The sequence below is a fragment of the Sporomusa sp. KB1 genome (genome assembly GCF_007830295.1).
Taxonomy (GTDB): domain Bacteria; phylum Bacillota; class Negativicutes; order Sporomusales; family Sporomusaceae; genus Sporomusa.
The window spans coordinates 3,089,319-3,146,989 of record NZ_VLKC01000002.1; the positions used below are offsets into that span (position 1 = coordinate 3,089,319).

The 57,671-nt window shown below is 40.3% G+C and carries 48 protein-coding genes and 2 riboswitches (1 of these 50 only partly in view); of the genes, 37 read left to right on the forward strand and 11 right to left on the reverse strand.

Annotated elements, in window-relative coordinates; genetic code table 11:
• Positions 1-1,177: IS21 family transposase (gene istA, locus SALPA_RS29125; RefSeq protein WP_186451120.1), on the reverse strand; the 1,177-nt coding region annotated here is incomplete at its 3' end.
• A gap of 223 nt (positions 1,178-1,400) precedes the next feature.
• Between istA and SALPA_RS17960 the strand changes: the two genes are divergently transcribed.
• The 25 genes from SALPA_RS17960 to SALPA_RS18080 all read left to right on the forward strand — a co-directional run bounded on the left by SALPA_RS17960 (position 1,401) and on the right by SALPA_RS18080 (position 35,204).
• Entirely contained in the window at positions 1,401-2,234 is an 834-nt protein-coding gene (locus tag SALPA_RS17960; RefSeq protein ID WP_145097075.1) for an MBL fold metallo-hydrolase, read from the forward strand.
• 68 nt (positions 2,235-2,302) lie between these two features.
• On the forward strand, positions 2,303-3,118 hold the full coding sequence (locus tag SALPA_RS17965) for a prolyl oligopeptidase family serine peptidase (protein WP_145097078.1): 816 nt from the start codon (positions 2,303-2,305) through the stop codon (positions 3,116-3,118).
• A 283-nt stretch (positions 3,119-3,401) separates the two neighbouring features.
• Positions 3,402-3,487, forward strand: a riboswitch (cyclic di-GMP riboswitch).
• Between the two features lie 291 nt (positions 3,488-3,778).
• Positions 3,779-5,116: a GumC family protein gene (locus tag SALPA_RS17970; RefSeq protein WP_145097081.1), complete on the forward strand. Its 1,338-nt coding sequence runs from the start codon at positions 3,779-3,781 to the stop codon at positions 5,114-5,116.
• A complete protein-coding gene (locus SALPA_RS17975; RefSeq protein WP_255451431.1) occupies positions 5,109-5,828 on the forward strand; it encodes a CpsD/CapB family tyrosine-protein kinase in 720 nt (239 codons plus the stop codon). The genes SALPA_RS17970 and SALPA_RS17975 overlap by 8 nt, the downstream gene beginning before the upstream one ends.
• 1 nt (position 5,829) lies before the next feature.
• Positions 5,830-7,242, forward strand: coding sequence for an oligosaccharide flippase family protein (locus SALPA_RS17980; protein ID WP_145097087.1), 1,413 nt, complete (start codon positions 5,830-5,832; stop codon positions 7,240-7,242).
• Positions 7,242-8,474, forward strand: a complete 1,233-nt coding sequence (locus tag SALPA_RS17985; protein WP_145097090.1) for an O-antigen ligase — start codon at positions 7,242-7,244, stop codon at positions 8,472-8,474. The genes SALPA_RS17980 and SALPA_RS17985 overlap by 1 nt, the downstream gene beginning before the upstream one ends.
• A gap of 342 nt (positions 8,475-8,816) precedes the next feature.
• Positions 8,817-10,007 (forward strand): glycosyltransferase family 4 protein, encoded by a 1,191-nt coding sequence (locus tag SALPA_RS17990; protein WP_145097093.1) that lies wholly within the window; start codon positions 8,817-8,819, stop codon positions 10,005-10,007.
• A gap of 16 nt (positions 10,008-10,023) precedes the next feature.
• Positions 10,024-11,160 carry a glycosyltransferase family 4 protein gene (locus SALPA_RS17995; RefSeq protein ID WP_145097096.1) on the forward strand — a complete coding sequence of 379 codons (1,137 nt, stop codon included), beginning with the start codon at positions 10,024-10,026 and terminating at the stop codon, positions 11,158-11,160.
• A gap of 20 nt (positions 11,161-11,180) precedes the next feature.
• The gene (locus tag SALPA_RS18000; protein WP_145097099.1) at positions 11,181-12,389 is read left to right on the forward strand and encodes a glycosyltransferase; all 1,209 of its coding nucleotides are present in this window, start codon (positions 11,181-11,183) and stop codon (positions 12,387-12,389) included.
• Between the two features lie 174 nt (positions 12,390-12,563).
• Positions 12,564-13,883 carry a sugar transferase gene (locus tag SALPA_RS18005; RefSeq protein ID WP_255451254.1) on the forward strand — a complete coding sequence of 440 codons (1,320 nt, stop codon included), beginning with the start codon at positions 12,564-12,566 and terminating at the stop codon, positions 13,881-13,883.
• Between the two features lie 98 nt (positions 13,884-13,981).
• Positions 13,982-14,341, forward strand: coding sequence for a PilZ domain-containing protein (locus SALPA_RS18010; protein ID WP_186451121.1), 360 nt, complete (start codon positions 13,982-13,984; stop codon positions 14,339-14,341).
• An 83-nt stretch (positions 14,342-14,424) separates the two neighbouring features.
• Entirely contained in the window at positions 14,425-15,720 is a 1,296-nt protein-coding gene (locus tag SALPA_RS18015) for a glycosyltransferase family 4 protein (RefSeq protein WP_222428041.1), read from the forward strand.
• A 45-nt stretch (positions 15,721-15,765) separates the two neighbouring features.
• Positions 15,766-16,659, forward strand: coding sequence for a glycoside hydrolase family 68 protein (locus SALPA_RS18020; protein ID WP_145097108.1), 894 nt, complete (start codon positions 15,766-15,768; stop codon positions 16,657-16,659).
• Positions 16,660-17,817: a glycosyltransferase family 4 protein gene (locus SALPA_RS18025; RefSeq protein WP_145097111.1), complete on the forward strand. Its 1,158-nt coding sequence runs from the start codon at positions 16,660-16,662 to the stop codon at positions 17,815-17,817.
• A gap of 71 nt (positions 17,818-17,888) precedes the next feature.
• The gene (locus SALPA_RS18030; protein ID WP_145097113.1) at positions 17,889-18,848 is read left to right on the forward strand and encodes a D-glucuronyl C5-epimerase family protein; all 960 of its coding nucleotides are present in this window, start codon (positions 17,889-17,891) and stop codon (positions 18,846-18,848) included.
• Positions 18,849-18,903: 55 nt separating this feature from the next.
• Positions 18,904-20,166: a nucleotide sugar dehydrogenase gene (locus SALPA_RS18035; RefSeq protein WP_145097116.1), complete on the forward strand. Its 1,263-nt coding sequence runs from the start codon at positions 18,904-18,906 to the stop codon at positions 20,164-20,166.
• A 74-nt stretch (positions 20,167-20,240) separates the two neighbouring features.
• The gene (locus SALPA_RS18040) at positions 20,241-20,762 is read left to right on the forward strand and encodes a metal-dependent hydrolase (RefSeq protein ID WP_145097119.1); all 522 of its coding nucleotides are present in this window, start codon (positions 20,241-20,243) and stop codon (positions 20,760-20,762) included.
• A gap of 58 nt (positions 20,763-20,820) precedes the next feature.
• Positions 20,821-20,906, forward strand: a riboswitch (cyclic di-GMP riboswitch).
• Positions 20,907-21,092: 186 nt separating this feature from the next.
• Positions 21,093-24,479: a tetratricopeptide repeat protein gene (locus SALPA_RS18045; RefSeq protein WP_145097122.1), complete on the forward strand. Its 3,387-nt coding sequence runs from the start codon at positions 21,093-21,095 to the stop codon at positions 24,477-24,479.
• Between the two features lie 22 nt (positions 24,480-24,501).
• Positions 24,502-25,830 (forward strand): nucleotide sugar dehydrogenase, encoded by a 1,329-nt coding sequence (locus SALPA_RS18050; protein WP_370516712.1) that lies wholly within the window; start codon positions 24,502-24,504, stop codon positions 25,828-25,830.
• Positions 25,831-25,848: 18 nt separating this feature from the next.
• The gene (locus SALPA_RS18055) at positions 25,849-28,500 is read left to right on the forward strand and encodes a polysaccharide deacetylase family protein (protein WP_145097125.1); all 2,652 of its coding nucleotides are present in this window, start codon (positions 25,849-25,851) and stop codon (positions 28,498-28,500) included.
• 35 nt (positions 28,501-28,535) lie between these two features.
• On the forward strand, positions 28,536-30,371 hold the full coding sequence (locus SALPA_RS18060; protein WP_145097127.1) for a glycosyltransferase: 1,836 nt from the start codon (positions 28,536-28,538) through the stop codon (positions 30,369-30,371).
• On the forward strand, positions 30,371-32,278 hold the full coding sequence (locus SALPA_RS18065; protein WP_145097130.1) for a glycoside hydrolase: 1,908 nt from the start codon (positions 30,371-30,373) through the stop codon (positions 32,276-32,278). Before SALPA_RS18060 ends, SALPA_RS18065 begins: the two co-directional genes overlap by 1 nt.
• Before the next feature lie 21 nt (positions 32,279-32,299).
• Positions 32,300-33,334, forward strand: coding sequence for a glycosyl hydrolase family 18 protein (locus tag SALPA_RS18070; protein WP_145097133.1), 1,035 nt, complete (start codon positions 32,300-32,302; stop codon positions 33,332-33,334).
• A 229-nt stretch (positions 33,335-33,563) separates the two neighbouring features.
• Positions 33,564-34,331: a serine hydrolase gene (locus SALPA_RS18075; RefSeq protein ID WP_145097136.1), complete on the forward strand. Its 768-nt coding sequence runs from the start codon at positions 33,564-33,566 to the stop codon at positions 34,329-34,331.
• 45 nt (positions 34,332-34,376) lie between these two features.
• Positions 34,377-35,204, forward strand: a complete 828-nt coding sequence (locus SALPA_RS18080) for a polysaccharide deacetylase family protein (RefSeq protein WP_145097139.1) — start codon at positions 34,377-34,379, stop codon at positions 35,202-35,204.
• Positions 35,205-35,318: 114 nt separating this feature from the next.
• On the opposite strand, the gene SALPA_RS18085 is transcribed toward SALPA_RS18080, so the two are convergent.
• Both SALPA_RS18085 and SALPA_RS18090 read right to left on the reverse strand, forming a co-directional pair.
• Positions 35,319-36,524, reverse strand: a complete 1,206-nt coding sequence (locus SALPA_RS18085; RefSeq protein WP_145097142.1) for an MFS transporter — start codon at positions 36,522-36,524, stop codon at positions 35,319-35,321.
• A 30-nt stretch (positions 36,525-36,554) separates the two neighbouring features.
• Complete coding sequence (locus SALPA_RS18090; RefSeq protein WP_145097145.1) at positions 36,555-36,980, reverse strand: MarR family winged helix-turn-helix transcriptional regulator; 426 nt, start codon at positions 36,978-36,980, stop codon at positions 36,555-36,557.
• 494 nt (positions 36,981-37,474) lie between these two features.
• On the opposite strand from SALPA_RS18090, the gene SALPA_RS18095 reads away from it, so the two are divergent.
• Complete coding sequence (locus SALPA_RS18095; RefSeq protein WP_255451432.1) at positions 37,475-38,710, forward strand: GGDEF domain-containing protein; 1,236 nt, start codon at positions 37,475-37,477, stop codon at positions 38,708-38,710.
• Positions 38,711-38,870: 160 nt separating this feature from the next.
• On the opposite strand, the gene SALPA_RS18100 is transcribed toward SALPA_RS18095, so the two are convergent.
• Positions 38,871-39,983, reverse strand: coding sequence for a uroporphyrinogen decarboxylase family protein (locus SALPA_RS18100; RefSeq protein WP_145097151.1), 1,113 nt, complete (start codon positions 39,981-39,983; stop codon positions 38,871-38,873).
• A gap of 268 nt (positions 39,984-40,251) precedes the next feature.
• Between SALPA_RS18100 and SALPA_RS18105 the strand changes: the two genes are divergently transcribed.
• The gene (locus tag SALPA_RS18105) at positions 40,252-41,187 is read left to right on the forward strand and encodes a LysR family transcriptional regulator (protein WP_145097154.1); all 936 of its coding nucleotides are present in this window, start codon (positions 40,252-40,254) and stop codon (positions 41,185-41,187) included.
• Positions 41,188-41,347: 160 nt separating this feature from the next.
• Here the strand turns inward: SALPA_RS18105 and SALPA_RS18110 are convergent, their stop codons facing one another.
• Entirely contained in the window at positions 41,348-42,253 is a 906-nt protein-coding gene (locus SALPA_RS18110; RefSeq protein WP_145097157.1) for a LysR family transcriptional regulator, read from the reverse strand.
• A gap of 241 nt (positions 42,254-42,494) precedes the next feature.
• Here SALPA_RS18110 and SALPA_RS18115 point away from each other — a divergent pair, with 241 nt between their 5' ends.
• The 6 genes from SALPA_RS18115 to SALPA_RS18135 all read left to right on the forward strand — a co-directional run bounded on the left by SALPA_RS18115 (position 42,495) and on the right by SALPA_RS18135 (position 48,344).
• Positions 42,495-42,923, forward strand: coding sequence for a GNAT family N-acetyltransferase (locus tag SALPA_RS18115; RefSeq protein ID WP_145097159.1), 429 nt, complete (start codon positions 42,495-42,497; stop codon positions 42,921-42,923).
• A gap of 146 nt (positions 42,924-43,069) precedes the next feature.
• Complete coding sequence (locus SALPA_RS18120) at positions 43,070-44,803, forward strand: ABC transporter ATP-binding protein (RefSeq protein ID WP_145097162.1); 1,734 nt, start codon at positions 43,070-43,072, stop codon at positions 44,801-44,803.
• Positions 44,804-44,808: 5 nt separating this feature from the next.
• Positions 44,809-46,692, forward strand: a complete 1,884-nt coding sequence (locus SALPA_RS18125; RefSeq protein WP_145097165.1) for an ABC transporter ATP-binding protein — start codon at positions 44,809-44,811, stop codon at positions 46,690-46,692.
• A 41-nt stretch (positions 46,693-46,733) separates the two neighbouring features.
• Positions 46,734-46,976 carry a hypothetical protein gene (locus tag SALPA_RS29130; RefSeq protein WP_222428042.1) on the forward strand — a complete coding sequence of 81 codons (243 nt, stop codon included), beginning with the start codon at positions 46,734-46,736 and terminating at the stop codon, positions 46,974-46,976.
• 13 nt (positions 46,977-46,989) lie between these two features.
• Entirely contained in the window at positions 46,990-47,376 is a 387-nt protein-coding gene (locus SALPA_RS18130; RefSeq protein ID WP_186451123.1) for a spore coat protein, read from the forward strand.
• 575 nt (positions 47,377-47,951) lie between these two features.
• Positions 47,952-48,344 (forward strand): hypothetical protein, encoded by a 393-nt coding sequence (locus SALPA_RS18135; RefSeq protein WP_145097171.1) that lies wholly within the window; start codon positions 47,952-47,954, stop codon positions 48,342-48,344.
• A 199-nt stretch (positions 48,345-48,543) separates the two neighbouring features.
• Here the strand turns inward: SALPA_RS18135 and SALPA_RS18140 are convergent, their stop codons facing one another.
• From SALPA_RS18140 to SALPA_RS18155, 3 genes are all read right to left on the reverse strand, one after another.
• A complete protein-coding gene (locus tag SALPA_RS18140) occupies positions 48,544-48,840 on the reverse strand; it encodes a DUF4405 domain-containing protein (RefSeq protein ID WP_145097174.1) in 297 nt (98 codons plus the stop codon).
• 272 nt (positions 48,841-49,112) lie between these two features.
• The gene (locus SALPA_RS18150) at positions 49,113-50,219 is read right to left on the reverse strand and encodes a hypothetical protein (RefSeq protein ID WP_222428043.1); all 1,107 of its coding nucleotides are present in this window, start codon (positions 50,217-50,219) and stop codon (positions 49,113-49,115) included.
• A gap of 355 nt (positions 50,220-50,574) precedes the next feature.
• The gene (locus SALPA_RS18155; RefSeq protein WP_186451124.1) at positions 50,575-51,513 is read right to left on the reverse strand and encodes a PocR ligand-binding domain-containing protein; all 939 of its coding nucleotides are present in this window, start codon (positions 51,511-51,513) and stop codon (positions 50,575-50,577) included.
• Between the two features lie 87 nt (positions 51,514-51,600).
• Here SALPA_RS18155 and SALPA_RS18160 point away from each other — a divergent pair, with 87 nt between their 5' ends.
• The 3 genes from SALPA_RS18160 to SALPA_RS18170 all read left to right on the forward strand — a co-directional run bounded on the left by SALPA_RS18160 (position 51,601) and on the right by SALPA_RS18170 (position 53,995).
• Positions 51,601-51,849 (forward strand): DUF255 domain-containing protein, encoded by a 249-nt coding sequence (locus SALPA_RS18160; RefSeq protein ID WP_145097184.1) that lies wholly within the window; start codon positions 51,601-51,603, stop codon positions 51,847-51,849.
• A gap of 201 nt (positions 51,850-52,050) precedes the next feature.
• Positions 52,051-52,725 carry a response regulator transcription factor gene (locus tag SALPA_RS18165; RefSeq protein WP_145097187.1) on the forward strand — a complete coding sequence of 225 codons (675 nt, stop codon included), beginning with the start codon at positions 52,051-52,053 and terminating at the stop codon, positions 52,723-52,725.
• Between the two features lies 1 nt (position 52,726).
• Complete coding sequence (locus SALPA_RS18170; protein WP_145097190.1) at positions 52,727-53,995, forward strand: cell wall metabolism sensor histidine kinase WalK; 1,269 nt, start codon at positions 52,727-52,729, stop codon at positions 53,993-53,995.
• 192 nt (positions 53,996-54,187) lie between these two features.
• Here SALPA_RS18170 and SALPA_RS18175 read toward each other — a convergent pair whose 3' ends face one another.
• From SALPA_RS18175 to SALPA_RS18185, 3 genes are all read right to left on the reverse strand, one after another.
• Entirely contained in the window at positions 54,188-55,426 is a 1,239-nt protein-coding gene (locus SALPA_RS18175) for a GDSL-type esterase/lipase family protein (RefSeq protein ID WP_255451255.1), read from the reverse strand.
• 250 nt (positions 55,427-55,676) lie between these two features.
• Positions 55,677-56,237 (reverse strand): flavodoxin family protein, encoded by a 561-nt coding sequence (locus SALPA_RS18180; RefSeq protein WP_145097192.1) that lies wholly within the window; start codon positions 56,235-56,237, stop codon positions 55,677-55,679.
• A 216-nt stretch (positions 56,238-56,453) separates the two neighbouring features.
• On the reverse strand, positions 56,454-56,897 hold the full coding sequence (locus SALPA_RS18185) for a MerR family transcriptional regulator (RefSeq protein WP_145097195.1): 444 nt from the start codon (positions 56,895-56,897) through the stop codon (positions 56,454-56,456).
• Between the two features lie 298 nt (positions 56,898-57,195).
• On the opposite strand from SALPA_RS18185, the gene SALPA_RS18190 reads away from it, so the two are divergent.
• A protein-coding gene (locus SALPA_RS18190; protein WP_145097198.1) for an alpha/beta hydrolase crosses the window boundary here: on the forward strand, positions 57,196-57,671 show its 5' portion. 418 nt of this gene lie beyond the right edge of the window; 476 of the gene's 894 nt are visible here — the first part of the coding sequence; it begins with the start codon at positions 57,196-57,198; the stop codon falls past the right edge of the window.

Genomic DNA, 57,671 nt, shown 5'->3' on the forward strand with positions numbered 1-57,671 from the left:
GTGCTGCATTGGTGACAGCGCGTGGTTTTTTCTCAAGCACCGGCAAATAATGAGCTAACTTGTAGGAAACAGCACCTCTTTTGTAAGAGCGTTGATGAGTCACAATCTTTGCTGATTTGTACCAAACCTCCACATTTAGAGGATATCCTTTAACAGTGACTTCCTGACCAATGAGGTGCACCGGTACAGAGTACTCGTTATGATCGAACTGTATCAAAGATCCGTCTCGCACTTTAGCTGGTTTTGTAATGGCGCATTCGAAGCTACTGTGCGGCAGAGACGTGAGACAGGCCTGTTCTTCTGCTAGCATAGTACCAACCAGTGCTGGACGGCTTTGGATTTTGTGAGTCAAGTAATCCTTGCTGTATTGATCCAAACAACTTTGCAGTTCTTCCCATGAATCTACGTGGGGAATTGGAACGAGGACATTACGCCGGGAGAATCCTACCAGATTCTCCACCAGACCTTTTTCATTACCCTGTCCTGGATTGCAGAACGTGCTGGCAAAGGCATAATGAGCTTTGAGATATTGAAAGGGCAATTGCTCCTGGGTAACGTGTCTGCCCCAGCCTTCCTTTACTGCAGTCTTTACGTTGTCATAGATTAGACGTCGGGGCACGCCGCCGAAAAATTCGAATGCCTTNCGATGGCCCATGAGAAAAGACTCATAACGTTGAGTTGGGAAGGCTGCTACAAAAATGGCCGCACTATGACAGAGGCGCATGCAAAAGAGTTGGACTACGGTACGTTGGCCTTTTATATACGCGATAGCCGTTCCCCAATCTACCTGGGCTGCTTCGCCTGGATCAAATTCAAGGGGGATATGTACCTTTGTTGTCTGCTTTAGCTGACGGACGAATTGACGAATGGTGGAGTATCCACCGGTAAAACCATGTTCTTTGCATAAACGATCATAAATTCGTTTGGCGGTGTGTCGCTGCTTGGGCAGATTATTTTGCCGGTCTTCTTCAAGATAGCTATTAATGATATCTTTGACCGGCCCGATTACTGGAAAACCACGCTGAGGGGTTTTGACGGTCAATGGCATGACCTCTCCTTCAACGTACTTTTTTACAGTATTTCTAGAAATACCGAGCCTTCTGGCAATTTCTCTTTGCGAAAGCCCTTCAACTGCGTAGGCATGTCTGATAAACTGGTATTGATCCACCTCGATCACCTCTAAAACCTCCTGTCGCTTTTGTCTCAGCAACTCTAGCATACAGGATTTTAATGGGGTCGGGGTGGCTCATTTTGACATTGTCATTTTGAGCCACTTTGGCTCACTTCTAGAATATCATTCACAACAAAATCCTGCATGCTAATGATAAGATGTGCAGGATTTTTGCTTATCAAGTATAAGATTAATACTGTAATAAAATTGTAGTTAACCTGGAGGTTATATGAAACTAACCGTTTTAGTCGATAATAATACTATAATCGATAGGTATTTTCAGGGGGAGCCCGCAGTATCGTATTTTATAGAATGTGAAGGTAAAAAATATCTGTTTGATACTGGATATTCAGATGTATTCTTAAAAAACGCCAATAAAATGGGTATCGACCTTCTAGCGCTAGATGCGATAATTATTTCACACGGGCACAATGACCACACCTGGGGATTAGGTGAATTATTTCGGTTGTATACGGAAGCCACATTTGAAGGTCGTAGGTCGAATTTACCTACTATAATTGCCCATCCAGATGCCTTTTTAGAAAAAAGAGTAAATGGATTACCAATAGGATCAATGGTTTCTGCAAGTCGGTTACAAAGTGTTTTTTCATTAAACCTTAGTAGAAACCCTGTTAAGATGTCGGATAAATTCATTTTCCTAGGTGAAATTGAAAGAAGTAATTCATTTGAAGCAATAAATTCAATCGGCGAAACGCTAAAAGCGGGTATATGGCAAGAAGACTTTGTACTGGACGATTCTGCCTTAGTATATATGTCTGAGCGGGGGTTAGTAATCATTACAGGCTGTTCCCATTCGGGGATTTGCAATATTATTGAATATGCAAAAAAAGTATGTAATGAAGATAGAATATGTGATATTATTGGCGGATTTCATCTTTTGAACCCAAGCCATCACCAGTTAATTAATACAGCTGAATACTTAAAAAGACATCAGGTCGGTACTATTCATGCATGTCATTGTACGGATATACATTCGAAAATTAGGTTAGCTCAGGTAGTAGATAGTAAGGAAGTTGGCGTAGGACTAGTAGTTGAATATTAGGTTTACTGATTGTGTGGTATTATTATACTGTTATTGTGCTTAAGTAGAACTGCAGGGGGATGTGAGTTTTGAGAAAAATAATTGCTGCTATTAGTTTACTAGTAATTGTAGCATCATTTTACTTTTTGCAAAAAGATATTAATGTTGGCGAGATCGGGAAAAAGGATACAAGTAGTGCAGCTTTAATCACGATGAAGCCAAGTACGTTAGAAGCTATCGAGAAGTCGGATTCTTTTGTGGAAAAAAGTAATACTTTTACATATAGCGATCAGAAAATGCAATATTTGCTTATCTTTCCTGCTAAATATACTCAAACTACACATCGGTGGCCGCTGATTCTATTTTTACATGGAAGTTCATTGCGGGGGCAGGAGCTGGATTTAGTGAAAAGCTATGGGCCTTCTTGGGTTGCAGAACAACGTACCGAGTTTCCATTCGTTGTTCTTGCACCACAATGTCCCAATGGTGAGGATTGGTCGAATAAGTCAGATCTTTTAGCGGCATTACTTGATGATGTTTTTGAAAAATATCGTATAGATCAAGCTAGAGTTTATTTAACTGGAACAAGTATGGGCGGGAACGGAGTGTGGCATCTAGCTGGCCAACATCCAGAATACTTTGCAGCGATAGCTCCGCTGGCCTCTAGTCCGACAGTTCCTAACAGTTGGAATAACCAGTTGATCTCTATGCCGGTATGGGCTTTTCATGGGGAAAAAGACTCTGTATGTCCATTGAAAAATGATGAAGCAATGATTAATGCCCTGCGCGGACAAGGCGGTACACCGAGGCTTACGATTTTACCGGGCCAAGGGCACAATATTGCTGGTGTATATAAGAATAATGAACTCTATGATTGGTTTTTAACCAATACTCGGCAGCAGTGAGTAACGAAAAGGTAGCTGGCAGCATATATAATCCAATAGACTGGTGATCTGGGGACGAAGCAGTGTTTGCAAGGGCGCGGGAAGAAATACAGAACTCAAATCGGTCCGGGGAGAGTGATGTATGTTGTTGAGGCCGGTACCGGACAAGTATTAGCCTCTAAAAGCGTTGTCTCTGATAGTATTGCGCAAGGTATGAGAGTGACATTGCCGTAAAGAACAAGTAAAGATGATTATTGACAAATTGACAAGATATAGATTCACCGGTAAAATATAACTAGACAATTAAAGAAATTGGCATACCCGCTGAAAGGCGGCGACGCAAAGCCGTGGGTCTACCGGCGTAATGCCTATGACTGCCTGGTTGCTCTTACAAATATTTATTTGTGAGTGTTACCAGGCATTTTTGTTTTCCAGATAATACAGCCTCAATTTCGTGATGCGAAATTATAAAACATATAGGATAACTGATGACAACGTCGAAATTATAAGGTATTGAGATATAATACATAAAAACATTGACGGTGAGCAATGTGAAGAATAAAATATGCATAGAGATAAGCAAAAGAAATATTGCCATTAACACCGATTTTTACATAACTCAGGCAATAACGGCAACTAACGAGTCGTCACAAAAATGTAGCGATTAACCAGGGGGCCTCAATGGACAAACAGTTAGATTTACATGGCTTATTATCGATTGTAAGGCGCCACCGCAACTGGGTATACTCCAGTTTTTGCATCGCGATAATACTTGCTATCATATTAAACTTGATGCCGCCTACATATGAGACAAAGGTTACAATCCGAGTAAAACCGACTGCAAGAAGTGTGATAGATGCTGGCGGAGCAACATGGCAGTCGGAAGAACTGGCGCGGCAGAAAATGTATACCTTTGCCGAATTAATAAAGAGCCGGTCGGTCGTGGAAGCTGCGATTGCCAAACTCGGTGCAGATGAACAGGCGTCCCTTCGTTATGAAACTGTTATCGACCGAATTACGGTTCGTCCTTTAAAAGATACGGAGATTTTAAATACGTTTGTTTTAGCCGGCTCCCCACAGGAAGCACAAAATTTGGCAAACGCGTTGGCGGTCGCTGTTAATGAAATGTCGTTGGATATCGCCCGGGCGGAAGGGAAAGAAACTCGAATCTTTATCGGGGATCGTTTGGCTGAAAAAAAACGGGAGCTTGATGAAGCGGGAAAAGCATTAGTGGACTATAAAAAAAGCAACCGGATTGTTGCTCTTACCGAACAGGCCAAGGCGTTTGTGGAACGTCAAGCAATCTTAAAAAAATTGGATACCGAGAATCAATTGGTGCTGGGGGCAGCGTATGCTAAACAAAAGACGCCCGATATCATTGTCGATACACCTGTTGTGCAGTTGTATCGGAACCGCTTGGCTGAACAAGAGGCCGAATTGGCGGGACTGTCGAAAAGTTTGACCGATGAGCATCCGCGGGTGGTTAAGCTTAAGGCTTCCATCGCTGAGAATCAAAAGAGGCTGCAAACTGAACTTATACGCATCGCAATAGGCGAGGTATCTTTAGGCGAAACCCAGAGAACAAGTTTACAACGCATTACTTCACAGGAAGAAAAAGAATTGGCAAGTCTTCCTGCAACAGAAACCCAGTTGGCGCGTTTAATGCTTGATTATTCGGTTGCTGAAAGTGCATATGCCACCTTAGCGAAACGCTATGAAGAGGCGCGGATCAGTGAAATCATGGAATCGGCTAACCTGCAGGTTATCGACATGGCAGCATTGCCGGAAGACCCGGTAAAGCCTAAAAAAATTTTTAACTTATGTATAGCGGCCATTTTGGGACTTTTTATCGGAACAATGGCTACATTTTTTGTTGAGTATTTTTATAAAACAATTGATACAGTTGTCGATTTGCAGCATTACTTATCTGTGCCCGTGATTGGTGTTATTCCCAGAGTGGGAGCTCATTCCCAAAGGTGGACTGGGAGCAGGAAAGCAGACGGTGAAAATCATGGATAGGCGGTCACGGATGGACGGGCGGTCACGAAAGGATAGGCGGTCACGAAAGGATAAGCAGTCACAAGGTAAGCAGGCTCGCTATGTGATTGCAGACAGAGAACAATCTCCGTTTGCGGAGGCATTTCGGGTTTTGTGCGCCAGCATCCGCGATGCCAAGCCCCAAGGGAAAGTACAGACGGTTTTATTTACCAGTGCTAATTCTGGTGAGGGAGGGGCAATGGTTGCCGTTAACTCGGCCACGCTGCTGGCGTATGCAGGGTATAAGGTGGTTTTAGTTGATTGCGATCTTCGTGCACCTATCGTGGGTGATATTTTCAAATTAGGAAATACTGGATTGACAAATCTTATTCGGGACGAGGTCTCGCAGGAAGATATTTTACAAGATTCCAGGATTTCCAATTTGAAAGTTGTGACCTGCGGTCCTCTGCCGTTAGAGTCCGTTACTGTTTTGTCCAATCCCAAAATCCGTGCCTTGTTTGATTATTTGCGTACTCAGGCAGATTATATTTTTCTTACCAGCTCGCCTATTTTAATTAAAATGGATGCTGTCATTTCAGATGCCTGTGTTCTGGCTTCAAAAGTAGATGGTGTTGTGCTGGTCGTCGATAGCCGGACCGTAAAACCCCAAAACGCAAAAAAAGTATTGGAACTGTTACTTGGTGCTAAAGCAAATATTATTGGTACAGTACTGAATGATGTGATGGATTACTGATATGAAACAGTTGCCGAAAAAAATATTGGAAAATTTTGGCGCAGGTTTGATGGGAAGGCTTTCGACCCAAGTTATTTCGTTTATACTGATTATTTATTTGGCGCGGGTATTAGGCCCGGAGTCTTATGGCGGTATCAGTGTGGTGCTTGCTGTTATAAGCTATTTTAATTTGTTGGCAACCTTTGGATTGCCGGTGGTCGGAATACGCGAAGCGGCTCGTAAGCAAAACCATTGCGAAGAATCAATAAGTCAAATATTCTCGGTGCGTATTTGCCTGGCCATACTATCTTATTTCTTATTACTTGCTTATGGATGGTTTTTTATTACCGATACCCACTTGTTTTATTTACTCTTGTTATACGGTCTGACTATGCTGAGTTCTTCATGGTTGCTGGATTGGGCTTTTATTGGGATGGAAGACTTGCGATCATTGGCTGCTGCGAATGTGATGGGTAGTCTTTGTAGTTGTATATTTATATTGTTGTTAGTTAAAAACGCAGCAGATATTTTCTATATTCCGGTTATTATGTTTACGGGATCTGTCCTGTCGTGTACTTTCCTATACCATTTATTCCATAAGGTTCATTCATTGCATTTGAGCTTTACGCTGTTGAATTACCGCACAGTATTAAAATTAGCAATGCCTTTTGCCATCACAGGTGGACTATCCCAAGTTTACGAAAACTTCGACATAGTTATGCTGGGATTCATGGTCGACCACCAGGAAGCTGGATATTACAGTGTAGCCTATAAAATCGTATCGGTGCTTTCGGGGATTATAGGAATATATAGTCAATCAACCTTTCCGGTAATGATTCGCTTACGTGAAAAGAACCCCGGGCTTATGGGAGCCTTTTTAAAACAGAATGTTTACGGCATGTTGTTTTTTATGTTGCCGATTATTACGGGTGGAACTATATTAGGGAATAATATCATTGAAACCTTTTTTGGCGAAGCGTACCTGCGAGCCGCAACTCCATTCGTGTTGTTGCTTTACTATATTTTTTTCATGGCGCTTAGCATTACGCTGGCAAATTGGCTTTTGGCAGTAAATGAAGACAAAAAATATATGGGCATAGTGATAGTTGGCGCCATAATAAATGTCACTGCCAATTTGGTGTTGATACCACTTTGGAAATCTGCCGGAGCTGCAATGGCCATGATCATCGCTGAGGTGTTCGTGTTTTGTTTCTTGGCAAGTAAGGTTAAAGACTTACAGCAAGAAGACTGGGTTGACAAAAAGAAATTCTTTATTTTAGCGGGAAGCTGCATTGGTATGGGAATCTGCATACTTACCATACAAAAGCTGTTTCAAGTGCATGTCGGTTTCTTGGTCTTTGTCGGGGCGGCACTGTATATTGGCCTATCGTGGCCTTTTTGTGCCAAGTTTTTTAGGAGGACATTTACAGAGTAATGGTGTCTATAGTAGTGGTATTTGCACTGGTGTTATATACGACATTCTCATTTACTCCAATCGCAGCAATTCCCATTTTGGGGAGAACATTAAACATGTCTCCAGGCGACATGTTTACAATTTTGTTTGTGATTGGTATATTTCTCAAAGCTCTTATTCCAGTACCCAACAAAATAATTAGTCAAAGACCACCAGCAGTGAATCGCTTTTTATATGCGTATATATTTTTGGCTGTGGTCTTTTTACTAGCAACATTCCTGTTTTTTTTGACACATAATGAGCTGGTGCCATATTTCGGGCGCAGTCTGTTTAATTTTTTGCTATGGTGCATTGGTCTGGTATTATTTTATTACGGTTCAGATTCTCAGTTCAAAATTAAAGAGTTGCGGTTAATTGCCTGGCTGTTGATGGGCTCGCTTGTTGTTGGGGTATTGAGCAATATATTGCTTGACACATCGATAGAAAACTTCTTCAAACTGATTACGGACACGTTCAAATCTGACCAAATACGATTGGTGGGGCAGGTGGGTGATCCGAACCAACTGGGTGCGCTTGCCGCATTTTTTTCCACCATCGGCATTATGGGCGTGCTATATGAACAGCACTATGCTGCCAAATTGGTCTATTCAATATTAACAGCCGGAACCGGACTTATCTTGGTACTTACACAATCGCGGGAATCGGTATTGACCTTATTTGTTGCAATACTATGCATTTCTATTTTTCTGTTGCGATCCCAGCAGTACGGTAAAGCCTTTGTTATTTTGCTGGGCTTGTCATTGGGCAGTGCATTGGTCCTGATTAATATTCCCAGAATAATTGAAACGCTGACGGCAGTGGCAGTTGGCGATTCAAAATATGCACTAAGTGACCGGTGGCAGGTATGGCGCACGGCTTTACAAACTATCTCAATGCATCCGTTGGGCATAGGATTTGAGACTATGTATCTTATATCTAATAATACGATTCAGCAGGCTCATAATGCTTTTTTGCAGTCCGCGGTGCTAGCTGGTTATGTCGGTTTTTTTGTATTTTTAGGTTTTATTATTTGTTTAATAAAACTATTATGGGAACAGAAAAAACTTGTTTCAGATAATTGGATGCTTGAAGCATATTTTGTTTTTCTTGTCGGATATCTTGTAACCTCTTTATGGTCAGACCATTTTATTTCATTTTATACTTTTAACGCGGTTTTTTTTGGATTCTTAGGATTTGTTGCCTGTGCGCGTTAATAGGATCGAATTTTGTCGGATTCGGAAAAAATTTAAACTTTCGGCGGTGTTATAGAGTGTTTGTCGTTGTATATAACTAACCATAATGTGCTGATTATATAGAAATTAACACTTTTTTGTCGTTTTATCGTTGACATCAAAGAAAGCTGGTTCTATACTAAATATTGGAATGTCCAGTTTTTTCAAGAATTGGGAATAGCCCGGGATTTTTTTTATAAAAGCGGGCATAAAGTGTGTTTTCCCTGAAATTCCTAAAAGTTGGCTGCTATTGCCAAAGTCAGGCAGCAATGTATATGCGAATATAGCCAAGCTTTAACAAGATAAGCGGAAGGCGGGTGATTTATGAATATTGTTTTACTTCCGTCTCCCCCATTTGAAGAAATCGGTGGAGTATCGACGCATGTGTTTATGCTAGCAAAGGGGCTTGGTGAACTAGGACATCGTGTTTTTGTAATCAGAGAATATCCGCCCCGGTGGTTTCGGTGGCCTTTTGTCAGATTACCGGAATTGCTTTTAGAAAAAATCAGTTTGAATTTCGCAAGGAAATATAGACGCAAAGTTGATGATTTGTATTTTGCAATAGATGCTTTGTGGAAAACAAAGGGTGAGTTGCAAGTACTAAATATACAAAACGTTCAGCATGCGGGAATTGTGAAGTGGTTACGCCGCATGACCGGATGTAAAGCAATTTTGACTGTCCATGGATATTTAACCTATGAAGCAGAATCCAGAAAGTGGTGTGTTGTTGGCGATAGAACCCATCAATGGCTGTGGGCCTTGGAAACTGAAGGCTACGATCAATTTGACGCGATTGTTTGTGTCGGGAGCAGAGCTGGAAGTTACGTGCAGCAGTTCACCCATAAACCGATTACAATAATACCTAACGGGTTAGATACTGATTTGTTTAGACCGGCTAGTGGAGACTTTAACCCCAAAACAAAGATTCATATATTGTTTGTGGGTTTATTGCAGCCTGCAAAAGGTATTATGGACGCGATTCGGGCAATACAAGCATTGGTTAGAGACTATAATCTGAATGTAGTGTTGCGTGTTGCGGGAAAAGGGCTGCAAGAGCAGGAGGCAAGGCAGTATGTGGCTGAGCAGGGGTTGGGGGATCGAGTGGTTTTCTTGGGTGCACTAAATAAGGAGAAAATGCCGGACTTCTATCGTAGCGGTGATATGCTTCTATTTCCTTCCAAGCAAGCTGGCCTTTCTGGAAGATCAGAAGAGTCTTCACCGTATGCCGTCCTTGAGGCCATGTCTAGTGGTTTGCCAATTATAGCGTATCGTACAAGTGCGCTGCAGGAACATGTACAGGACGGGACAACGGGATATTTAGTTGAACCAGGCGATATTGTTTCTTTAGTGAAGCACGTGCAAGAATTATGCCTTGATACTGAGTTAATGCAAAAAATGGGAAGAGCTGCACGAATATATTGTGAGCAAAATTATTCCCAGAAGAAAATGGCAGAGCAATATATGAATGTGTACGCACATTGCTTTGGAATGATAGAGAGATTGCATATAAGCTGATTGGAGGGTTTGCCAGATGCGGGTTGCGATTATATCGGATATTTCGCCAGGTAATATCGGCGGGGTTGAGCGCTTTACCGTTTCAATTTCGGGAGAATTAAAAAGACGAGATATTGAGATTGATGTATATGATAGGAGCGCAATCGACAACTGGCAAGATAAGTGGTATGACAAATATTTTATTAACCAACGCAGAAATTTGCAGATTGGAAATGCCGCGGGGAAAAAGATCGCCTCAAGTCATGCCGACACAGATGTTATTATCCAAAATAGTATAGCAGGCTGGAATTTGCGCAGCAAGACCAATATTCCCCGCATTGTTATTCACCATGGAACTATGCGGGGACTTTATCATATTCATCTGCCACCCGATATTTCATGGCAAATGAAGTTGAATCGATATATTGGGTTAATTCGGATGAAGGGGGGAGCAGAGCAGTATACGGCCGGCGGGGCAACTTCAGTAGCAGTTTCCAGTGCAGTCGCCGAGGAATTAAGACAATATTATACAGGCATTAATCCAATAGTGATTCCTAACGGGATTGATACCAGGCACTTCGCTAAGCAGGAACGATCGTATTGCCGACAAAAATATGGAATTGAAATGGATGAGTTTGTTGTTTGCTTCACGGCTAGATTTGGCGTACTGGGAAAAGGCTTTGAAGAGTTGCAGGTTCTTGCTGAACTAGCATGGAAAGAGCATCTCCGGATCAAATTTTTAATTGCCACAGATGAAATACCATACGGCTGGCCTGCCAACGTTGTGTTTGTAAAAAATGTAAGCTACCAAGAGCTCCCAGAATTATATTCGGCAGCAGATATCTTCGTATTTCCGACTCGCTACGAAGGCTGCAGCTATTCTCTACTGGAAGCAATGGCGTGTGAATTGCCAGTTCTAACGACGCGGGTGGGTTATGCTAAAGATTTGTATCGGGATATTCATGAAATCGCTCCATTCATTTTTGAAAAAAATACTGCCGAAGAATATTGGAAAATGGTAAAGCAACTTGTTGACAAGCCAATATTTTTAAGAAAACTTGGTATTCTCGGCGCCGAATATGTCCGGTGTCATAATAGTTTGGATGTCATGGTGGATTCTTATGTAAAACTGATCGCGAAAGTGACTACAAGAGAAAGGCCATTAATGATATAAAAAGTGGCGTGAATCAGAAAATGAATATTTGTTTTATCACTCATAACTTGCCTTTTGGAACGTATGAAGCATTCATTATTCCGGAAATCAAATACATCATAAATTCCGGGCATAGCGTCACCGTTGTTCCTTTTCGCCCAGAGGGGGAGGTTGTCCATCAGGACAGCGAATTTTTGGTAGAGCATGCAATAAAACTGCCGCTATTGAACAGCCGGATTATTGTTGGGGCAATACAAGAAGTGTTTAGGAATCCAATAGCAGTTGCCAAAAGTCTTATACCAATAAGGAAAAGCAAAAATCTATCGATTTTTATAAAGAACCTTGCCGTAGTACCCAAAGCGTTGTGGTTGGCCGGATATCTTCGCAGTACAGGAGTTCCTGACCATATTCATGTTCATTGGATCAATGCCAGCGCAACGATGGCCTTGATAACGGCCGCAATATTAGAAATCCCCTGGAGTATTACCGCTCATCGAGGGGATATTGCAGTCAATAATCTTATTAGAGAAAAAATTAGATCCTGCTCCTTTGTGAGATGTATCAATGAAAATGGAGCCAATGAGATTCGACGCCTTGTGGAGGAGTGGGAAAAAATCCATGTGATTCACATGGGTGTTGAATTGCCAAACGAAACTGAAATTCAGCCAACGATATGGAAGGCTGGTAATCGCAACTTCAGAATTCTTATGCCAGCCAATTTTGTCGAAGTAAAAGGCCACATTTACCTTGTTCAGGCAATTCAGCAGCTGCGTTCTCAAGGGGTGGCGGTCCAGGTTGATCTGGCCGGCGAAGGCAAGCTTAAAGAACAGATTCAAGTACAGGTAAGAGAAGCAGGCCTTACAGACTGCATTGATTTTCTTGGACAGATATCACATTCGGTTTTACTTGAAAGCCTTTTTTCCGGGGTGTATGCTTGTGTCGTTTTACCAAGTATTGTAACAGAAAAGGGAGATAAAGAGGGAATTCCCGTTTCGCTTATAGAAGCAATGGCGGCAGGCGTGGCTGTTGTCTCGACAGTAACGGGCGGCATACCTGAACTTTGCATTGAAGGAACGGCCCTCCTTGTGCCGGCAAAAGATTCACAGGCACTGGCAGAAGCATTACTGCTTATTATACATGACGCAAGTATAAGGATAAGTATGATTGCATTGGCAAAAAAACGGGTTAAGGAACAATTTTCCATTGATATAAATGGCTCGAAATTGATGGAAGTTATTGCAAACTATTGATGAAACGAGCCTGCTTTTATTGGCCCGTTCGTTTTGTATGGAAACATGTGATGAAGTGAAGTACCAAATTGATCCGGTTCAAAAACGCTGGGATAATTCATTAGTTTGGAAAGAAGGTGTAGCTTGGGTACACAATTTCCAGGATTGCGTAGATTGATCTTATTTGTTGGAGATATGGCAATTGTTGCAGTTTCATCTTACATAGCAATGTGTATTGTTGTTGCCTATAGCGCTGTTGATCTTGATATCGAGCTTTATCACAGAATGCTACCAGTCATGCTAAGCATTGTCGGATTATTGGTGGTTTTTGAAGGGTTGCTTTCATTGAAGCGCAAGAAACAAATCGAAGTAATGCTTGATTTGGCGATAGCAATGGTGAAGATGTTCATTATTATGATGGCCATTAGTTTTTTCCTGAGAGAGTTTGCTTATTCCCGCAGTATTTTAATACTTGCGACGATGATTCAATTTGTTGGTCTGGCATTTTGGTATAGCTTGTGGTGGCAGTTCGAACACCATGAGATGATTCCCCGTAAGGTTTTGGTTATGGGATCGGTCGATGAAAACCACCGACTACTCACCCATCTGCGTACTAATACATACCTTAAGGATCATGTGAAATATATTTGTCCTGACTATGACGGCGGGCAATGGAGAGCATTCATTAAAGATGTTGACTTGGTAATCCTTTCTACTGAAATGCATCTTAACCAGAAAGCAGAAATGCTGCATTATTGTCAAATAAATAACAAACAAGTGTTTATCCTACCAAACTTCTACGAATTATACTGCAGCAAAGTTGATTTGGATAAAATTGACGATATCCCTGTCTTTCGACCACGTTATTTGGGACCCACCGCGGAGCAGCGAATTTTGAAGCGTTTTCTGGATATTTCTATTGCGACAATTGTTACAGTGGCCTTGATTCCGATTTTTGTACTGATAGCCATCGCCATAAGAGTGGATAGTCCTGGTCCGATATTCTTCACCCAAAGGCGCGTCGGTCAATACGAAAAAGAATTTAGCATTTTTAAATTCCGTACGATGTGCGTCGATGCCGAAAAACAAACCGGCCCTGTTTTAGCGACAATCGATGACCCGCGCATTACCAGGGTAGGGCGTTTTATCCGGGCGACGCGTATTGATGAGCTCCCTCAATTGATTAATGTACTCATCGGTAATATGAGTATCGTGGGTCCACGGCCGGAGCGAGCCTTTTTTGTCGAGATGCTGAAAAAAGAACTGCCTGAATATATTCATCGCAGTAACGTGAAACCTGGAATTACCGGGATGGCCCAGGTCTATGGCAAATACAATACTTCACCTTATTCTAAGTTGATTTACGATCTAATTTACATACAGAAATGCAACGTACTAACTGACTTGATGATTATGTTGAAAACAGTTCGGGTGTTAGTTTACAAAGAGCACTCAGAGGGCGTTGGTGCTGAGTGCCCTAAACGAAATACTAGTGATGTGCTAAATAAAATGTAATAGAATGTAATAGAATGGGAAAATGTTTTGGTTTGTTGCGATTTTGATAACATGAAATCACTGTCGAGAAAGTCATCTTGATTGAGGAAGGTGTCTATGTGGATTATCACGAGAAGCGTGAATGGGGACGAATCAGGGTTTCTCAAGCGTTAATACTGCGATCTGAAAAGAATCCGAAGCAAGCTTACCATGCCGTTGCAATTGATGTATCGGAGGAAAATATCGGGATTGAAACCAATGCGCGATTATCACTGGGAGAATGCATACAGCTGGAATTGGAATCTGAGAGCAAACCAATAGTAGTCCAAGCAATTGTCAAGCGAATTTTTAATAATAGATATGGTTGTACATTTACCGATGCTGACTTCGGAAGGATTTTTGATTATTATGTTAATATGTTCGGAATCATGCTGGAAGAGTTGAAGGTTCAGGGAAAGCACCTATTGATGATGATTTAATTTTGATATTTAACTAGGACGCGCGATTGCCGAAATAATAGTATCTGATTGTTACTATGGACCGTAAAGCGGGAGGTATTTGGATGAATGTGGTAGAGGATAAGCAGGATATGCGAATTAAAAATGTATGGTTTTTTCACCACTACGCCGTATTACCTTCTATGAGCGGGCAGATAAGACCATTTAACTTTGGGAAGCTGCTCAAGGAATCAGGTTTTGATGCGACGGTTTTTGCGGCCTCTTATCTTCATCATTCTGATGTTAATTTGATAAAAGACGGCCGCAAGTACTTGCTAAATAATGAATATGGCGTCCCATTTGTTTTTATGAATACTCCATCTTCAGCAAGCGGTCTGGTTGCCCGTATTAAAAATATGGCAACCTTTTATTTTAGCTTGTTGAAGCATTCCAAACAGTATGCAAAAGAGTATGGGAAGCCTGATGTTATCATTGCTTCCAGTCCACATCCGTTGACGATGATTGCCGGCATCCGAGTGGCCAGAAAATTTAAGATTCCATGTATTTGCGAAGTTCGTGATTTGTGGCCTGAAGCTATATTTGCGTTTGGCAAGTTGAAGGAGCATAGTCTGCTAGGAAAATTATTAACCACTGGCGAACATTGGATTTATAGAAATGCCGACGCACTAATTTTCACCAAGGAAGGTGATACAGATTATATAAAAGCGCACAAATGGGATACCGGCAATGGCGGGGACATTGACCTGACGAAATGTCACTATATCAACAATGGCGTGAACATAGAGGCTTTTTTAAAGAACATTGCCGATAACCCTATTAAGGATACAGACCTGCTTGATAATAAATTTCATGTTGTATATATCGGCTCAATTCGGCCGGTTAATGATGTTAGTATGCTGGTGGATGCAGCCGTTTTGCTGAAAGAGCATAGCGATATTCAGTTTCTTATCTACGGTGACGGCAATCAAAAAGAAGATCTGGAGCAGCGTGTGCTTGACGAGGGACTGACCAATGTAAAAATGAAAGGATATGTGGATAGACGATTTATTCCCTATGTCTTGAGCAAATCATCAGTAAACATTTTGAACTATTCCCAGTCCAAGTACAACTGGACAAGGGGGAATAGCTCTAATAAATTATTTGAGTATATGGCATCAGGCAAACCAATTATTTCGACGATAAAAATGGGATACTGCATCTTAGAAAAGTACCAATGCGGTCTTTCATTAGAAGCATCAACCCCGGAAGAACTCGCAAGGACGATATTGAAGGTGCATGATATGCCACAAGAGCAGTATGAGGAGATGGGCAGGAATGCGCAAACCGGTGCTGCGAGTTTCGACTATAAGGCGTTGACTGCAAAATTAATTGCAGTAATTGAGAGTGCTTCTGGGAAATAGTGATTAAATTAATCCAGATAGTTTTGAAGGTTGAAGGTGCATGTGATGACTTCACTAGAAAAATTGTTTATTTTCAAACAATGGTTTATTGCTTTCAGAAAGAAACAGCCTTTTTCTGCGCCCTTGGCTATGAATGGTTTTCAAATTATTCGTCCACCGGCAGGAAGATTTTTTGCCGACCCTTTTGTTATTGAAAATGAAGGAAAAAATTATATTTTTTTTGAAGACTACCGCCTAAGAACTCGCAAGGGTGTTATTAGTTGCATAGAGATTGATAAACAAGGCAATTGTTCAGAGCCCCGGAATATTTTAGAGAAAGACTACCACCTGGCATATCCCTTTTTGTTAAAAACAGAGCAAGGAATATTTATGATCCCGGATACAAGCGCAAATAATACGATAGAGCTTTATGAGGCAGTGAAATTTCCCTATCAATGGGTCCTAAAAAGAGTGATGATGAGCGGATTCAGGGCAAGTGATTCAACGATATATCCACATAATGGAAAATGGTGGCTATTTACTAATGTAATGAATCCGCGTGAGCCGGCAGGAAAGGGAGAACTTTACGTTTTTTATGCCGATTCGTTGTTTAGTGAGTGGCAACCCCATAGGCGCAATCCAGTCAATCAAGATCCTCGAACTGCTCGTCCGGCAGGCAATATCTTTTTTCACGATGGAAAAATAATCAGACCGTCCCAAAATTGTTCTTTACAATACGGAGCATCAATTATGGTTAATGCGATTACGCGCCTGACAGAAACGGAATATTTAGAACAACATTTATTTGAGATTGGACCGGAGTGGTATCAAAACAACCGAAGGCTGCACACCTATAATTCTAATGATCATTGGGAAGTGATTGATGGACTTATCGATATCGTCGATATTTTCAAACCAGTCCGATGGTTGTCGAGTTTATTTCATAGGAGATACAAATGAATGAAAAGAGTAACTATTCTTTCCTCTGCCGATCCGCGGCAAAAGCGCGGATTACAGGTCGTTGCGCTTACCCACGCCAAGAGTTTGCGCAAGTATGGATTGGAAACAGTTCTATTTTGTCCGAGCCCCCAATATGAGTCATTCGAGTTGGAAGGTGTGCCGGTATATACTTTCGCTTTTCAGAGACGAAGCAGCTCATTACTAAATTTTGTGACTATGATGGATAATTGTTGGCGTGGATGGAAAGGGCATTTTGGCAAACAGGAACCCGATATTCTTCACGGGCATGATTATATGACGTACTATTTTTTAAGTAATTACCTATCCAAGAAAGTCAATAAAATATTTACCGTTCACGATCCGATGATTTACCATCATAAAATGTTAGGCCGGTTGCCCCAGGGCTTAAGCTTAAAAGAAAGAATGATGACTCATATTGAAAATACAGTGTATGCCCGCAGCTCGAAAATCCATTGTATTTCAGAATATACGCGAATTCGAATTGCTAATAAAGAAGCGCTGGCTCCAAAGCTTAAAATAGTAGCTGATTGGGTTGATATGGACAAATTCGTACTGCCGGTCAATAAAACTCAGGAGCGTTTGAAATTTGGTTTCGGGTCCAATGATTTTGTTATTTACACGCTTCGTGGTTTGCAGGCTCGAATGGGCATAGGTAATTTGATCCAGGGCTTTAAGTTAATCAAAGACAGCATTCCTTGCGCGAAACTCATTATTGGAGGGAAAGGAGCCCTGCGTAACGAGTTGGAAGAGTTGGTGAGATGTCTGGATATTTCAGATTCGGTCACATTTCTCGGATATGTGCCTGAGGATGAAGTCGTTCCCAGGTATCAAGCCGCAGATGTTGTTATCATGCCTTCCATTGATGGTGAAGGTTTTGGGTTGCCTGTTCTCGAATCTATGGCTTGCGGAACTCCCGTTCTAGCTACGCCAGCCTGTGCGCTACCTGAAGTGTTGCGTGGGAAACAGGAACGATTGTTTTCTGGTATTTTTCCAGAAAACATTGCAGCTGGCATCATGTCTTTTTACCGGCTATGGCAAGCAAATGGAGTTAATCCAAACGCTGAAAGACAATATGTGCTGGAGCAGTTTGCTGAGGACAAGCTGATTAAATTAATACTGGATGATTATGAAGGGTAATTGGTTTCGATTCTTAGCACAGACACTGACGATATTGAAACACGCAGGTTTCCTTTGACTTATGCAAGAGTGTGAGGGAGAGTGGGAGCTTATTCGTGAGAACGTTTAGAACAATAAATAAATGGATTAGAATGTTGAATGGAAAGAGCATTCTACACGTTACCCAGGATATCGGCAAAGTATATTCCAAAAAAGAAGTAAATGGTTATTATAATAATTTGACGGAAAAAGTATTGAATCCAGCCGCGCTATTGGATGAAACAGGGCTGGTCTACAATGTTACAAGTGATGGGAAGAAAGTTTACTTCTCAATAGCTATATTTCAGTATGGACTTGGGGCATATGATTTGTTTATTCTAACAGGCTGTCCGGAATACAAAGAAGACTTTATGAGAACCGTTGAATGGGCATGGAAGAATCAGGAACAAAATGGTGCGTGGGATACCTTCTCCATTGTAGGAACCAGAAAACCATACTCGTCGATGGCTCAGGGAGAGGGTGCCTCTTTACTTGTTCGAGCGTATAAAGAAACCGGTGATGAAAAATACTTGAAGGCCGCAAAGCAAGCTGTGGATTTTATGTGTATCCCGATCGCTGGTGGAGGCTGTACACAATATCTGGATGATAAATTATGGTTTAAAGAATATATTGAAAAACCGGTTGTTCTAAATGGTTGGATATTTTCAATCTGGGGACTTTACGATTATTATAAAGCGAGTAATGTTGAGGATTATAATAAAATACTGACCAAGGCAATTCAAACTCTTGAACAAGAGCTTGAGACATTTGATTGTAATTATTGGTCAAAATATGATATGGAAAATACGGTCGCGAGCCCGTTTTATCACCGACTACATATAGCTCAATTAAAAGTTATGCATGAATTATTTGGCTGCGGAATTTTTTTGGAATATGCAAAAAAGTGGGAAAAATATCAGAAAAACAGGCTAAACTGCTGCAAGGCGTTCATTATAAAAGCTTATCAAAAGATAACCGAAACAAAGACTGAAAGAATTATAATTATACGCTAACAATGTTTCGGGATTTGCAGCCTGGATTTTACACGAATAGTAAGGGGGAGTTTCTATGACAAGGATTTGCGTTTTGGGCTTAGGATACATCGGACTTCCGACTGCAAGTGTTTTTGCCGCCAATGGATTTCATGTTGTTGGTGTAGACGTTGATTCCCAAATTGTTGATGTACTGAGTAAAGGACAGATTCATATTAACGAACCGGGGTTAAAAACTGTTGTATGTGCGGCAATCCAATCCGGAAACATGCTCGTGCGGCAAGTGCCCGAGCAAGCTGATGTTTTTATTATTGCTGTTCCTACCCCGCTAAAAGAGGATAATTCGGCAGAATTAATGTATGTTATACAGGCTACGGAGTCAATACTGCCATTCTTGCAAAAAGGAAATTTGGTAATTCTGGAATCAACAGTTCCACCGCGTACCACGGAAGATATTTTAGTTCCTATTTTGCAAAAAAGCGGCTATAACATTGGCGAAGAAATTTATCTGGTGCATTGCCCGGAAAGGGTGTTGCCGGGAAATATCCTCCATGAATTCGTTAGTAATGATCGTATTATTGGCGGAATAAATGACAAGTCATCCTATAAAGCACGGGGAATATATGAAAAAGTTGTACAAGGGAACTTATTAATTACAGATGCCACATCGGCTGAAATGGCTAAATTGATGGAAAATACGTATCGTGATGTCAATATTGCACTGGCAAACGAGGTTTGCCGAATAGCCTATGATTTAAATTTGGATGCGCTGGAAATAATTAAATTGGCAAACATGCATCCGCGTGTAAATCTACACCAACCGGGTCCGGGAGTCGGTGGACATTGCCTGGCAGTGGACCCCTGGTTTATTGTTGAAAAATCAAACAATGCAGAATTAATACGGTTGAGTCGGGAAATAAACGATGCGATGCCGGATTTGGTTGTCGGCTTAGTGAAAAAAATGCTGGATCAAATAGTAAAACCCAAGATTACGGTGTTGGGAGTTACTTACAAAGGGAATGTGGATGACATAAGAGAAAGCCCTGCTACTGAAGTCATCCGTGAACTTAAACAAGCAAATATTGATGTCGGTATATACGATCCATATGTAAAAAATTATGAATTTGAATTGTCAAATCTTGAAGAAGCTTTTGTAGCATCTGATTTGATTTTGTTGTTAGCAGATCATAAAGAATTTAAATATCTTTCAGCTGATGAACTGGGGCTGCTCATGCGCAACAAGCAGTTATTTGACACTAGAAATTGCTTAAATCATAATAAGTGGAAAGATGCTGGATTTAGTGTCAAGGTGCTCGGAAAAAACAATCAAAATAGTTGAACCGGCGAAGACGGGAGTAAGTTTTTTCAGAGATAGGGAAGCGTATTAATTTGAAAGTGAAAACGGGAGGAAGAATGTTACCACTATCCCATGTTGGATTTACGACTGCCGCAGTCAAGGTGCTGGAAACGGGTTTGCGGCTTCGGCAGATTGATTATCGAATAGTTATTGTCTCTTCGTTATTGCCGGATATCATCGACAAATCCTTGTTTAAGTTGCTTGAAAGCAGTTATACATATGAGAGTCGTGCTATTGGTCATTCTTTGGTTTTTTTAGGGTTTATTGGAATTCTCGCAGCTATACAATGGTTTTGGAACAAAAAAACATGGCTAGCTCCAGTGTTTATCGGGGCATTGTTTCATGATGTGTTTGATGTGATGTGGATTCACCCAGGTATTTTCTATTGGCCGCTTGAAGGTTGGCAGTTTTCCAAACCCATAGATGAAGCTTGGCTGGGAACAATTCAATTGGGCTGGTATAAGATAAAACAAAGAGATCTATTTGATAATATCAGCGTGCTGATCCTGTTATACTTTTTCATGAAAGTTGCTCTGGGCGGCAAAATTCTTGAATTTGTTCGAAAAGGCAAGCTCTAGATCTCGTAAATACAAATTGACAAGATATAGATTTATCGGTAAAATATAACTAGACAATTTAAGGAATTGGCATACCCGTTGAAAAGCGGTGACGCAAAGCCGTGGGTCTAACGGCATGATGCCTATGACTGCCTGGTTGCTCTTGCAAGTATTTGTTGTGAGTGCTGCCAGGTGGTTTTTATTTTCCAGAGGGAAAGGTTAGCTTTCCCTGGATGTTTTCTTTAAGTAATTTTTATTTTTTCCTTCTTGCTGGTATGGTATAATTATCCAAGCAAAAGCATGGAACTGTGTAATAATACATCTTTTACATGAAAGATGAGGTGTAACATATTGAAAGATCGACGGTTTTGGCTGGCTGTTGTTTCGGCATGTATGGCCACACAGCATAATACTGGTGAAACGGCAGCAGCCGTAGTTCCTGATCCAGGTCGTGAATACTCTGTTCGTATACATACTTCTGTGGCAGAGGAAGAGGCTGTTGTCTCTTTGTTTGATGATTATCGTTATGAGGAGGTTATAGAAACAGCTAATGCAGCATGGCCACGGTTAGAAGCTATGCCTGACAGAGTGTTATATTGTGTGGCTGAATGTTATATTCGAACAGGTCAGGTACGGTTAGCAAAAACCGGTTTTGAGTTACTCATCGCTCACAGTCCGCAAAATCATAGGTATCGTGCGGGCTTGGCGTATACATTGCTGTATGCCGGTCAACTGGATAAGGGCTTAGCGATGTATCGTCAGGTACTGCTAGAAAATCAGGGAATGCTTGCTGGTGCAGCGGAAGACGCAGCGGCACTTTTGTCAATGGGCAATGTAGGCGGTGGCAAAGCATTATTTCAAATGGTCATCGAGAATAGTCCTGACAAGCAGCGTTATTCTCAATTGTATGAGAAAAGCCTGCGTATGTATAGGCTGGCAGACGATGTCCCGGCAGTGCAGGTGCCATCAGCTACGGTTGCACAGACGGCTGTTTCTGCTGAAAATGAGCGGAAGTTGTTGCATACTCAGGCTGTGGAAATGGCTCAAAAAGGTCAATATCAGCAGTCCCTGGATCTTATGGCCCGTCTTGTTAAGGCAGATGCACAAGATAAATCGGTTCTTTTTGATTATGTCACTATTTTGCAACAGGCAGGTCAGAATGAGCAGGCTATCAATGTATATAATCAGCAGTCTGGTACAAGTATGCCTTTTTCGGTAATTCGAAGCGTTAGTACCGCCTATTTTCAGTTGCAAGACTATGACAAGGCTCTGGCTGTGCTGCAACCGGCAATTATTCGTGGCGAAAGGGACGCACTTTTGTTGGCTGGGGAGATGAGCTTACTCCGTGGTAATACTATCGGTGCTCAGGCCTATTATGAGCGGCTATTATCCATGAATTCTAACGATTATGAGGTGTATTTCAGCCGTGGGATGTTGAGTCTGCAGATAAAAGATTACAGACAAGCGGCCCGGGATTTGGAACGGGCGCGGAGACTGCTGCCGGAATGCCCGGACAAGGCTGAACGGTTGACTAAGTTGGAACATAATTTGGCTATTGCCTATATGAATAATGGTCAAGACCAAAAGGCGGCTTTAATTTTAGTTAATTATACCAAAACCCTGCCTGTCGAAGGTTCACTTGCCGGCGACTATATATTAGCACTTGGCAACAGCTCTCAGTATGAACTGGCAGTCCGGGAAGGAGAGCGGCTATGGCCTACTTATACAGATGTACCAATTCCCGGACTTAGGTCTCTGGCCGAAAGCTATCTTCGCCTTGGAAAACAGGGAGAAGCTTTGGCTGTATATCGCTATCTTGCCGGGCTGCAGCCGAGTGACGATGCTAGCCGGCGGATGCTGGCTTTTCAGTTAATGCTGAATGGCCGTACAGCAGAAGGACTTAGCTATTACGGTCAATTACTCGACAAAGCACCAACCAATGCGGATGCTGTGATCGCTGATGCGGTAACTCTTATCAATACAGATAAGTATATTGACGGGAAATCACTGTTTGAATTAGTGCTAAGCAAGTATCCAAAGCCGGCGTATCGTCGGCAGTATGCCGAAGTTTTAGTAAAGAAAAATCACAACCGTGCAGCGTATAAGCAATACCAATTGTTATCTGCTCAACCGGAAGGGGAGCTGGATGGATTATCAGGTATGGCTCGCACAGCCAGCGCGCTAGGTGATTATTCGAAGTCCCGCCAGGCGCTGGATACAATTACGAGTAAGTATGGACGGAGTAAAGCCGTTACAGCTCTTGAGTCCCAAACAGCCTCTGCTGATCGCCAGGACTATCAAGGCCCAGAGCCACGGGTGTTAGGTGCGGCGACCTCCAAGGCAAGTCCGGCATATGCTATAGCTGAATTAAAGAATCCGGCTGGTTCGGGCAACTCTGGTGCCACTGCGGTAAGAGGCAGCACAGAAATATCCAAAGATGAGTTTGCTTATGAAATGGCGCAACTTGCCGCAAATTTCTTAGCTGCACCTGTAACCAGTACTGAAAATTTTAAAATTGATTTTGCTTTTGCTACTTCTACCATTACGGCCAAAGCAATGCCGCTTATACCTAGTGAACAAAGAAATGATTTTACTTACGAAATGGCACAGATCACATCAAATGTAATTAATGATCAAAACTTAGATGTGAAAAAAGCTAAAATGCAATTTGCACAACTTACAACAAAAGTGGTAAATCGTATCGATAAAACCACTGCTGATAAAAAAATAATAACTTTAAGGAAAAATGATGCCATTGAGTCCCAGACAATGGCCAGTTCGGACAAAACCGGCGGCGATAGTCCCAAAGTAAGTGCTTCAGGTGATGTTGATCCAGCCACATATAATAGCCTTATGGCTGATTTGATGCAGGTTGGTGATAGCAGCAAGCATATAAACAACAAGATCAATGTTGACGGTGAAATTCGCTTTCATTACGCGGCGAATAGCGGTTCTGCGCAATGGGATAAAGATGCATCAGGACTCCGGCTTTATCTTGGTGCCGATACAAAAATCAATAAAGATTGGCAGTTGTTTGGTATGCTGGAAGGCCAAAAGAGTATAAAAAATTATAATAATAAATTCGAGCTTTCTCGCCTGTATGTGGAAGGAAATGTAGGCGCAGCTACGGTGAAGGCAGGCAAATTCGGTTACCTGATGGCGGAAGGGAATATTTATGATAGCAGCTTTACCGGCATTAAAGTTGATTTTGGTGATCCGATAAAATACTCGTTTAGCTATGGGGAAACCGAAGATACAAAATCAACATATATAGCAACAGCTCGGTATAAGGATTTTGATTACAATCTGGATGCCGGTGTGTATCACTACCGCCTGGATGACGGCTCTAATAAAACCAACACCATCTGGAATATTGGTGGCAACTATAATTTTAGCAATTTTAGTATTGGGGCCATGTACTTGGATTCTAGTCTAAAAGATCGCAAAGGGAACAGCGATGGCTATGTACTTAGTCTTACTTATGGCGACCTACGTACATATAGGCCGGGCACCTATAGTATGTTTGCAAAATATTACAATCAACCGCAAGGAACATATATTGATCATGGAATGAACGGCAAAGGCAATTCCATGCAAGGCTTGAAAGGCTATGGTGCAGGAGTAAGTTATGCTTTGGCAAAAGACTTGGTTGCGGGTGTAGAGTACTATGATCTTTCTGACAAAGTTACCGGCGAAAAAGGAAAAACGATATGGACCCAACTGACTCATTATTTTTAACTTTATAAGTAGGTGAAGTGGCATGTCATTGGAAGTAGTTAACGGAATAAAGGCAAAAAAAAATTATGTAGCTGTTGTAGGTCTTGGCTATGTAGGGTTGCCAATAGCAGTGGCATTTGCTGAAAAATTCAAAACACTGGGATTTGATAGTAATCAGGAGAAAATTAAAAATTACCAACAGGGAATTGATCCTACCCTCGAAATTGGTGACGAAAAAATCGAAAGCTCGACTCTAGAATTTACTACTGATCCCGCAAGATTGCAGGCAGCTAAAATGATTATCATTGCCGTACCAACGCCGATTAATGGTGATAAAACACCAAATTTGTCACCTGTTGTTGATGCTAGCCAAATAGTAGGGAAAAACTTATCAACAGGAAGTATTGTTGTTTTTGAATCCACAGTATATCCGGGTGTAACGGAAGATATTTGTATACCTATTTTGGAAGCAGAATCTGGTTTGCGATGTGGCAAGGATTTCAAAGTCGGTTATTCTCCCGAACGAATTAATCCCGGAGATAAAGTACATAGACTGGATAACATCACCAAAATTGTTTCCGGTATAGATGAAGAAACACTGGAAGAGATTGCGGCAATTTATGAACTAATTATTCATGCCGGCGTATATAAAGCACCTAGCATTAAAGTTGCGGAAGCCGCAAAGTTGTCGGAAAATGCCCAAAGAGATGTTAACATCGCCTTTATGAATGAACTGGCACTGATTTTTGACCGGATGGGGATTAATACCAAAGAAGTTATTGATGCAATGAATACCAAATGGAATGCGCTGGGGTTTTATCCTGGCTTAGTAGGCGGACATTGTATTGGGATTGATCCATATTATTTTATTTATCAAGCCGAAGTGCTGGGGTATCACTCAGAAATTATTGCCGCCGGGAGAAAAGTCAATGACGGCATGGCAACTTTTATTGTTCATAATGTAATCAAAAGAATGATTCAAGCAGGTAAAAATGTTAATGACTCCAATATATATGTTATGGGAGTCAGCTTCAAAGAGGATTGTCCTGATATGCGCAACTCAAAAGCCGTAGAGCTTTGTAAACAACTTACTGGATATGGAATCACAGTAAAAGTAGTAGATCCAGTTGTTGATAAAGCAGAATACAAAAGAGAATTACATCAGGAGCTTGTGGAAATAAAAGATATTTCCAATGCCGATTGTCTGATATTTTTGGTAGGTCATCAACAGTTTAAGGATTTAGGGGTAGCAGATATCAAAAGAATGTTCAGACAGAATGAAAATCAGTCGAAGCATGTGATCATTGATATTAAGAATGTAATTGAACAGAAAGAACTGGAAGCAGCGGCTTATTCTTACTGGAATCTTTAGTCAGGAGAGGTGGTATCCATGAAAGGGCGTACGCTGGTATTAGTATTAATTCTTATTACCGGAGTTTCCCTGGCCACTGTATTTTTTTATAAAGACTTTCAAAAAAATCAACCAGTGCGGGAGTATAGCAGTAATATAACAATTGACGATCTCTACAATGCGGACGCGGAAGTGGCACAAGTCTTAGCACAACTGGAAAAAAGTCAAGAGAAGGCAATAATCGTTACCGGCGTTCCGGGCAGTTCCCGTCAGATTGCCTTGACCTTTGACGGACTAACAGATCGTAATACTATGCAGCAAATATTGGTTTTGTTGAAAAAGTACAACAGTAAGGCAACCTTTTTTGTGGATGGACTGCATACTGTCGAGGATCCACAGACCTTGGCAGATATTAAAAACGCAGGGCAGAAAATTGAAAACTTTACCCTGGTGGGTATGCCTAAAATGGAAAATCTGCCTATCGAAAGATTGGCTAAGGATTTTTGTCGTGCCGAAAAAATTGTTAAAGAAAATGCTACACAAGACCCTAATTTGCTAAAATGCAATGATACAAAATATACAGAGCAAGTGCTGCAAGTCGCGAAGGCATGCGGATTTAAAAATGTTGTACAAAGTGATGCTTTTTTTAATGTGAGACAAAGCAACGCTGCAGCTATTGACGCGGACGCCTTTGTTGCAGCTCTTCGGCCAGGTAGTATTGTTTCTGTTAAATTATTAGCCGATATTGAACTGATTACAAATGAACCAGGGAAAACTGATCTGAAGCCAGCTATAGATAAACAACCAGGATTAAAAGAAATGTCACAAGGAGGTCTGGGAGAACCGGAGATTGCTTTGGCTGTGGAAAAACTGTTAATAGCACTGCAGAAGGCCCAATATAGCACAGTGTTTGTAGAGGATTATTCCAAAATGAGCAGTAAAACGGCCTTGCGGCCAGATTACAGCAACTACTTTGCATTGTTAGCAAAAATAGCTTCCTTTCTGCAAGAGCAAAGTATGGCGCTATTTAGCTGCCCAATAGCGTATGCAGCGGAAGGTATTGAGCAGCCGGCAACTGAGATCAAGACGATTTTCACTACAGAGCAGGCTCTTTCTTACACCTTTGGCGGCTTAACGAAAGAAGCAGTAGTAAATGATGTCCTTGAAAGATTGAATACGCTCGGCATTAAAGCAACCTTCTTTGTGTCGGAAGCAGAAATGGAAAAGTATCCGCAAATAGTACGTAAAATTATTGCCGATAAGCATGAAGTCGGTATTGCCATAAGACCGAAGGCTGGAGCGAGCTTAGAGGAAACCCGCAAGAGTATTATGTCTTCGTCGCGCCTGCTGAAAGAGCAGTTTGGCGTGTCTGCGAATTTGGTAAAGCAGATATCAGGCATTGTAGCAGATACTACAAAGGAAGCGGTTGGCAGTTTAGACTATAAGTTGATTGGTCAATCAATCAATATTGTGCAGCTAAAACACAAAGATTATACTTCGGTAGATGCGATTATGGCCGAACTATTTCGTAGCAGCATAGTTTCATTGTCCCGGGGAGAAATCCTGTATTTTAAAATGGATTTCTATACAGATAACCAAATCGTCGGCGGTTTGCTGGAATCAATCAAACAAAACAAAATAGATAATATTGCTTATGCAGCCTTTTATGATAATTCCACTAACAACCGGGCCAATAATTCGCAGTATAGGATTAAGCCGGTTGGTGAAATTCTCAATAATACGAAGTACACTTACCAATACCCGGTAGACTTGCAAAAGGTTCCGCCCCATCTAAGGCATGATGGACCGGAAATTGCTATTGACAGTCATAACTTCTTAGCAACAGCTTCTCAGCATTATATTGGGCAAAACGACGTTAGCTTTGAGGATCGGATGATCGGATTTTCAAAAATGGATGAACGGCGACTCGATAAAACCGGCTTTGTACACACCCAAGATAATGTTATCTTTTTAACCTTTGATGATTGGGGGTCAGATGCAGCGATAAATAAATTGCTGTATGTTCTGCGCAAACATAATGTACCGGGAACATTTTTTATTATTACCAACAATGTCTTGTATAACCCGAACCTGCTCAGGGCAATTGCTGTGGAAGGCCATGAAATTGGCAGTCACTCGGATAAGCATAAACCGATGGCGGTCATGGATCCCAAAACACATAAGTATGTCAAAACGCAAGAAAAAGAAGAGTATCTCAAAGACTTGGCAACTTCTTACCAGAAATTGCGGGAAGTTACAGGCGATGTAACTGTTAATGGGAAACCGGCTTTGACTAGATTTTTTCGTCCCCCCACACTGGCAATCAGTAAAATGGGCCTGGAAGCGCTGCTTGACACCGGTTACGACTATATTATTTCCGGTTCGACAAGTACCAATGACTATAAAGCCAAGGATATTACTCAGCTTGTAGACACGATCAAAGAAGGCGTTTATACCCAATACGGTGAAGTGAAAAAGGGCGCTATCCTGGTTATGCACATGGGCGATAGTGTTATCTACACACCGGCGGCTTTGGATATTTTGCTGACGGCCAATGAAGCTAAGGCGGATTCTGATCCATCGAAGTTTAAAGTGGGCAGGTTATCTGATTATTTATTTGCGGGTTATTCGCAAATAAATCCAAAAAGAACATTGAGATTAGTGCATAGCGCTGATAACGTTCGCAAGTAAAAGCAAAATCACATGAATTGCCAGGGAGGTAGGCTATGGATAAACAATTTAAAGAAGATAAAGAAGATATTTTGTTTGCCGTTAAACCTGACCGTAGGCTGCTTTCTAAAGTGCCGGATAAAGAGGGCTTGCGTACTAACGTGGATCGACGCCAGGCATTAGGGAATAATGTGGTTGGAAATGACCTTGGAGCCCGGATAGTATCTGAAAATATGGGCAAACGCTATTTGGTTGAGTATATTGTTGCCGTTACATACGTTTTGGCGGGAAAAACGGTAAACCGTACTGGAAAATGTGTGGATATATCGACAACCGGAATGCTATTGGAAGTTCCCCCTGAAGTAGCAGAGGATTTGAGCCAAGCCAGGAATATTTGTTTGAAGTTTACTATCGCGCCCGGTACTATGCCGGAAGGTTATGAGATGAAAGTTGACATTGAGGCTAAATATATCCGGCTTGAAAAAACTCCCGCAGGGAAAACACGCTGTGGTGTACTATTTTTAGAATCATTAGCGCAGTATGCCAATAGAAAAAAAAATTGGTATATGCTATCATGTGCCTCACTGTTCCTATTCATTATTTGTGCCTGTATCATGCTGATGCGGGCAGAAAGCATATTATATTTTAAGTTTAATAAAATTCTGTATATGTATAGCCTTATTGCCGCTACTTTTTTGCTGAGCCGCTATTTATTCGCTGTTTTTTATCGGCCTGTTCCCATTGACAACGAGTTTACACCAGGTGTCAGTATTGTTATTCCTTGTTTTAACGAAGAAGAGTGGATACAAAGAACGATTGTAAGCTGCATCAATCAGGATTATCCTGTTGATAAGCTGGAAGTGATCGTAGTCGATGATTGCTCCAACGACCAGTCTTTTACAAAAATTGTAGAAATAGTGGAAGAATTAAAGAGTAAAGAAAAACGCTATGACGTCGAAACAAGACTGCATTATTTCCGGCAGGAGAAAAATGCCGGCAAGAGGAACGCCATGGCTCAAGGAGCAAGAAGGGCACAACATGAATTAGTGGTATTTGTTGATTCCGACAGTTTTTTAGATCCTTTTGCGATTCGAAATATTGTGCAGCCTTTCAAAGATACAAAAATGGGAGGTGTGTCAGGCAGAACAGATGTTGCTAATACCTATACCAATGCGCTTACAAAGATGCAGGCTGTCCGCTATTATATTGCGTTTCGGATAATGAAAGCAGCAGAAGGCTATTTTGATGCCGTCACCTGCTTATCAGGCCCGCTTTCTTGCTATCGGAAAGACTTAGTTCTCAAATATATGGATGCCTGGCTGAACCAAGAATTTTTTGGAGAGAGAGCCACATTTGGCGATGACCGGAGCATGACAAATTTTATCTTAAGAAACAATCGTACTACCTATCAGGATACGGCAATATGTACTACCATTGTGCCAAATAGATATTCCGTTTTTTTGAAACAGCAAATGCGCTGGAAACGGTCATGGCTGAGAGAATCAATGATAGCAGCCCGGTTTATGTGGAAAAAAGAACCCTTTATGTCATTATCCTTTTATATGGGGATGCTAGTACCGCTGCTGGCGCCGGCTATCGTTATTTATAATCTGGTTTACATTCCACTTATGCACCGGGTATTTCCCCTTACTTTTATCCTCGGTATTTTTCTGATGGCCTTGTTGATGAGTATGGCTCAACTATTTCTGCGAAAAAGCTCAACATGGCTGTATGGATTATGGTTCTGTTTCTACTATGAAGCCGTGCTTTTATGGCAAATGCCCATTGCCTGGGTTACGTTTTGGAAAACTACCTGGGGAACAAGGTTGACTCCGGCCGATATTTTGGAAATGGCAAAAAAGAAAGATAATATAAGTGGGGATATACGCTGATGACAACGCCAACTCATTTTATTGCTCGTAAGTATAGAAAAACAGCCGTCTATGCGAAATTCACAGAACTCAAAGACAGAAAGAAAATGGTAAGAGTAGTGTTTCAACTACTATTTATTTTTGCGATAATTGCGATAGCGATAGTTACCTTGCTTACTTTGAAAGCATATAAGCCTTATACCGCGCAGAGTGCAAAGTTTTCGGGCGATAAAGGCTTTGTTGCCCTTTCTTATTTTGGTGTGGAAAGGATAGGTAAACAAAATATCATTGGCATCGGGCGTTTGCAGGAACATTTGCAGGCGCTAAAAGATTTGGGCTATGTAACGATTACGCAGCAAGATATTTTAGACTACTATCAGTCTGGAAAAGAGCTGCCGGAAAAATCATTGTTTTTAATCTTTGAAGACGGCAGACGGGATACGGCTATTTTTTCGCAAAAAATCCTGGAAGAGTTGAATTTTAAAGCAACCATGCTGACCTATCCCGAAAAATTCGATAAAAAAGACCCTAAATTTTTAGTACCTGAAGAACTAACAGAGCTGGAAAAAACGACGTATTGGGAAATGGGTACCAATGGTTACAGACTGGCGTTTATTAACGTGTTTGACCGCTACGATAACTATCTGGGAGAATTAGTGCCACTTGAACATGCCGGAGTTGCCCCTTACTTAGGCCGTAAATACAATCACTATTTAATGGATTATATACGGGATGAATATGGTGTTCCAAAAGAAAGCTATACCAGGATGAAAGAACGTATTTCGCATGATTATCAAGCCGTACGGGATATATATACTCAGTCTATTGGCTATGTACCGGGAACGTATATACTCATGCACTCTAATACAGGCCAGTTTGGCAATAATGACAAAGTCAGTGCTGTGAATGAATATTGGATGAAAACATTGTTTACAATGAACTTTAACCGGGAAGGATTTACGTTTAATCAGAGAAACAGCAGTATTTATGATTTAACGCGGATGCAACCGCAGCCTTATTGGTATCCCAATCATTTGTTGATGCGGATAAAATACGATATTAATCAGGATTTGGATTTTGTTAATGGCAATTTAAATAAACAGAGAAAATGGGATACTCGTAAAGGGGCATTGGAGATTCAAGACGAAACGATGATTTTGACCTCTTTGCCAAAAGACCAAGGATTAGTACGTTTGAAGAATAGTAATGATTTTGAAGATATAAAACTTAGCGTAAGGCTAAAGGGCAATAAATTTGGGTTACAGAGAATATATCTGAGGGCAGATGAAGACTTAAAAAGATTTTTGTCTGTATATATTCTTAGCAATGTTTTGTATGTTACAGAACAAAATGGCAGTGCCGAAAAAGAATTGTTTAAGTTAAATTTAGATCAGCATGACGGGAAAACTATTTTATCCATTCCTGAGGATAAAAAAGCGGCTGAACTAACTGCGCTGACAACTCTTTTGCAATATGCTAATTCACCTGAAAAAGCCAAAGCTTACACAGTGCGGTTGGAAAATAAAACCCGGGAAGTAGCTCCTACCGTTCCAGAGGGGGCAGCACCCTATATACCTGAGATCAGTGTTCATGCGAAAGGTGACCGGCGCGTGGCATTGTCTCTTAAAGGAGATAAGCTAACCATTATAGTGGATGACAAGGAAGCCGTAAGCGATTTGCCAGTAACGAATACAAAAGTTGGCGCTATTTTTCTTGAAAGTGCATGGGGGGGCTATGGGCAAAGTCAAAGAAATTTGGCAGATGATGTATATGATGGTGTATTTGATAAATTGATAATTTCTGAAAATACGGGAGCAAAAGATGAAAGAATTTTGTTTGACAGTAAATTGGATGGATTTGATAATATCAAGCATACAGTGAAGCAGCTATGGGAAGCCCTCATAGATTTTTTTGTTAAATACTTGTAGGCAGTAGAGAGGTGCAACTGGGTGAAGGGTATAGCTTATAAAATTTTTAAAATGGTGCTGTTGATAGCTGTTTTTGTTCTTTTGGCAGGCTGTAACTATAATAACCAGTTGACTAGTAAGGCCGATGCAAAAGATACGATTGAAAGGGCGGCATGGTTAGCTTATTGGGATTTGGATGCCGGTGAAAAAGACTTGCAGCGGATAGGTAAAAAATTAGGTAAACTGTCTTACTTTGGTGCGTATTTTGATGCCCAGGACCGCATTTTCATTCCCCAGGAACTTAGTAATAAAAGAAAGGAGTTAAAAGCGAAAAAGGAGAAATATGAAACCTATCTTACCTTTATAAATGATAAACAGAATGCTGACGAATCGGTTATCATGAAAGACATTGAAGTTCTTCGCAGGATATTTGCCACACCTGCATCCAGGGACAGACATATTGATGATCTTATTGCGCTGACTTTGCAAGGTAAGTATGACGGCATTGAAATTGATTATGAACGTATATGGAATGATGAACAAATTGCCAAGTCTTTTTCATTATTTGTTGATAAGCTTTATAAAAAAGCCGGGGAAAATAAGTTAAAACTCCGGGTGGTACTTGAACCAGGGACACCATTTTCTATTGCTAATCTCCCTCAAGGACCTGAATATGTAGTCATGTTTTATAACCTGTACGGGCTGCATAGTGAGCCAGGCCCAAAGGCCAATCGGGGGTTTATTGAAAAAACAGTAAGGCAAATGAAAGCGTTACCAGGCGAAACCTCTGTTGCCTTTGCAACCGGCGGCTGTCTATGGGGGGATAATGGCAAGAGAACGCTTCTCTCAGAAGCCGAAGCCAAAACTATTGCAGTGATACAGGACAGTAAAACCAAAAGGGATGAAGAAAGCCGGTGCATAGTTTTTGAGTATAAAGATATGGGTGTTTCCTACCAGGTTTGGTATGCTGATGTCGAAACGCTAAATTACTGGATTGGTATAGCTAAGGAGCAGGGTGTAAATAACATCAGCATATGGCGTTTGGGCGGAAATATTGCTATTAACAAAATAGAATAGATAAGTGCATAGCTGCGTTACTAGCCGTTTAATTGGACTAATCACAAAAACCCCCTGCCGGATTTGTAAGAATGGCAGGGGGGTTGTATTTCTATGGCAAATATTACAAAGTGGGGAAATAGGGTCTGACTTGGTGGAACTGACAGCGAGTTTCATGAGCGGAAAATTTCTAACCTGTTCCTTAACTTTATGCTAAAATAGACATATCCAGTTAAAAGGAGGAATTTCGATGCTAAAAAAACTTATCCCGGCATGTACTGCACTTATTATTGCTTTGTCAGGCGTAACAGCTAGTGCATCACCGGCTTTGGAAAGGGAAATAACCAGTGATTTAAAACAGTTTGACGGACAAGTTGGCGTATTTGCCAAGAACTTAAAAACAGGAAAAACGATAAAATATAACCAGGATACTGTTTTTCCTACCGCTTCTACAAGTAAGCTGATTGTGGCATTGGCTACATATAAATTTCTTTATCCAAAAGCGCCGTCCTACAAGCAGAATGAGTATGATCAAGAAATTGATATGATGATAAAAGTAAGTGATAACAATACGTTTGCTGCCTTACTGAATGAGTTTGATGCAACCAAAAAAGACGGGTTTGATAAAGTTCAGCGGGATTTACAGTTAAGTAAGACGGAAATCCATGATGAACAGGCGTTTAAAAAATACAGTTATCATAGTGTAACAACGCCTTATGAAATGTCCAAGGTTCTTGAGTCCATATACAGGGAAAAATATATTGACAAAAAAAATGTGCGGCGATTAAAAGACGATCTGGCCAACACAATCTTCCATGATGAAATTCCCCGTTATATGCAAGTACCGGTATTTCATAAAGTCGGTGAACTGGATGATGTGCTTTGTGATGTGGGTGTCGTTCAGGACGGACATGATCCAATTTTAATCAGTTTTTACACCCGCACAGGTGACCATAGCTATTCCAGTGACTTTATTGCAAATGTATCAGCAAAACTCTACAATGCGTTGCGGAGATAAAGCACTATTGCTATTCTTGAAAAAAGCTAGGAGTTGGTTATAAACATGAAAATAAAAGTATGGATACCATTAGTGATTACATTACTAATGGTTTGTCTGTCTAGCTATGGATTTTGTAGTGGAACAGTTAAATTTAAACGAAGTGATTTCCCGGTGGTGTTGATGTACCATGATATCAAAGAAACAGAAATAAATGGATTCGATGTTTCAGTAAAGGATTTTTGTCAACAACTGGATTGGTTGGCAGCCCATGGATATAAAACATTGTCTGTTCATGAATTTGTTGAATGCCTTACGCAAAATACCCCTTTTCCGAAAAAAAGCATTTTCATTACCTTTGATGACGGTTACGATGGAATAAATACATATGCTGTGCCGGAACTTCGTAAGCGTGGAATGAAGGCAACTTTCTTTATTATTAAGAACAGCATGGGAAATAAGCTGACAGGCTATTCTTACCTGACTGAGCAACAAATCAAAGAATTAAGTGTAGATCCGTTGTTCTCCATTCAACCACATACCCTGACGCATGCAGACCTTACTAAAATTTCCGCCGAACAATTGCAAGATGAAGTAGCGGGATCAAAGAAGTTTTTTGAGGATTTGACGGGAACACAATCTGAGACGATTGCATTTCCCTATGGCTCTTATAATAAAAGTGTCCTAGATGCAGTCGAGCGAGCTGGGTATAAAGCGTCTTTTGCTGTTAGCGACCTAGGACTTTATGATCATGAGGCGAGGTTTTCCATACCACGGATCTATATGGGGATTATTATGGGGAAAAATAATATGGAACTATTCAAAAAATCGGTGCTTAACTATAAAAGCATCCCGAAAGAAGCTTTTGTCGAAAGGTTTGGCCCTTTGGATTAAAAGTTTGTAAAAGGGCGCATTGCCAAGCTAAAAATTAGTATTGTTTTTCGCCTTTGATAAAAGTAATGCAGGACACTGTGCGTAGTAGAGAACAGTGTCCTGCATTACTAGTTGTTAGCCGTTTGCTTCTATATCATCGAGATTATGCTCTGAAGCGTATTTTTCCTGAATTACGAACCAGGTATAGCTAAAGAGAAAAATACCCATGATGCTGGCAGAGCACCAATAAATCGAGGCATAGCCAAGTTTGCCGGCGAGCATTCCTAAGGCGATCGAGCCTACCCCATTACCGATATCAATCATATTATAAAAGGTTGCACTGGCTGTGCTGCGTTTCGCTGGTGGTACAAGATTAAACATCCAGGTTTGTAATGCTGGGAAAATGGTGCCGTAGCCAAAGCCGTACAGGGCAGAGGCTGCTAAAAAAGAAGTCATGCTTTTGCTTTGGGCTAAAGCCACAAACCCTAATAAAAAGAATATTGTGCCAGGTAAAATGACCCAGGCAGGCCCCTTTTTGTCAAAAATGCGGCCTGTTACTACACGCGATAAAAAGATACAAAGGGTACACATCAGAAAGAAAGCACCTGCATTAGCAATATGGGCTTCTTGGGCTAATAAAGCGATGAAATTTAAAACCCCACCGATACAAACCCCGAATAGCAGGGCAAGAAAGGCTTGGAATAGTAGTCTTCTTTCCAGTAGTTTATCGATAAGTGATGATTTTTCTTGCTTCTCTGTATGTATAGAACGGTCATCAGGAATGGAACAGAGACTCAAGAAAAAGAGTGCAAGAATTTGGCTGATTGTCGCCACCATAAAGAGACTATTAAAAGAAAAGTTATCAACAATCCATACCCCAAGGCCTGGAGCAATTGCCATTGCCAAAGTGGTGCCTAGTCCAAAATAACCTATCCCTTCGCCGCGGCGTGATTTTGGGATTAGGTCGGAGACAATGGCAGCATATAACGTGGTGGCTATACCAAACCCTAGCCCATGGACTACTCGTAAGGAAAGTAAACGGGGTACAGTAGTTGCTAAAATATAACTTATGGCAGCAACAAAGCATAATATACAGCCGATGTATAAATAATATTTTTTGCCCCATTTTTTAATCCCGTAATCTGTAAACAAACGAATCAGAATGGCAAAGAATACAAAAGTTGCAGATAATAATCCGACATCGGTACTAGTTCCGCCTTGATTTAAGACATAAATCGGAAGTGTTGGCAAAAAGATATGAAAGCCACTAAATAAAAAAGTATTAGAAATCGTAAATAAAATAAAATCTTTTGTCCATAATTTGGTAGTAGTGATTGTCATGAATTGTCCTTTCTAAGTAAGACAGCAGCATTACTTTTTACATTTTTGTGAATTTGAATAAATGGATTCGAGCATTGTGTATAATTCGTGTTGTTTTTCTTGTGGCAAGTCAACTAGAATAGACTGCCTATGATCGTCAATCGCTTTTTCCCAAATGGTATATTGACTTAGCGCTTTCTCAGTTAGTAAGACTTTTTTTTCGCGTTTATCATTTCCGGATTTTCTTTCAATAAAGCCTTTTTCTTCTAATTTCACTACGGTTTTTGAGATTGCTGCCGGTTCGATATTAAGGTATTTCGCCAAAGCAATCTGAGAAATAGGGCCAGTTTCTTTTATGGCAACAATAATTGACCATTCAGAACTATATAGCCCATACTCTACCAGTGCTTGGTTTACGCCTTGGGAAATAGCACGCGTGGTTTGATAGAGTAAATGAATTAACGTGGATGCATTCATGGTTCACCTCTTAAAAGTAGTAATAGTGTATTGAAATAAAATTAACTAGTATATTATTAACTAGTATATTACCATTGCGGTTTGTAGTCAAGTGTTTATAAATTTACGGAAAAACTGAAACTCTTATGTTTCAACACGGCCCCTAACTTTTGAACTACTCAATGAGAGTAGCTCTTTTCTATTTTAATGAAGCTTTACTTGACTTACCATAAGATACTAATTACAATAAAAATAATACTAGTAAATAACAGTTATCCACAATAAATGTATGTAAATCCTCACAAAGCAGATCCTAAATGCTCAGCAATTAAGCTCAGTCTGCAAAAAGAGTTTCAAGGACGATCCTACAACTTGTTATTAATTATTGCATCTTTGAACTGCGAAAGTTGAGTTATACTATCTTAATAGCTTGAAACTACAGATTTGGGGTGAATCGAATGCGGAAGCAATTATTTAAAGCGGTTAGCATTATTTTTATTATAGTTACCCTTATAATGCTATATTTTAGTAGCTTATATAATTATCTACTTTTTCATACCATTGCAGAAATATTCAGTATTTGCATCGCGTTTACTGTTTTTTTGATTTCATGGAATTCAATGCGCTATATTGAAAATAACTATCTCAAATTGATAGGCATAGCCTATTTTTTCATTGCATTTATTGATTTATTCCATACGATGTCATACAAAGGTATGCAAATTTTCAAGGACTATGACTACTATGCTAATCAATTGTGGATCGCTGCCCGCTATTTTGAAAGTATTATCCTCTTAATTTCCTTCATTTTTGTAAAATCAAAAATGAAGGTTAATCCATATGCACTCTTTGCTATTTGCACTGTCATTACGACGTTGATTCTGAGTTCAATTTTTGTATGGAAGATATTCCCCGAGTGTTTTGTGGATGGGGTAGGTCTTACACCTTTTAAAATATATAGTGAATATACTATTTGTTTGATATTGTTTGCGGCAATAATTATTCTTAAAAACAATAAATCTTATTTTGAAGGAATTGTATATAGATATCTACTTTTATCGATGGTTTGTACTATTATCTCTGAGCTCGCTTTTACCGTATATATAGATAACTATGGTTTTTCAAACCTAGTAGGACATTATTTTAAGATATTTTCCTTTTATTTAATTTATAAGACGATTATTGTCAAAGGAATACAAGAACCGTACGATTTTATTTTCAGAGAGATGAAGCAAAAAGAACAGGAGCTGCTTGAGCGAAATTGCGTCTTAAAGGCCCAGGCAACAATTGATGCGCTGACAGGACTCTACAACCACAGATATATATATGAACGTCTAGCAAAAGAGGCTAAGCGATACAGCCGGAGTAATTGTCAGTTTGTTGTAATGCTCTTAGATATTGATTATTTTAAAAGGATTAACGACACCTATGGTCACCTAATAGGAGATAAAATACTAAAAGAATTGTCCAAAATTATTAAAGAAGGCACTCGGCAAACTGATCTTGTTGGACGGTATGGTGGCGAGGAATTTTTGGTAATGCTCGTAGATACAAATCTAAATGAGGGTTTTAAAGTTGCAGAAAAGATCAGACGCGTCATCGAGTTATATGAATTCGTGGATAAAATACACTTAACTGTTAGTATAGGCATTGAAGAATATAAGGGAGAAAAGATTAGTGAATTACTTAATAAAGCAGATAAAAAGTTGTATGCTGCAAAAGAAAGTGGACGAAACAAGACTATTATGTAGCTGCCATCATTGTGTATGAAATCTTATATTTATTAGTAAGAGAACCCAGGATGCCTGAAATAGCGCAAATCCTGGGTTCTTCTTGAAAAATTAGTTAGATGTGGTATGCCAATAATAAAACATTCTTACTTATTTTTTTATCAGTAAAATCCGCATTTTACTATTTGCCATTCGCAGCAGCAATCATGGCCTTGACGTTCTCCACTTTAGCGTCAAGCGGCAAGCAACACCCTACCGCCAAGATAAACCCGGATGGTCCTAGATCTTTGATCAGTTTATTGCAATATTGGTAAACCTCGTCAGGTGTACCAAGTTTCAGCAAGGCGGCGGGAACGTCCCCCATAACGCACATATGACCATCAAGGACCTTTCTAGCCTTATATATATCAGTTGAATGGTCTGACGCAAATACACATTTTCCTTTCGGAAACTCGCGGAAATATTCTAAACCTCGATCCCAATTTGAATCAAAATGCATCAACACATTACATCCCTCGCCGGCCACAGCCTCAACAATTCGTTTTAGGTGTGGAAGAGCGAATTTTTCCCATAACTTAGGGGACAGAAATTCACTTGCACATCGTGTTGCGCCAATAAATACTGCATAAGGATTCATATAGCGTATTTGCGCCCGCAAAATTTCTATCAGGTCAGTAGTCATAATATCAATAACCGATGCTACTTTATCTGGAATACGATATAAGTCCTTAACTAAATTTGACATTCCCCGGTTACTTGAAAGCATATCAAAAGGCACTCCACAGATGATCGGGGTAAACGGAACGTATCCGGCTTGCTTATAGTCGGCAATAATTCGGGGAAAATCCGTCTTCATATGAAACTCCATATCAGAAAGGGCTGCCGGTAAATTCTTGGCCAAAAATTCCTGGTGAAACTGTATAAACCCCTTAGTAAGAATAGTATCATAATCATCAGCCGTCATTAGATTTACTTCTTCAATTTGCCATTGGGCATCAGGAGGTAGCTCACGTCCGGGTAACTTTACATTGGCATATACTCCCTGCCCTAAGGAATACACGCAGGGATTCAAATATTGGGCTCCATCAATCTCGCCTAACTGCGGAATGGACCGTAAATGAATCTGACTGCTTTCATATAGGTCTTTCAAATAATCGGCCAACGGAATGCCAAGGTGCCTGGCAAAAAAAGAATCACCTGTTAAAATAATAGGTACCCTGTCAGGCGTTCCTAAAGCAATAGCCGTATCTAATCTGTGCTGCCTTTCTCTGTACAGTTCCTGATTCGTTGTCATTGGACGAACACTCCTTTTTAAATAAGTTACTATCTATGATCTATTATCAAACAATTTGCAATTGAATGGAAATACATATCTTGTATCAGCTAATAGAAAAGTCCTATCGACTAATTTCCTAAGTCCTACTCTAGTTCTACTATTGGGATAATTCATGCGAGTGCCCTTGTCAGCTAGGTAGACAAAATATATAATAAGTTACAGAATACAAGTATATAGAAATCTATATATATAGATTTAAAATCACGAACTAGTATGGGGTGATGCTATGGACATTCGCCAACTGCGGTATTTTATTTCCGTCGCTGAACAACTTAGTTTTACCACGGCTGCGAAACACCTTTACGTTAGTCAACCTTCTCTGAGCCAGCAGATCGCTGAATTAGAAAAACAAGTCGGTGCTCGCTTATTTATTCGTGATCGTCATTCGGTTTCACTAACTGCCGCCGGTAGCGTTCTACTAAAAGAAGCTAAGGCGCTTGTTGCCATGTCTGCGGATGCCATTCGTATGGCGAGAGAGGCAGAAGCCGGTATAACAGGCAATTTGAAAATAGGTATCCTGAGTCATGCAGAACGACGCATACTTCCCAGGATAGTAACTAATTTTCATCATAAATATCCCCAAATCAACCTAGTATTTGAATACCTCAGCTTGAGTGGTCTGGACGAAGCTTTGCAACATGCCCAGGTGGATTTAGGGTTCACGCTCGTAATAGAATCGGCCTCGCTGCCCCAAGTTTCTTTTAAAAAAATTTTTACTGACTCACTTTGCCTAGTTGTTCCTTACTCGCACGAACTTGCCAACGAGTCCTTAATTAACTATTCACATATTCCTTTAATTGCCAGAGAGACTATAGTTTTCGAACATCAGCATATAGCATCCCGGGGATACGAAAATATGCTACGTATCTGTGTCAACCGGGGTTTTTCTCCTAATGTGCTGCAAGTTTCAAATTCCGCTGTTTTACTGTCCGTCGAATGCGGGTTAGGCATCTCCATCCTGCCTTCCGTCATACCTAAAACCTATGGAAGTCCCTTTATTCGATATGTTGATATTTTGGGTAATGACACCAGGGTAGATTTGGTTGCTGCTTGGCGCACAAAACATAGCAATCCATCAATTCCTCTTTTCTTACAGGAGCTGGAGGCAGTTAAAAGGCCGACTGATAATTATAATATATTGAAGAATACTGCTAGTCTATGATATCGTTTCCATACCGGTCCAAAAGAATGGCAACAATAAAGAATATAAGCATTTCCATTCTGCATCCCCCCTTTGCCGCTATATTACTTCTGCCAATAGTATAGCGCTCATTAAAGAGAGAATGGAAATTGTTGGTGGTTATCATAGTAATAATAAACTTTTATGATTTAGTGCCAATATAGTCTATGAGGTCGCTTTGCATATTACCGTGTTCGGCAAAGATCAGCAGGAGTGCCTTCATGGCTGGAGTTAACACCTTGTTTTTATGAAGAGCGACAGACATAACGAACGTCAATTGTGGCGCATTAGTTAATTCAATTAGTGTACCATTTGCTAAAAATGGTTCTACAAGTACGTATGGCAGTATACTTGCGCCAACTCCATCCAATACCGCCCGTTTAATGGCTTCTGCATCGCTATATTCGATAATGGAGTGGACGTCTTTTTTTCTTATTTTTTCTTCAAACATGGTTCGGAATACGCAGCCTGGCCGGAAATTAATGAAGGGATAATGGCTGATGCCTTGATAATTATTATTCATGTCAAATAAATCATGATTGACTACCCAAACCAATTTTTCATGCGATAAGCTGAATTGTATTATTTGATTACTGCTAATCTTATCATGGACAATAGCTATATCAAAAACGTTATCCAAAAGTCCTTTGATGGTTATAGGAAGATTGGGACAAATATCAACATTGACAGAACCAGTTATACCGCGATTCTGAAATTCTAATAGTGCCGGAGATAGAAAATAGCTGGCCGCTGTAGTTGAGGCGCCTAATTTTATGGGAGCGTTGAAGTGGGAAAAATTCTGCATGGCAGTATTAATGTTATAGAAATCGGTCAGCAGTTTTTCTGCATGTATGGTCAGTTCACGCCCGGCTTCCGTAATATAAAGTTTTTTCCCCATACGCTCAAAGAGGGTAATCCCATAATGTTCTTCGAGCATTCGAATCTGAGCAGTTATTGCCGGTTGTGTGAAATTCAACTGTTCGGCAGCTTTGGTGATGTTGCTTAGCTTAGCTACCGAAAGGAATGTTCGGAATAGTTGAATATCCATTCGTTCCCCCCTGAAGCAATGTAGTTAGTATAAGCATATAACAAATGCCAAAGCGATACTATAGATGAAAAGGAAAACTACAAGTCAATAAAAGAAAAAATTCCTGCTGGTTTTATAGGCAGTGAGCAGGAGTTTAGACTTCCATGACAAATATTGCAAAAATGGGAATAGGTATTCGACTCGGCGAGAGTCGTCCCCGCGACTGTTGTGGTACAAATACATCAATAAGGGGGGATAGTACTTGGATGCTAGTAGTATAATACGTGAAATGAGTATTGAGGATTATGCAAAGGTTATGGCGCTTTGGTCAAGCATTGAAGGATTAGCGCTTGGTGATGCGGATACGCAACGAAATATAAGCAGGTTCCTAAAACGAAATGCTGGGCTATGTTTTGTGGCTGAAAATGAGCGACAGGTTGTCGGGGCCATACTTTGCGGACATGATGGAAGAAGGGGCTATCTTCACCATTTAGCTGTGAGTCCTAGTTATAGGAAAAACGGAATTGCAAGAAGATTAGTTGCCAATTGTTTGAATAAGCTTACAGAAGAGGGAATAAGTAAATGTCATTTATTTGTGTTTGCCAATAATCAACAAGGTATGGATTTTTGGCAGCATATTGGATTTCATAAAAGAAATGACATCAATATTTTTTCGCAAGATATTGAGTAAGCCAGCATCGTCCCAACAACGAAGAAAGAGCCATAATTCCCTTTACTGATGGATTATGGTTCTTTCTTATTCTTTTACATAGGCTATGGTATAATTAGGCATTATCAACGGTGTGTTACATGCATAGCAAGGTGGAGGCGTATAGGATGATTACCTGGGCATTTTTGCATAAATATAGAACTAAGTATTGGAAGCAATTTTTGGTTGCTGCTGCGTTTGTAACAATCGAAGCTACCTGTGATCTTCTGCAGCCCACCATCATGTCTAAAATAATTGACATTGGTGTGGCAGACAGGCGGCCTGATTACATTCTGAGTCAAGGAGCCCTTATGGTTTTAATAACCGCTTTGGGCGCGGTTGCTGCTTCCATCCGCAATGTAATTGCCAGTAAGGTATCACAGAATTTCGGGTCAGAATTGCGAGGCGATTTATATGAGAAAATTCAAATGTTGTCATTTACCAACATTGATAACCTCAACAGGACTTCGCTGGTAACCCGGCTTACAAATGATGTTAATCAGGTGCAGATATTGGTGAACGGTCTAATGCGAATATCGCTGAAAGCGCCACTTTTATGCATAGGCAGCCTAATTATGGCTATAAATCTTAATCCTCATTTAGCAGTAATACTGCTATTCGTTGTTCCTATTATCGTGTTATTAATAGTCATTACTATTAAGGTGGGTTTTCCCCGGTTTGCTCAAGTCCAAAATGCACTGGATCAGGTCAACGCCGTTATGCGGGAGTATTTGTCCGGGATTAGGGTGGTCAAGGCTTTTAAGCAATTTGAATATGAGCAGGAAAAGTTCGCGGCCGTCAATCAGGAGCTGCAGGAAAAATCGGTTGATGCTATCCGGCTGATGTCTGTTTTTAGTCCTAGTATAGCGCTCACTGTTAATCTGGGTATTGTTATGATGCTATGGCTAGGTGGATTAGGGGTTAGCACTGGCCAAATACAAGTTGGTCATATTATTGCGTTTATTAACTATATGGCACAAATATTGGTTTCGTTAATGATTGTGTTCCTGATATTTAATAACTTTGTCAGGGCAAAAGCCTCGGCGATACGGATTGGTGAGGTATTTAAGCAGCATAATGATGCCAAGTGGATAACTAACTATTCTACATTCCAACTAGTTGACAAAGGCCGCATCGATTTTGAAAATGTCAGCTTCAGCTATGCTGGTACAGTCAGTTCAACTGTACTAAGAGATATCAACCTGACCTGCCTGCCCGGACAAACGGTTGGTATTATCGGCTCAACCGGTGCCGGCAAAACTAGCCTGGTCAACTTAATTCCGCGCTTCTACGAAGCAACTACAGGCCTTGTAAAAGTGGACGGACATGATATTACCGAGATTAATCCCGGGCAGCTGCGAGATAAAATTGCTCTTGTACCCCAGCAAGCAGTTCTATTTACCGGAACCATCATGGATAATATCCGCTGGGGCAAAGAAAACGCTACTGTTCAGGAGGTAGAAGCAGCCGCAAAACTGGCAGCGGCACATGATTTCATTATTTCTTTTCCCGAAGGATACAACACCAAATTGGGGCAGGGCGGTGTCAATTTGTCTGGCGGACAAAAGCAGCGACTAGCCATAGCCAGAGCCCTAATCAGGAAGCCTGCCATACTTATTCTGGATGATTGTACGAGTGCGGTTGATGTAGTTACTGAAGAAAAAATAAAACAGGCATTAAAGGAGTATTCGAGTCAGCTTACCTGCCTACTAGTTGCTCAGAGAATTAGTACTGTCCTGGATGCCGATAAAATTGCCGTTATGGAAGATGGTACTATTTCTGCGTGCGGAACCCATACTGAGTTATTGCAAACCAGCAGTGTTTACCGCGAGATTGTCCAGTCCCAGCGGGGAAGGAGATAACTGTCATGGCTGAAGGTAATGAACAAAACCGAGATAACGAGCGTCGCAGTACAGCTGCTAACCAGACATGGCGTGGGACTGTCGGCAGAGCTTTTCAACGTTCCCGGCGTGGTGTAAAACCTAAGAAATTTACTCAAACATTGCAGCGGCTATGGCAGTATTTTCAGCAAGAGCAAAGAATGCTTGCCATCATTTTTTCTTTAATTTTGGCCGATTCGGTGTTGGTGCTGACAGGCCCCTATCTAATCGGGATAGCGATTGACAGCATGGTTGCTCCAGAACCTGCAGCTAGAGGTGGAATGCTGGAAGTATTGCTTTTAATTCTGGGTGTAACATACCTGGCTGACGGTCTACTGAGTTGGGGGCAGGGGTGGTTGATGGCTGGCATCTCACAGCGAGTAGTAATGCAGCTAAGAACAACACTTTTTGCCAAGCTGCAAAAGTTGCCACTTGCTTACTTTGATATTCATCCCCACGGTGAGTTAATGAGCCGATTATCAAATGATACGGATAATGTCAGTGGTACATTGTCTTATTCCATCTCACACCTTATGGCGTCGTCCATCGCCATTACGGGATCATTTGTGATGATGCTGGTATTAAGTCCGTTGCTTACACTGGCTGCTCTGATTACGCTGCCTTTAGTTATTTTTTTGACTCGCATTATTTCTCGAAAAACCAGTGTATTATTTAAAGAAACGCAGGTCGAGCTGGGAAATTTAAATGCCCATATAGAAGAGACGATTTCAGGTATCCCGGTGATCAAAGCTTTTAACCATGAGCATAAGGCCATTAATGATTTTAAGACTATAAATCGTAGACTTTGTGAAGTAGGAACAAGTGCACAAATCTGGTCCGGTTTTCTCATGCCGATAATGAATGTAATTACTAATATCGGATTTGGAGCTATTGCCATTGTTGGCGGTATGTTGGCGGTAAATGATGTAGTCACTGTTGGTACCATTGCCAGTTTTATCAGTTATTCACGGCAATTTGTCCGACCCGTCAATGAGCTTGCCAATATTTTCAACACAGTACAATCTGGGGTTGCCGGTGCTGAACGGGTATTCGAAGTTTTAGACCAGGCTGAGGAACCGCCTGATTTGCCTGAGGCCATTGAACTTATAGCGCCTAAAGGCCAAGTGGTTTTCCAAAATGTCAGTTTCGGTTATAGGCCAGATGTGCTGATACTGCAAAATGTAAATTTTGTAGCTACAGCAGGCAGCAGCACCGCACTTGTGGGTTCTACCGGGGCGGGTAAAACCACCATTGTTAATTTGCTTGCACGTTTTTACGACGTTACCGATGGAAGGATTCTGCTTGATGGCAGGGATATCCGCGAGTATACGCGAGACAGTCTTCGCAAATGTTTTGGTATTGTGTTACAAGATACTTATTTGTTTTCCGGTACTATTAAGGAAAATATTCGCTACGGTAGACCAACAGCGTCAGACGCCGATGTGGAACGTGCGGCTAAACTAGCCAACGCCGATGTATTTATTAAACGTATGCCAGAACAATATGATACCAAGCTTTTAGAAAACGGCGGTAATCTAAGTCAGGGCCAACGGCAGCTTATCGCTATTTCCCGGGCAATTTTGGCAGAGCCATCGATACTTATTTTAGATGAAGCTACCAGCAGCATAGATACTCGAACAGAATTTTTTATTCAGGATGCCTTACGTAAAATTATGAATGGGCGTACTACGTTTATTATCGCTCATCGGCTCAACACTATCCAGGATGCAGACCGGATTTTGGTAGTAGAAAATGGTCAGATTGTTGAGCAGGGCAGTCACTGTGACTTACTGGCAGCAGAGGGTATATATGCTGCAGTGTTTTCTAATCAACTAAGGAATAAAGAAGATTTTGATATAATGAGGGAATAACTGGGTGGTATATTTTTACCTAATTTAGCTCAAATTACAATATGTTCAACAAATGGAGGTGCTTTGAGTTGCGGCAAAATAATCTCAACCCAAAAGAACGGGCTTACTTAGAAGGCGCGCTACAGATGGAAAATCTTTGTATTGCTAAATGTAGTGTTTATGCTGATCAATGTGCAGACCATGAACTGAAGAACATGCTGTTTCGTATCACCAAAGATAAACGTCATCATGCCAATATTATTAAACAAGAGCTTGGCAAGCCCGAATGGCAACATCAACAGTGAGGGGGAAATAATAATGAGTCGCCAAAAGCAGTTTTCAACAGCAACTAAGAATCGACTTTCAGACTACGATATGTTGCTGGATTTGATGATGACTGAAAAACACTTATCAAGCTTATATGACCAGTGTGTGCTGGAAGCTACCACGCCTATGGTAAGCGACGCTATTGAGCGTTTACAGGCTGATACTCATAATAATGTTCATACTCTTTTCATAGCTATGCAACAACATGGTTTGTATAATCCAGAACAAGCAGAGGAGCGTCTCCTGAATAGAAATCCCGTAGAGGCATATAAAAAATTTGACCTAACTTCGGAAAGTAAATACACAGGTTCTTCGGGATTACGCGGATCTGGCCGACGTGTGTCTCATGGACAACGATGGGATAGCTTGACAAATTAGAATACAGAAGCCAACTTTCAGAGCAGGCAGTAACAGGCACGGAATATCATATATTTGCCAGGTCCAGCCAAAGGAATTTGCTTTAAGTGAATGACATCGACAAACGGCAATAGTTAAAACCGCTCATTCAGGAATGAGCGGTTTTACTATTCGCGGTCAAACTTATCCCGGTCCCCTGTATCAATTCCAATTATTTCAAAGTTCAAGTAATTCCGTGGTAGGATATGAAAGGCGGTTAAGATGAATATTATAGCCAAATAATTGAATGATGTCAGTAAAAAGAGAAACTCTTGCTAAATATGTGTTAATTTAGCAGGAGATTTGTGCTTTGATGAGAAATAAATTAGTAATAAACTTAGGATTTAATAAGTATTAGGTGAATATAAATTGTTGTCTACCCGGCCAAGGGCCGACACTTCATGCTTGGAGTGTATCATGCCACTTAATACCAGAGAAGTTGTTTTATAGGCAAGAAGTCGTCTAAAAGCTGTATGCTTTTAAGACGACCTCTTGTGTTTGAATTTATAAAGAAAGTCTGACATAAAACGAGAAAAAATTCACAATGGGGGTGTGAAATGACTATTAAGGAAAAACAGACTATCGAATATCCGACCCGTAATGTGGCGTACTGTAACCATGGTATATGGATTGAACAGGTCGCTATAGACAATCAGGCTGACTTTGAATGTGCGGTTTATTATGAGCCCTATGAAAACTCTGTATATAGTGGGGTGGTAGACGCTATTTATATTGATATTATTTCTTGTGGAAGCGGGGTTTACCGTGTGAATGGATATGCTGTTCGACCAGACGCTGATCGGCATGAAATCAAGGTCAGCGAATGGCATAATAGCTATAAGGAGGCTAAAGAGGCTGCGCTTAATTGGCTCCATAAAGCGAAGCAATTTTTATGTACTTCTAATGATAGCATAGATGGATATCCTAGTCCTTTACATATAGTACAATAGTACGGACTTAGAAATTATATAACATACTAAAAAGCTGGGATATAGATATATTTTAAGCCTTTATTTGAGAATGATTCTTTTTTGGAATAAAGGGGCTGCAAAAGGGCAATGGGGACTGAGAAAAGTCTACCATATCAGGATTGATATGGTAGACTTTTTCTCCATCCAAGGTACTTCTTGCTTTCTATATCACAAATAATTACGATTTGATCATCAGGTATGACTTCATTGGTTTCAAATTGAGCCCAAGATGTACTAAACCGGCAATAATAAATACATATCCTCCCCACTCATGTGCTACTTTAGGGTAAAAAGATTTTTGACGTGGTTCTGCAGAATTGTTACCAGCAGTATTACTTCCAGCTTGTTGACTTTGTACCGTCTGATATTTTTCGGCGTTTCCCGGACCATGTCCGCCACCGCCGGTCATTTGCAGACCTGTTATTGATACAAGAATAAAAGCTAATGCAAGTATAATTGATGTAAATCTTCTCATTGATTATTCCCCCTGTATAATGTACATCATTATTCATGATGTTTTCTCTTGCCTTACTATAAATATAGGATAACTTAGAACGATTAAATGATCATTAAACGAAGATTAGAATAAGATTAAAAATGAGTTGAATTTGAATATACCCTATTTATGAAAGAGTCCTTATTTATTGCAGCATGCGCATAATCCGATTGATTGGTTGTCAGGGGATGAAGAAGCGTTTATTTGTTTGCACCTTAAAATATTGTCCCTGTGTTTCCCTTTGTCTAATTTTAAACAGAAAAAAATCTTTGTTTAATACATAACAATGTGCTAATACAAACTCGGGAAAATGTTTTAAAAAATACGGTAAGCCAACAAAATGCCAATAAGCAGTAACAAAGAACCCCAAAAATTCTAATTTCTTCGCACTCCAAGTTAATAGAAATTAAATAAGTAGCAACTGTGTAAGCACCGAGGGGAAAGGTATACGCCCACCATGATATTGCGTAGGGTAAGTTATTTCTAAGGATGTAGGTAATAGTAATAACACTGGCAGCAATTAGCCACCAAAAACCGAAACCCCAGTAAATCAATCCAAAAATGTTAATAACAGGTATCCAGGTATTGTTCATAAATTGCAAGCTCGCATGTCCCAAATTCAAAAGGGAAACCGTTCCTGCGCCGATTGGCCCTAGATAAATCCAGATGGTAGGAATTAAGGAACCAGGCAGTATGGGAGCAACAAAGAGTCGATAGAAACAGATTACCGCAATATACATGAAAAGAAAAAAACCCAATCCCCAAGATACAAAATTTATAAGAAGCATAACTTTTTGAAGGGTTTGGGGCCAATAAGGAATGAGAGGAGCTCCGGCAATGGGAACTACTATTAAACTTACCGGAGGCATAAACCAAGCTGGGTTAATATCTTCAATCGTTACCTTATTGAAATAATTTAGTGTTGGAATGATGACAGCTGTCGTTAACGACAATACAGCGCCGGTAATCCACAAACCTTTAGCGGTAGTTAGTGATAGATCTGTTCCAATATAACTAGGTCCGAATGTCATAAAGTCTGCTGCTAGCACTAAACATCCGATAGGCATTGTAGCATAGAATTGTCCTGTAATTGGGTGATTGAGATCTCTTAACGCATAGTCTTGATAAAAAAACCAACGAAGTAGCCACGGAACTATCAGACCAAGAAAAAGAACTATATTTATGCCCCATAAAAACACTGCTGCATTGTTAAGTCCAGCCCAATAACATGCGTAGTTTTTACTAGCAAGGGCAAAAATTCCTGTTCCCATAACAGAAGCAAACCAAGCTGGTGAAAGATTTCTTACCACTTGCGAAAAATAGTCATTTTGATAACCTACTTCGGATTGGATTTGCAAACTTCATCACTCCTTGATAATTAATGAAAAGAGAGATGCTTAAGGTCATTCTCACGCCCAAATAGATTGACGTCTTGTGTTTTGTAAACTGTTACTTTCAACTTTAAGTACAATTTTACTTAGTTTAACCAGCAAGATCTCTACATTATCTTTTTATCTTTCTGGATTAATTTACGAAATCGCAGAGAAATGCTATTGTAATTCAAAAAATGTATTCTGGGGTAAATTGCACACAAGCTTACTTCTATTGGTGGGCCAATAGAAGCCACAATTCTAGAATTAAACTAAAAAACCGCCTAATTATCAAGGCGGGGTAATTAAACATACTCATTGTTTTTTTGATATTATACCATTATTAAACAGTTCTATAGCTAGTGACGTGGCGGTAAGAGCTGGGAGAAATACCTATCTTTTTCTTGAAAACTCGTGAAAAATAATTTGAGTCATTATATCCTATTATCCTGGATATTTCAGATATTGAAATATTGGGATGAGTTTCCAAGAGTTCTTTTGCTTTTTCTAATCGAGTCTCCATTAAAAAGTTGGAAAATGATTGGTTGCGTACTTGACTAAATAGATAAGAAAAATATGTTGGACTTAAATGAACATGTTTAGCTACTTCTTCAAGAGAAAGCGGTTTTTTGAAATTTCTATATATATATATACTTGCTTGTTGAACAATTTGATGAGAATATTCTAATGAAATATTATTGGGGATTAAAGGGTTCCTTTCATTTATATCCTCTATAATGTTCGGACCTATCATTTTAGCAGTTTCACTTTTAATTCCTAATTTGATTAAACAATTACTAATATTATGTATGGATTCACCTAATAGCATGATCTTATCACGTTTTATTACTGGAATTTTTTCATAAAGCTTGAGTAATTTTTTAGTATCCAAATGTAAATCCTTGACTTTTTCTTCTAGGTTACTCTGATTAAAAAAGTCGCTAATTCTTATCTCTCCTGTTGCAAGAGCTCCCACACAATTTGAGTCGCTATGAAGGGGAATTGCGAGTATAAATAATCCAGCATGGCAAGGAAAAAGATAGTGTTTATCCGGCTCAAAATACATGCATCTTGTCACGGAAGCTCGACATCGTTTAAGACCTTCTGGGCAAGAACGGATGAAGCGGCAATATTCGTTTTGAGGTCTTTTTTGGGGGGTAACAATATAATCCCCATTACAACTAACAAATTTAAGCCAAATCCGATGAAGAATACTAAAGCTATCCAATAATGGCAAAATGCCAACAAAGTCTTTATTTAAAGTTGCTTGATTAAATTTCAAGGCACACACCTCTTGCTAGTTGGGATTCTAATTATATTACAGATATTTTATTTAATTCCATACATTTACATAAACTCCTCCATATTTATGACGGTTTTTCTCTTTAACGAAAAATTGCTCTATACATTGGATGAAATCGGTAGCAAGCACGTTAACCACCTGGCGAATGCGAAGAGTCCGTACTTATTGCAGCCTGTCCATAATCCGATAGACTGGTATTCCTGGGGCGAAGAAGCTTTCGCCAAGGCGAGAGAAGCAGATAAACCAATATTTTTTAGCTGCGGCTATAGTATGTGCCACTGGTGCCATATCCATTACAGTAACATTTTTCTTTAAGCTCAGACTTGGCAAATTATACCATTGATAATGGTATAAAATAGATAAAGTTCCTGCCGGATGCTATTTGTCAGGAACTTTATTTTTGTGGTCATTGCTTATTGGAAATATAGATACCGATAAATTATTCGAGTAATAAAAACATGTCTTTCAAGGTGTGGGAGTATACTAGGTGTAGAATAATAACTAAAGGGGTTAACGATGCGAATACTTGTGGTTGAAGATGATAATATTCTGAGAGAAGCAACGGTATCAATTTTATCCGGAGAAGACTACATAGTGGATCAAGCGTCGACTGGCGATGAGGGGCTGTATTTAGCCGAGCAAGGAATACATGACTTAATTGTGATGGACATTATGTTGCCAGGGATTAGCGGCTTGAAGATTGTTAAAACCTTGCGGAAAAATGGTTGTACTATTTCTATACTGCTTCTGACAGCAAAGGATAGTGTCGATGATCGTGTAATTGGTTTAGAGTCCGGCGCAGATGATTATCTGGTGAAACCTTTTGCTATGCGGGAATTGCTAGCCCGAATAAAAGCTCTTATACGCCGTAAGGGCAATTTAATTATAGAGGATCAGATAAATTACGGTAACTTATCGTTGAATAGCAAAGTAAAGGATGGTTTCGTTAACGAGGAGCCTCTTGGGCTGACTAACAAAGAATATGAAATTTTAGAATTTTTAACATTGAATAAAGAACAGATAGTTACGCGGGATCAGATTTTTGATCGAATTTGGGGCTTAGATTCTGATATTTCAATGACCATTGTTGATATATATATACATTATTTACGGAAAAAACTAATTGTTTATGGCTTAGATACTTTGATTCAAACCGTTCGTGGTGTTGGTTTTATGCTGAAGGAGAGTTAGTATGTTTCAACGTACGCTGGCTCGATTGACAGTTATAAATTCATTTGTTTTCTTCATTATATATTTTTTATTTACTTTGATACTATACGGATATCTTTCTTACCGGCTATTCGATAGAGTAGATGAAGTCATGCGTTTGCACGCAAGTGGATTTAGATTAGCAAATGGGATCGTTGTTCCATTAGAACATCCAATTTTTGACCCGCGAATTTTTGTATTAGCCCGTAGCACAGATGGACGTATAGTAAATCCGATTCCTTTTCATGAGAACGAATTAAAAAATATTGATGAAATTACTTCCAACATTGAAGCTGGTGAGTTGAATACAAAAGATTATGAAGGCCATGTCTATAGAATAATGAGGTGGCCATATTCATATCAAGAAGATCTTTACGACAGTGCTGCAAATTTCCGAATTGAATCTGTCTTTGTAGTAAGTATTGTGGATTCGGAAGTGCAATTGCTCAATAATTTTTTATGGCTTATTATCGGTGGTGGAGTTATAAGTGTATTGGGTATAATCGTAGCAGGGTTTCTTCTTGCTAAGCGGGCTATGGTTCCTATTCAGGAAGCATGGGAAAAACAGCAACAATTTGTTTCGGACGTATCACATGAATTGCGCTCTCCTTTAACGGGAATATATAGCAATGCCGAGCTGATGCTGCGGCATCCAGATGAGACTATCCGGGAAGAGTGTCATAGAATCAATACGATAATGCAAGAAGCAAAGCGAATGATCAAGCTAATAGCAAGTTTACTTACACTGGCGAGATCAGATGCCGGTAAGTCTGACATAAGCCTAAGTTTGATTAACTTAAGTGATGTTGTTAATGAGGTCATCAGCCATTTTGAAGTGTTTAAAGAGATAAATCATATCAGTTTAGTAGCTACTGTTGAATCCAATGTAGAAGTAGTAGCCGATAGGGATAGAGTGCATCAATTAATCGTAATTTTGCTTGATAATGCCTTTAAATTCACGCCTGCAGGCGGGCAGGTCACCATTGATTGTTATATAGCTAATAGGAACGCCATAGTAAGCGTGCGTGATACGGGAATTGGTATAGCTCCTGAGAGCATTTCGTGCATATTTGACCGCTTTTTTCGGGAAGATAAATCTCGATCAAAGAATTCTGGCGGAACCGGTTTAGGTCTATCTATAGCTAAGTGGATTGTCGAAAAGCATGCCGGGAAAATCAATGTGAAGAGTGCATTGGGAAAAGGAACAAAATTTACAGTTTCTATTCCAATACAAAGAAGACATCAGACATAATCCATAGAAGATAAGTCTTCTTCAAAAAAAGGAAATAGGCGATTAAAACATTTTTAAATCTTGAGCTTAGCAACCGTTCAGGAGTTCCACGGTCGATGATTTTTGACGCTTATATATCTCTCCTGATAAACAGCAAAAAACGCTATTGTTGGCAATAGCGTTTTTTGCCTCTATGAGATGGCTGATTAAAAATTACAAAGAATGCTCCTTAATGTAATCAGACACTTTATGTCCAATAATCCTTTTCCCGGATATATCTAAATGTAAGCCGTCTTGCGCATATTTTACCGGCAATAATCCTTGCTCATCAACCAGCGGCGAGTATACATCGACATAAGAAGGCTGCCTTTTAATAAAAGCATTTACCTCAGCCAATTCAGTCTGCCAATTAGAAACTGTTGTTTCGTTAAAAACGCGTTGAATTCGTTCAGGGTTTATTGGCGGAAGGGTCAAAAAAATGGGCTTGATATTATTATCTTGGCATTTCTTACTAATAGCGGATAATGATTCTATTACATCATTGGCACTCGTTCCTTCCCTAATGCTGTTACTGCCTCCCATAATAAGTAAGTATTTGGGTTTAAACGGCAGTACTTCTTGGTCAAAGCGTTCTGCCAATGTTTCCGCCGTATCGCCACTTTTACCTAGATTTTTTGCTTTGTATGGCAAATAGGTTGAGTAATCAAAACGAGCATCCGAAGGGGGATTGGATATTGCCCCTCCACCATGGGTAATACTGTCGCCGAAGGTCGCCCATTCATAACTGCCAGTTTTGACTTGCAATAAAACAGGATCTGAATACAGTCCGATTGGTCGATTGTCTTTATCATAGGCAAGAACCCGCCAATAGTAAATTCCCTCATCTATTAGCGGCTCGGGGTCATAATAATCAAATCCTTGTTGCTGGATAGAATAGGAACGTATTCTGTGCTTTGAAGGTTCTGTTCCATTTGGCGATTCAGGCCATTGGTCAGTGATTTCAATTTCATATTTGGCAGCGCCTTCTACCGGAATCCAGGAATATACAGGGTATAAGGGTAGCGGGCCGTCAGTATAAAGGGATGTAGGTGTTGGTTTGGACGGATTCAGGTGCATCGCACTGAGAGCTTTTGGCTTGGAAAAAGGGCCTACCGGATTTTTATCTAAATCTAACGGCCGGGCCCGAAAATAGAGCTTTTTGAGATCTTGGCCCTCAAATAAGGAAAGCGGTAATTGAACACCCGCCGTAAAAATGCTGGTTGTTGTGTACACTACTTGTTTTGGCATTGCCCGGACATCTTCATTCACTGCGACTGTAGCAATTTCTAACTCATACATCACAGCATCCTCAGCATTGGGCCATAAACATTCGATTTTTCCCGCCTGTGCATGGGCCAAAATCGTCAGAAAGGAAAAAATCGTCATAATAACAGTTATTTTCTTTAGTTGCAAAATAGTTCGCCTCCATGTATATATGCAGATAGGTTTAAATATATATTCTATGAAGCGATTCATTTTCCTGTCTTACAAGGGGCAGGAAAAATGAAGCAGCTTTATAAGAAAGTAAGATGCTATACTAGCGCGTTAAAGTCGGTGCCAAAGTCAAAAAATAGCGTGATCCTTCGCGAATGTCGAGGGATCACGCTATTTCATTGCATCTCACTGACAGCAAATAGTAAAAGAGTCAGTACAGGATATGTGATTACCGGCGTGCCAATTCTTGGCCGATATCATAGGCGCTTTGCAAAAGTTGTTTATTTTCACGCACCATGCCGGCATTAGGCAAACCGCTTCCCACTAATGGCTTAGGACCACTTATAAAACCAACACGTTCCAATACTTGAGCTGTAGCCTCGACGGTATTTGTATATGTAGTGCTATCTGGCTGAGTTTGGGTGAATATCAGGGCATATTTTTTGCCGTTACCGAGGCTGCTGCTAAAATCAGGTTTCAGATACCCGAATAACCGATCCATAAAGAGAGCGGTTTGGGCAGTAAAGCGGCCAAAGTAAATTGGAGAGCCTATAATAATGCCATCTGCTTCGTCAATGGCTGTGAAAATTTCAGTCAGGTCATCCTCGACAACACACTTTCCAACTTTTTTACAGCCCCCGCATGCCTGACAGCCGCGTATATTCCTTTCGTTTAAATAATAAATAGCCGTATTGCTGCCTTGAGCCTTTGCTCCTTCCAAAGCCTTTTGCAGCAACACATCTGTATTGCCGTTTTTTCGGGGACTACCTACTAAGCCGATGATTTTCATCACAATCACTCCTTATTTTATATTTTTTCCAATCTATACATTATGCTACATCACCTTAACGTTAACGTCAATATATAAAATAAAAAAAACACCTGAAATTTTCAGGCAGGTTATCTTAGTACGCGAGTCAAGACTCCCGCCTCTACAGGCGGCGTTAATTCAGGTGGAGTAGACTCTCCACCTGAACCCCAATGTTTCAGCTATGCTGAAACCAGTTCACTCAAGCAACGATTTTTTATGCACACATTCCGAAGGGCAAATTGCCAGAGAACAATTTTTGCATATTTCGAGTGAGTACATAGCTTTTTTTATACGTAATTGTGATTTTTCCAATTCCGCCACTCGATAACTAATTTGGCGAAATTCTTCCTCCAGCAAGTGATAGATTATTTTTATTTTTTCTTCCTTGCTTTGTGTCAAATCGATTCCTTTCAGCAGCTTGCGGATTTCCTCTAGAGAGAAGTCCAAATCTTTAAATCGTTTAATAAACATTAACCGTAGCAAATCGTTTTCAGTATACAGGCGGAAACCGCCAGAACTTATTTCAGAAGGCGTCAACAAACCCAGTTCTTCATAATACCGGATTGTACGTGGAGTGACTTTCGCAAGATTGGCAATATCTCCAATCTTGAGTAACTTATTATTGGTTTCTGTAGACATGCTAAAATCACATCCATAATAGTTAAATTTGCCTATTCATAAATTATATTTATTATCTGTATAACTACTCTAATTATAATACCACAACTATTCACGATAAAATAGAGCCTATAAAGCACATCATGGCTTACTTAAAGTCCCTAAGGAGCAGCATTTTTCTAAACTATGTGCAGGTGTTTCGAATCCTCTAGGGGGATAATTTAGAATATAGAGCATATATGTTCGCTATGGCAGGAGTTTACTTTACGGATAAAGAAAGATATCTTGGAAAATCTATAAAAAAGAGAAGTGATTTACCATGTCATTTATAAGAGACTATCTCATCGTTATGAAGGAAAAATTTGATCTTGAGAAAAATACAGTTGAACAGATACGCCGGGAATGGACGGCAGTGGCTAGTAAGGCGGAACTCCCCAGTGGTACTACTGTTGATAAGGTAATGGTAAATAATTTACTGGCAGAGTGGGTTATGGCAGCGAATGTCCCTGCCGGAAATGAACAGGTAATTCTCTATTTTCATGGCGGTGGTTTTTATTCCGGTTCTTGTGATACTTATCGCGCTTTAGCAGCCAGTATTTCTGCAGCGAGCGCCGTTCGTGTCTTGGTGGTGGAGTATCGGCTGGCACCGGAACATAAATATCCCAGCGCCAATGATGATGCAATTAGTGCTTACCGTTGGCTTATTGAAAGTGGTATCTCGCCTAAAAATATTGTGATTGGCGGAGATTCTGCAGGTGGTGGTCTTACGCTTATGACCTTACTATCATTACGCGA

What these genes read in the sequence shown, in the direction of transcription:
- SALPA_RS17960 (WP_145097075.1), top strand. Translation starts at nt 1,401, where the DNA reads ATGAAACTAACCGTTTTAGTCGATAATAATACTATAATCGATAGGTAT.
- SALPA_RS17970 (WP_145097081.1), top strand. Translation starts at nt 3,779, where the DNA reads ATGGACAAACAGTTAGATTTACATGGCTTATTATCGATTGTAAGGCGC.
- SALPA_RS17975 (WP_255451431.1), top strand. Translation starts at nt 5,109, where the DNA reads ATGGATAGGCGGTCACGGATGGACGGGCGGTCACGAAAGGATAGGCGG.
- SALPA_RS17980 (WP_145097087.1), top strand. Translation starts at nt 5,830, where the DNA reads ATGAAACAGTTGCCGAAAAAAATATTGGAAAATTTTGGCGCAGGTTTG.
- SALPA_RS17985 (WP_145097090.1), top strand. Translation starts at nt 7,242, where the DNA reads ATGGTGTCTATAGTAGTGGTATTTGCACTGGTGTTATATACGACATTC.
- SALPA_RS17990 (WP_145097093.1), top strand. Translation starts at nt 8,817, where the DNA reads ATGAATATTGTTTTACTTCCGTCTCCCCCATTTGAAGAAATCGGTGGA.
- SALPA_RS17995 (WP_145097096.1), top strand. Translation starts at nt 10,024, where the DNA reads ATGCGGGTTGCGATTATATCGGATATTTCGCCAGGTAATATCGGCGGG.
- SALPA_RS18000 (WP_145097099.1), top strand. Translation starts at nt 11,181, where the DNA reads ATGAATATTTGTTTTATCACTCATAACTTGCCTTTTGGAACGTATGAA.
- SALPA_RS18005 (WP_255451254.1), top strand. Translation starts at nt 12,564, where the DNA reads ATGGCAATTGTTGCAGTTTCATCTTACATAGCAATGTGTATTGTTGTT.
- SALPA_RS18015 (WP_222428041.1), top strand. Translation starts at nt 14,425, where the DNA reads ATGAATGTGGTAGAGGATAAGCAGGATATGCGAATTAAAAATGTATGG.
- SALPA_RS18020 (WP_145097108.1), top strand. Translation starts at nt 15,766, where the DNA reads ATGACTTCACTAGAAAAATTGTTTATTTTCAAACAATGGTTTATTGCT.
- SALPA_RS18025 (WP_145097111.1), top strand. Translation starts at nt 16,660, where the DNA reads ATGAAAAGAGTAACTATTCTTTCCTCTGCCGATCCGCGGCAAAAGCGC.
- SALPA_RS18035 (WP_145097116.1), top strand. Translation starts at nt 18,904, where the DNA reads ATGACAAGGATTTGCGTTTTGGGCTTAGGATACATCGGACTTCCGACT.
- SALPA_RS18040 (WP_145097119.1), top strand. Translation starts at nt 20,241, where the DNA reads ATGTTACCACTATCCCATGTTGGATTTACGACTGCCGCAGTCAAGGTG.
- SALPA_RS18050 (WP_370516712.1), top strand. Translation starts at nt 24,502, where the DNA reads ATGTCATTGGAAGTAGTTAACGGAATAAAGGCAAAAAAAAATTATGTA.
- SALPA_RS18055 (WP_145097125.1), top strand. Translation starts at nt 25,849, where the DNA reads ATGAAAGGGCGTACGCTGGTATTAGTATTAATTCTTATTACCGGAGTT.
- SALPA_RS18060 (WP_145097127.1), top strand. Translation starts at nt 28,536, where the DNA reads ATGGATAAACAATTTAAAGAAGATAAAGAAGATATTTTGTTTGCCGTT.
- SALPA_RS18065 (WP_145097130.1), top strand. Translation starts at nt 30,371, where the DNA reads ATGACAACGCCAACTCATTTTATTGCTCGTAAGTATAGAAAAACAGCC.
- SALPA_RS18075 (WP_145097136.1), top strand. Translation starts at nt 33,564, where the DNA reads ATGCTAAAAAAACTTATCCCGGCATGTACTGCACTTATTATTGCTTTG.
- SALPA_RS18080 (WP_145097139.1), top strand. Translation starts at nt 34,377, where the DNA reads ATGAAAATAAAAGTATGGATACCATTAGTGATTACATTACTAATGGTT.
- SALPA_RS18085 (WP_145097142.1), bottom strand. Translation starts at nt 36,524, where the DNA reads ATGACAATCACTACTACCAAATTATGGACAAAAGATTTTATTTTATTT.
- SALPA_RS18090 (WP_145097145.1), bottom strand. Translation starts at nt 36,980, where the DNA reads ATGAATGCATCCACGTTAATTCATTTACTCTATCAAACCACGCGTGCT.
- SALPA_RS18095 (WP_255451432.1), top strand. Translation starts at nt 37,475, where the DNA reads ATGCTATATTTTAGTAGCTTATATAATTATCTACTTTTTCATACCATT.
- SALPA_RS18100 (WP_145097151.1), bottom strand. Translation starts at nt 39,983, where the DNA reads ATGACAACGAATCAGGAACTGTACAGAGAAAGGCAGCACAGATTAGAT.
- SALPA_RS18105 (WP_145097154.1), top strand. Translation starts at nt 40,252, where the DNA reads ATGGACATTCGCCAACTGCGGTATTTTATTTCCGTCGCTGAACAACTT.
- SALPA_RS18110 (WP_145097157.1), bottom strand. Translation starts at nt 42,253, where the DNA reads ATGGATATTCAACTATTCCGAACATTCCTTTCGGTAGCTAAGCTAAGC.
- SALPA_RS18120 (WP_145097162.1), top strand. Translation starts at nt 43,070, where the DNA reads ATGATTACCTGGGCATTTTTGCATAAATATAGAACTAAGTATTGGAAG.
- SALPA_RS18125 (WP_145097165.1), top strand. Translation starts at nt 44,809, where the DNA reads ATGGCTGAAGGTAATGAACAAAACCGAGATAACGAGCGTCGCAGTACA.
- SALPA_RS29130 (WP_222428042.1), top strand. Translation starts at nt 46,734, where the DNA reads ATGTTCAACAAATGGAGGTGCTTTGAGTTGCGGCAAAATAATCTCAAC.
- SALPA_RS18130 (WP_186451123.1), top strand. Translation starts at nt 46,990, where the DNA reads ATGAGTCGCCAAAAGCAGTTTTCAACAGCAACTAAGAATCGACTTTCA.
- SALPA_RS18135 (WP_145097171.1), top strand. Translation starts at nt 47,952, where the DNA reads ATGACTATTAAGGAAAAACAGACTATCGAATATCCGACCCGTAATGTG.
- SALPA_RS18140 (WP_145097174.1), bottom strand. Translation starts at nt 48,840, where the DNA reads ATGAGAAGATTTACATCAATTATACTTGCATTAGCTTTTATTCTTGTA.
- SALPA_RS18160 (WP_145097184.1), top strand. Translation starts at nt 51,601, where the DNA reads ATGACGGTTTTTCTCTTTAACGAAAAATTGCTCTATACATTGGATGAA.
- SALPA_RS18165 (WP_145097187.1), top strand. Translation starts at nt 52,051, where the DNA reads ATGCGAATACTTGTGGTTGAAGATGATAATATTCTGAGAGAAGCAACG.
- SALPA_RS18170 (WP_145097190.1), top strand. Translation starts at nt 52,727, where the DNA reads ATGTTTCAACGTACGCTGGCTCGATTGACAGTTATAAATTCATTTGTT.
- SALPA_RS18180 (WP_145097192.1), bottom strand. Translation starts at nt 56,237, where the DNA reads ATGAAAATCATCGGCTTAGTAGGTAGTCCCCGAAAAAACGGCAATACA.
- SALPA_RS18185 (WP_145097195.1), bottom strand. Translation starts at nt 56,897, where the DNA reads ATGTCTACAGAAACCAATAATAAGTTACTCAAGATTGGAGATATTGCC.